Genomic DNA, 55670 nt, shown 5'->3' on the forward strand with positions numbered 1-55670 from the left:
GCCAAGCACAAAGCCCGGCGCCGCAGGCATGGATACCGCTTCGATCAGGCCATCCGGGGCCCGTGCCTCGACACGCAAGCCCGGGGCGAGGCGGTCGATGCCCTGGCTGTGCAGCGAGTTGACCTCGAACTGCGCCGCCAGGCCCAGGCGCTCGAACAACCCGCCTGGCTCGATGCCGACAGGGTGACGAGGGCCGTATTGCACCTCCAGGGGTGCGTCCTCAGGTTCGCGGTGGTCAAGGTACCCGGGCATTTCCTGCACGCGCTGGTGCAGGCTGCCGCCAAGCGCCACATTCAGTTCCTGGTAGCCACGGCAGATGCAGAACACTGGCACGCCGGCGGCAATCGCTGCCTGCAGCAGCGGCAGGGTCAGGCGATCGCGCGCCAGATCGTGCCGGGTACCGGCTACGCTAGGGGCGCCATTGTAATGATGCGGTTCGATATTTGAAGGCGAGCCGGTAAAAACAATGCCGTGCAGCCGGGCCAACAGCGCCTGCGTGTCGCTGCCCCCGTCTCGGGCCGGCAGGATCAGCGGCAAACCGGCAAAGCCGGCCGCCTCGATATACTTGTCGCCTACCGTGTGCGACGAGTTCTTCCCCACCTGCTGGCGGCAGGCGCTGACACCGATCAAGGGGACCGCATTTGCGCTCATGGGCTTACACCGTGTGCAGGTACCAGTTGTACTCAAGGTCGGAAATCGACACTTCGAACTCGGCCAGCTCGCTTTCCTTGCAGGCCACGAAGATATCGATGTAGTCCGGGCTGATGTATTGGTTGAGCACTTCGCTGTCGTCCAGCGCGCGCAGCGCATCACGCAGGTTGTTCGGCAGGCTCTGTTCCAGCTGCTCGTATGAGTTGCCCTCGATCGGGGCATCCGGCTCGACCTTGTTGGTCAGGCCGTGATGCACGCCGGCAAGGATTGCCGCGAGCATCAGGTACGGGTTGGCATCGGCGCCGGCCACGCGGTGTTCCAGGCGCACGTTTTCGCTGCTGTCGGTAGGCACGCGCACGGCCACGGTGCGGTTGTCCAGGCCCCAGCTCGGCGCATTGGGCACGTAGAACTGCGCGCCGAAGCGGCGGTAAGAGTTGATGTTCGGGCAGAGGAAGGCCATCGACGCCGGCATGGTCTCCAGCACACCACCAATGGCGTGGCGCAGCGTGTCGCTTTGCAGCGGGTCATCGCTCGAGAAGATGTTCTTGCCGGTTTTCTTGTCCAGCAGCGAGATATGCACGTGCAGGCCGTTGCCGGCCTGGCCCGGGTAGGGCTTGGCCATGAAGGTGGTGTCCATTTCATGGTCGTAGGCAACGTTCTTGATCAGCCGCTTGAGCAGGATCGCGTAATCGCAGGCCCTCAGCGGGTCGGCCACGTGGTGCAGGTTGACCTCGAACTGCGCCGGGGCGCTTTCCTTGACGATGGCATCGGCAGGCAGGCCCTGCTCCTTGGCCGCTTCGAGCATGTCCTGCAGGCAGTCGGCATATTCGTCGAGGTCGTCGATCAGGTACACCTGGGTCGACTGCGGACGTTTGCCGGAAATGGGCGAGCGCGGCGGCTGCGGGCGGCCGTTGAGGTTGTCCTGATCGATCAGGTAGAACTCCAGCTCGAACGCCGCGCAAATGGTGAGGCCCAGATCGTCGAACTTGCTCACCACCTGACGCAGCACTTCACGCGGGTCGGCGAAAAACGGCGCGCCTTCGATCTCGTGCATGGTCATCAGCAGCTGGGCGGTGGGGCGTTTCTGCCACGGCTCATCCGACAGCGTGCCGGGGATAGGGAAGCAGATGCGGTCGGCATCGCCAATGTCCAGGCCAAGGCCGGTGCTCTCTACCGTGGAACCGTTGATGTCCAGGGCGAACAGCGAAGCCGGCAGGTTGATGCCTTTCTCGTACACCTTGTGCAGGCTGGCCCGCTCGATGCGCTTGCCACGTACCACGCCATTCATGTCGGAGATCAGCAGGTCGACGTACTGCGTTTCCGGATGGGCCTGGAGGAAGTCATTCATCTCGCTGGAAGAACTGGCGCACGGGGTTACCGACGTCATGGTGTACATCCTTTGATGTGCTGCGGCGATGTGGGGATACGGCTGGCGCCTCACGGGCGACGATGGTTGCAGCTGTTGTTTTTTTCACTTTCCCATCGTGGGGATTGGTTACCCGACCGGACGCATTGATTCCGGGGGGCCGTTTCACTATAAAATGGCCCCGACGCAACAGACATTGGCAATTCGGCAAGCAGAGCGTGCACCAATGCAATATCAGATCACCCACGCCGACCTCTCCCTGGTCCTGGCACTGGAGCGCGGCCGCTCGCTGGCCAAAGCCGCCGAGCTCCTCAAAGTCGACGTTTCGACGGTATTCCGCTCGATCCGACGGCTGGAGTCGGCGCTGGGCACCGCCTTGTTCGTCAAGAGCCGCAAGGGCTACCTGCCGACCGACACTGCCCAGGCCCTGGCGGAGCAGGCCGAGCGCGCGGAACAGGCGCTGGAGGCGGCGCGCATTGCCATGACCAGTGGCGAGCAGGTTGTAAGCGGCACGGTGCGGGTGACCTGCACCGAGGCGGTGATGCATAGCCTGCTGCTGCCGGCGCTGGCCGAGTTCATGCCCAACTACCCGGCCTTGTCGCTGGAGATGGGCACCTCGAACACCTTCGCCAACCTCAGCCGGCGTGATGCCGACATTGCCCTGCGCCTGACCAACACACCACCGGAGCACCTGGTGGGTCGCAACCTGGGGTCCACTTCCTATGTGGTCTGCGGCCAGCCGCAGTGGCGCGAGCGCCTGGCCGAGTCGCCCGCCGGTGTGCCATGGATCGCCCCCGACGACTCGATGCAGGACCACCCCACGGTGGTCTGGCGCAACCAGCAGCACCCTGGGTTGAGCCCGCGCTATCAGTGCAGCGGCATGTCGACCATCGCCCAGCTGGTAACTGCCGGCCTGGGCGTGGCGGCGCTGCCGGACTACATGGTGCACGCCCTGCCCGGCGTGGATGCGCTGAGCGGACCGCTGCCGGGTTGCGACACCCAGCTGTGGCTGCTGACCCGGCCGGATTGCCGGGCGCTGCGCTCGGTGCAGACCCTTTTCGAAGAGCTGACGCCGCGGTTGCGTGGCGCGATGCTCTGAGGTTATCGTCGGCTCAAGTATTGCGGCTGTCTGTTCCGGCCCTTTCGCGGGAAAACCCGCTCCCACAGGGTAGGCGGTGCCTGTGGGGGCAGGTTAACCCGCGAAGAAGCAAACACAGTGCTTCAAGGTGACCGCCCGGCAAAACAGCGCTTCCCTATTGGCTGGTGAATTTTTATACTATCGAGTCCGCCTGCCCATTACTGGGCTGCACGCCCACCGCATTTGCTACTGAGGAAGACCATGGCCCGCGTAACTGTTGAAGACTGCCTGGAACACGTGGATAACCGCTTCGAGCTGGTCATGCTCTCGACCAAGCGCGCTCGCCAGCTGGCGACCGGCGGCAAAGAGCCACGCGTTGCGTGGGAAAACGACAAACCGACCGTTGTTGCCCTGCGTGAAATCGCCGAAGGCATCGTCACCAACGAGTTCATCGCCGCTGAAGAGATCGTCACCGAGGATCCGGTCTTCGCCGCCTTCGAGGACGAGAACAACGAGGCTGTCTGATTGATGCCAGGTCGACGTCGCACGGCGCAAGGCCCTCGTCCTCCGCAGGAGGTGAACCCATGCCGGGTATAGAAGCCTTGGCCGAACGGCTGTCGACCTACCTTGGCCCCGAACAGGTCAACCTGGTCCGGCGCGCCTATTTCTACGCCGAACAGGCCCACGATGGGCAGCGCCGCCGCAGTGGCGAGCCCTACGTGACCCACCCGCTGGCCGTGGCCAGCATCCTCGCCGACATGCACATGGACCATCAAAGCCTGATGGCGGCCATGCTGCACGATGTGATCGAAGACACCGGTATCGCCAAGGAAGCCCTCAGCCAGCAGTTTGGCGAGACGGTGGCCGAACTGGTCGATGGGGTCAGCAAGCTGACCCAGATGAACTTCGAGACCAAGGCCGAGGCGCAGGCCGAAAACTTCCAGAAGATGGCCATGGCCATGGCCCGCGACATTCGCGTGATCCTGGTCAAGCTGGCCGACCGCCTGCACAACATGCGCACCCTGGAAGTGCTGTCCGGCGAAAAACGCCGACGCATCGCCAAGGAAACCCTGGAAATCTACGCCCCCATCGCCAACCGCCTGGGCATGCACACCGTGCGCGTGGAGTTCGAGGACCTCGGCTTCAAGGCCATGCACCCGATGCGCTCGTCGCTGATTCACCGGGCGGTGAAAAGCGCACGCGGCAACCGCAAAGAGATCGTCGCCAAGATCGAGCATTCGCTGGCCAACTGCCTGGCTGCCGACGGCATCGAGGGCGAGGTCAGCGGCCGGCAGAAACACCTCTATGGCATCTACAAGAAGATGCGCGGCAAGCGCCGTGCCTTCAACGAGATCATGGACGTGTATGCCTTCCGCATCATCGTCGACAAGGTCGATACCTGCTACCGCGTGCTTGGCGCCGTGCACAACCTGTACAAGCCGCTGCCCGGTCGCTTCAAGGATTACATCGCGATTCCCAAGGCCAACGGCTACCAGTCGTTGCACACCACGCTGTTCGGCATGCACGGCGTGCCCATCGAAATCCAGATCCGCACCCGTGAGATGGAAGAGATGGCCAACAACGGCATTGCCGCGCACTGGCTGTACAAGTCCAACGACGATGAGCAGCCCAAGGGCAGCCACGCCCGCGCGCGCCAGTGGGTCAAGGGCATCCTCGAACTGCAGCAGCGTGCCGGCAACTCGCTGGAATTCATCGAGAGCGTGAAGATCGACCTGTTCCCGGACGAAGTCTACGTGTTCACGCCCAAAGGCCGCATCATGGAGCTGCCCAAAGGCTCCACGGCGGTGGACTTCGCCTACGCGGTGCACACCGACGTCGGCAACAGCTGCATCGCCTGCCGCATCAACCGCCGCCTGGCGCCGCTGTCCGAACCGCTGCAAAGCGGCTCGACGGTGGAAATCGTCAGCGCCCCAGGCGCACGGCCGAACCCGGCCTGGCTCAACTTCGTGGTGACCGGCAAGGCGCGCACGCACATCCGCCACGCGCTCAAGCAACAGCGCCGCTCCGAGTCCATCAGCCTGGGCGAACGCCTGCTGAACAAGGTGCTCACCGGCTTCGACAGCAGCCTGGAGAAAATCCCCCAGGAGCGCATCCAGGCGATTCTCGCCGAGTACCGCCTGGAACTGATCGAAGACCTGCTCGAAGACATCGGCCTGGGCAACCGCATGGCCTACGTGGTCGCACGCCGCCTGCTGTCGGCCGACGGCGAGCAACTGCCTGCACCGGAAGGCCCGCTGGCGATCCGTGGTACCGAAGGCCTGGTGCTGAGCTACGCCAAGTGCTGCACGCCAATCCCTGGCGACCCGATCGTCGGCCACTTGTCAGCCGGCAAGGGCATGGTCGTGCACCTGGAGAATTGCCGCAACATCAGTGAAATCCGCCATAACCCGGAGAAGTGCGTACAGCTTTCCTGGGCCAAGGACATCACCGGTGAGTTCAATGTCGAACTGCGTGTCGAACTGGAGCACCAGCGCGGCCTTATCGCCCTGCTGGCCAGCAGCGTCAACGCCGCCGACGGCAACATCGAGAAGATCAGCATGGACGAACGCGACGGCCGTATCAGCGTGGTCCAACTGGTGGTCAGCGTGCACGACCGTGTGCACCTGGCGCGTGTGATCAAGAAGCTGCGTACCCTGACCGGTGTGGTCCGCATCACCCGCATGCGTACGTAGTCCGCCAACCGCAAGGAGTCATCATGAGCAAGACCGTCATCACTAGCGACAAGGCCCCAGCCGCCATCGGCACCTACTCGCAGGCGATCAAGGCCGGCAACACGGTGTACATGTCGGGCCAGATCCCTCTGGACCCTAAGACCATGGAACTGGTCGAAGGCTTCGAAGCCCAGACCGTGCAGGTGTTCGAGAACCTCAAGTCCGTGGCTGAAGCCGCTGGCGGTTCGTTCAAGGACATCGTCAAGCTGAACATCTTCCTCACCGACCTGAGCCACTTCGCCAAGGTCAACGAGGTAATGGGCCGCTACTTCGAACAGCCCTACCCGGCCCGCGCCGCCATTGGCGTTGCCGCGCTGCCGAAAGGCGCCCAGGTCGAAATGGACGCCATCCTGGTCATCGAATGATGCCCCGGTGACGGGCGCCCTGCCCGTCACCCCCTCCTTTGCAAGGTTATCCCGTCATGCGTCAAGCACTGCCCCTCGCGCTGGCAGCCCTGCTACTGGGCGGCTGCGCCAGCCACAAACCCGAAGATTTCAACGGCACCTGGATCAACCAGGAGGCCATCACTGCTGCGGTAAAAGGCGGCAGCCTGCGCCAAGCGCTGAATGAACACGGCCCCGTATTCGAATGGAAGCTCGACGTTGCCAGCCAGCAGGCCAGCTACAGCAATGGCTTCGAGGCCGCTGACGGCCAGCTGAGCAGCAACGAAAAGCAATGGCAGGCCAGCTTCGAGGGCGGCCAGACCGAGCAGCTGTCGCTCGACGGTGACGAGCTGCAAGCCGTCGACCAGCGTGGCGCCAAGCAGACCTTCGTCCGTGCCAAGGCGCCGGCGACTGCCAATGCGCCGCTGGGCAGCAGCTTCGAGAAAGCGCTGTACCAGGCCTACCTGGGCGGCAACTGGAAGGTGGTCGAAGGCGAGGGCAAAGGTGCCAGCGTGCGCTTCAGCGACACCGGCAACGTCACCGGCCTGCCGGGGCCAGACCGTTTCGCACTGTGCCTGGCAGGCGACTGCGCGACCATGGGCGGCAGCAATGACAGCCTGTGGCTGGAGCGTAACCAGCGTGGTGCACCGTTCATCATCAAGCGTGATGGCGACACGCTGGAGATTTTCCAGGCAGTGAACCGTGCGCAACCGGATGAAATGCCGGAGCTGGCGGCGGGCAAGCGCCAGTGGGTGCTGGAGCAGAACTGAATCCTGCTGCATTTGCACTGAATGTAAAGGCCTCTTCGCGGGTAAACCGCTCCCACAGGGTAATCACTGTCTTCAGGCCTTGTGATATCCCTGGACTGCCCCCCAAAAGTTGGACAGTTTCAGCTAGCAGACTCAGCAGCATGGGCCCTGTATTCCACAGGGCTCATGCCATTGAGCTTTAGCTTGATGCGGTCATGGTTGTAGTAGTGGATGTACTCGTCCAGACCGGCTTTCAGTTCTTCAACGCTCTCGAAACGCTTCAGGTAGAAAAACTCGGACTTAAGCGTACCAAAAAAGCTCTCCATTGCCGCATTGTCCAGGCAGTTTCCTTTGCGTGACATGCTCTGGTTCAGTCCTCGCTCTGCCAGCTTATGGCGGTACTGGGAGTGCTGGTAGTGCCACCCTTGATCCGAGTGAAGCACCAGCTTCGGCTTGTTTCCCAGGCGCTTGAAGGCCTTGTCCAGCATGTTGGTAACCAGCCCGAGGCAAGGCCTGCTGGCCACTTCGTATGCCACGATTTCGGCGTTGTACAAGTCCATCACAGGAGAGAGATAGACCTTTTTCTCAGCTACTTTAAACTCGGTCACATCGGTCACCCACTTCTGATTCGGGCGCTGCGCGAGGAAGTTTCGCTCCAGCAGGTTAGGCGCGATAGTGCCGACGACGCCCTTGTACGACCGATACTTTTTGGGCCGTACGAGTGAGCGAAGATCAAGCGCGACCATCAAGCGTTCTACGACCTTCTTGTTAACCAAGGTGCCGGCGTTGCGGATCACCGCCGTCACACGCCGGTAACCGTAGAGCCCTTTTTCCTCGTGATAGACACGCTGAATCAGCTGTTTCAGGACAGCATGCTTGTCAGGTTTGGCCTGCGCCTGAAGTTGGTAATAGAACGTGCTGCGAGGTAAGTCAGCCAGTTGCAGAACGGCGGCCAAGGGAAACCTGTCCTTGAGCGCCGACACGATCAGGGCTTTTTGGGCTGACTTCGCTCCTGCTTCTTCAGTTCTTCCAGCTTTTTTAGGTAAGCGTTCTCCATACGCAGCCACTCAAGCTCAGCCAGCAACTGGTCGCGGCTTTTATCGGTGTCATCGGACGTCGTAGGTTTTATGGGGTAAGGCTTTTTCGACATGGCAGCGGGTTTTCTTCTCTTGGGAGCAGGTAAATCCAGACTCCCACTGTAGTGCTGCCGCGCCCAAATGCCTATCTGCGAGGACTGACCAAGACCAAAATGGGCGGCGGTCTGGCGCAAGGAAAGCTGATGCTTGTGCATGTACTCAAGGACTGAGCGCTTGTAGGCCGTGCTGTACCGCTGGCCGGTTTTGCGCAGGCTGAACTGACCATGCTTCTGGAAAGCGGAGAACCAGCGCCGCAGCAGGCTGAAGTCCACTGCAAATCGCCGAGCTACTGTTCTAAATCCTTCACCACCCTCCAGGTAGGCCTGGACGGCGGTGAGCTTGAATTGATCTGAGTACTTGCTCATGTGAACACCCCAAGAAATTGGATTGGTGTCCAACTTCCTGGGGGCAGTCCACCCTGTGGGAGCGGGTTTACCCGCGAAGAGGCCGGTAAATTCAACGCCCTCCTTTCAGGATGGCTGCGTACCCTTCCTTGTAGCTTGGGTACACCGGCGCCCAGCCCAGCGCCCGGGCCCGGGCGTTGCTGCAGCGCTTGCTGCCGGTACGCCGCACCCGTTGTTCATCGGACCACTCGGTAACCCCCATGTATGCCCGCAGCCAGGCGACCACGTCAGCCAGCGGCGCCGGGTCGTCATCAACGCCAATGTAGTAGTCGTCCAGCACCTTGCCATCGGCATCGGCCTGCAGCAGGTGCGCCAACAGGCTGGCAGCATCCTCGGCATGAATACGGTTGCCATACAGCGGCGGCTCCTCGGCGACGCGGTAACCCTGGCGCACCTGGCTCAGCAGCCACTCGCGGCCTGGGCCGTAGATGCCCGTCAGGCGCACAACGCTCGCCGGGATACCACTGGCCAGCGCCAGCCGCTCAGCCTCCAGCATCACCCGCCCGGAATAACCTTCAGGCTCGGTGGCCGCGCCTTCCTCGACCCACTCGCCGCCCTTCTGCGCATACACGCTGCTGCTGGAAACGAACAGCAGGCGACGGGGGCGCTGGCCTCGCTCGGCCAGCCAGGCCAGCACATGGCGCAAGCCATCCACATAGGCCGCCTGGTAACCGGCCTCGTCGTGCTGGCTGGCCGCCACGCAGTACACCAGGTAATCCAGTGGACCCTGTGGCCAGGCTTGCGGGATCGACGGTTCGGCCAGGTCCGCGGCAACCGGTTGAACGCCCGCAGGCAGCTGCCCGACAGCGCGGCGCAGGCCGCTTACCTGCCAGCCTTTGCCCAGCATTTGCAGGGCCAGACGCCCACCTACATCACCACAACCCACCACCATCACGGAAAGGTCTGACATCTCTGAACTCCCTAGACCAATTGATCAGCCCGGCCACGCTACACGATGGGCGGCTAGACCATAGGCGAAAAAAGCAACAAGATTACTTTTGTTAACAAGAATTACTTGCAATAATGGCCGCCAATTTGTTCTCGGCCTACCTCGAGGCCTTGGAGAACGCTCACTTTATTTCTTCATCAGGTCCGGCCAGCATGACACGTATTCAACCTTCCGCTTCGCCAACCCCGTCGCGCGCCTGGCGCGCCATCGCCGCGCTGACACTCAGCCTGGTGCTGGCCCCGGTGGCCATGGCCGATGAGCCAACCGCCAGCGCCGCCGCGCCTGCTGCTGCCACTGCCCCGGCCGCACCTGCTGCAGCCCCGGCTGCCGACGCGCAGGCGCCTGCTGCCAACGCCACTGCTGCCACCCCGGCCGATGCAACGCCCCCGGCAGACTCGAACGTTCAAGCCTTGGTAGAAGACACCTCGCTGGGCATGGCCCACGACCTGTCCCCATGGGGCATGTACAAGAACGCCGACATCGTGGTGAAGATCGTCATGATCGGCCTGGCCATCGCCTCCATCATCACCTGGACCATCTGGATCGCCAAAGGCTTCGAGCTGATGGGCGCCAAGCGTCGTCTGCGTGGTGAAATCGCCCAGCTGAAGAAATCCACCACCCTGAAAGACGCCAGCGAAGTCTCAAACAAGGAAGGTACCTTGGCCCACACCCTGGTCCACGATGCCCTTGAAGAGATGCGGCTGTCGGCCAATGCCCGCGAAAAAGAAGGCATCAAGGAGCGCGTCAGCTTCCGCCTGGAGCGCTTGGTTCATGCCAGCGGTCGCACCATGAGCAGCGGCACCGGCGTACTTGCCACCATCGGTTCCACCGCGCCGTTCGTCGGTCTGTTCGGTACCGTATGGGGCATCATGAACAGCTTCATCGGCATCGCCAAGACCCAGACCACCAACCTGGCCGTAGTTGCCCCAGGTATCGCCGAAGCCCTGCTGGCCACCGCCCTGGGCCTGGTCGCTGCAATCCCGGCTGTAGTCATCTACAACGTCTTCGCCCGCTCTATCGCAGGCTACAAGGCCCAGGTGTCCGACGCCTCCGCCCAGGTACTGCTGCTGGTCAGCCGTGACCTGGACCACCAGGGCAGCGAGCGCGCTGCCCCGCACATGGTGAAAGTGGGGTAAGCCATGGGCCTGCATCTCAACGAAGGTGGCGACGACCTCGCCGAAAACCACGAAATCAACGTTACGCCGTTCATCGACGTGATGTTGGTGCTGCTGATCATCTTCATGGTCGCGGCCCCCTTGGCCACGGTCGACATCAAGGTCGACCTGCCCGCTTCAACCGCCAAACCGGCGCCGAGGCCCGAGAAACCGGTGTTCGTCAGCGTCAAGGCCGACCAGAAACTGTACGTCGGCGACGATCAGGTTGCTGCGCCCGACCAGCTTGGCCCGATGCTCGACGCCAAGACCAAGGGTGACAAGGAAACCACCATCTTCTTCCAGGCTGACAAAGGCGTGGATTACGGCGACCTGATGGAAGTGATGAACAACATGCGCGCGGCCGGCTACCTCAAGGTCGGTCTGGTAGGTCTCGAGACGGCAGCCAAGAAATGACGAAAACGCGCTCAAACATGGCGCGCTACGGTGGCAGCCTGGCGATCGTGCTGGGCGTGCACGTGGTCGCCGTGCTGCTGACGCTCAACTGGTCGGTGCCCCAGGCCATCGAACTGCCCCCGGCAGCGATGATGGTCGAGCTGGCACCGTTACCGGAGCCAGCGCCACCACCGCCACCGAAAGCGGCGCCACAGCCACCGGCACCGGTCGAAGAACCGCCACTGCCCAAGCTGGCCGAAGCCCCCAAGCCCAAGATCGCCATCCCCAAGCCGCCCAAGCCGAAGGCCAAGCCCCAGCCGCCGAAACCCGAGAAAAAGCCTGAGCCGCCGAAGGAAGCGCCACCCACCGAGCAAACGGTAGACGCACCGCCAAGCAATACGCCACCGCAGAAGTCTGCGGCACCGGCGCCGAGCATTGCGTCCAACAGCAACGCCCTGCCAACCTGGCAGAGCGACCTGCTGCGCCACCTGGCGAAGTACAAGCGTTACCCGGAAGACGCGCGCCGTCGCGGCCTGCAAGGCATCAACCGCCTGCGCTTCGTGGTCGACGCCGAAGGCAAGGTGGTGTCGTACTCCATGGCAGGTGGATCGGGCAGTGCTGCACTGGACCGGGCGACCCTGGAAATGATCCGTCGGGCCGGCACGGTACCCAAGCCGCCACCCGAGTTGCTGAACAATGGCACGATCGAAGTCGTGGCACCGTTCGTCTACTCGCTGGACCGCCGCTAAGACTTTTGCTTCTGTCACAAATCGGCAACTCTGATAACGTGCGTCTATCGATTGCAGCCGCTATGCTGGGCCCGCAACTTCATGGACGCACGTTATGACCCTCACCGAATTACGCTACATCGTCACACTCGCCCAGGAACAGCACTTCGGCCATGCCGCCGAACGCTGCCACGTGAGCCAGCCGACCCTGTCGGTCGGTGTGAAGAAGCTCGAGGACGAGCTTGGCGTTCTGATCTTCGAGCGCAGCAAAAGCGCGGTACGCCTGACCCCGGTCGGCGAAAGCATCGTCGCCCAGGCGCAGAAGGTACTGGAGCAGGCCCAAGGCATTCGCGAACTGGCCCAGGCTGGCAAGAACCAGCTGACCGCCCCGCTCAAGGTCGGTGCCATCTACACCGTCGGCCCCTACCTGTTCCCGCACCTGATCCCGCAACTGCACCGCGTAGCGCCGCAGATGCCGCTGTACATCGAAGAAAACTTCACCCACGTGCTACGTGAAAAGCTGCGTAACGGCGAGCTGGATGCAGTAATCATCGCCCTGCCGTTCAACGAAGCCGATGTGCTGACCCTGCCGCTGTACGATGAGCCGTTCTGCGCCCTGATGCCCGCCGACCACCCATGGACGGCAAAAAAGACCATCGACACCGCCATGCTCAACGACAAGAGCCTGTTGCTGCTCGGTGAGGGCCACTGTTTCCGCGACCAGGTACTGGAAGCCTGCCCGACCCTGAACAAGGGCGGCGAAGGCGCCAGGCACACCACGGTCGAATCCAGCTCGCTGGAAACCATTCGCCACATGGTGGCCTCGGGCCTTGGCGTGTCGATCCTGCCGCTGTCGGCGGTGCACAGCCATCATTACGCCCCTGGCATCATCGAAGTGCGCCCACTGACTGCACCGGCACCGTTCCGTACCGTGGCCATCGCCTGGCGCGCCAGCTTCCCGCGGCCGAAGGCCATCGAGATCCTCGCCGACTCGATCCGCCTGTGCTCGGTCGCCAAAGCCCCTGCGGAACAACCGGCCTGAGTCATGAGTGAGCTGTCGAAGGTCCCGGTCACGGTACTCAAGGGTGTTGGCGAGGCCATGGCGGAAAAACTCGCCAAGGTCGGCCTGGAGAACCTGCAGGATGTGCTGTTCCACCTGCCCCTGCGCTACCAGGACCGCACCCGCGTGGTGCCGATCGGCCAACTGCGCCCCGGCCAGGATGCGGTTATCGAAGGTGTGGTCAGTGGTACCGACGTGACCATGGGCAAGCGCCGCAGCCTGGTGGTACGCCTGGGCGACGGCAGCGGCGTGCTGACGTTGCGCTTCTACCACTTCAGCAACGCGCAGAAGGAAGGCCTGAAACGTGGCACCCACCTGCGCTGCTACGGCGAAGCCCGCCCCGGCGCCTCGGGCCTGGAAATCTACCACCCGGAGTACCGCGCGCTGAACGGCGACGAGCCGCCGCCCCCGGTCGAACAGACCCTGACGCCGATCTACCCGTCCACTGAAGGCCTAACCCAGCAACGCCTGCGCCTGTTGTGCCAGCAGAGCCTGGGCCTGCTTGGCCCGCGCAGCCTGCCCGACTGGCTGCCTGACGAGCTGGCCCGGGACTACCAATTGGCGCCGCTTGACGATGCCATCCGTTACCTGCACAACCCGCCAGCCGACGCCGACCTCGACGAACTTGCCGAAGGCCAGCACTGGGCCCAGCACCGCCTGGCCTTCGAAGAACTGCTGACCCACCAGCTGTCGCAGCAACGCCTGCGCGAGAGCCTGCGCAGCCTGCGGGCGCCGGTGCTGCCCAAGGCCACGCGCCTGCAGGCGCAGTACCTGGCCAACCTGGGCTTTCAGCCGACCGGCGCACAACAGCGGGTGGCCAACGAAATTGCCTACGACCTCAGCCAGCACGAGCCGATGATGCGCCTGGTGCAGGGCGATGTCGGTGCCGGCAAGACCGTGGTCGCCGCCCTGGCAGCACTGCAAGGGCTGGAGGCCGGCTATCAGGTGGCGCTGATGGCGCCCACCGAGATCCTCGCCGAACAGCACTTCATCACGTTCAAGCGCTGGCTCGAGCCGCTGGGCATCGAAGTGGCCTGGCTGGCCGGCAAGCTCAAGGGCAAGGCCCGGGCCAGCGCCCTGGAGCAGATTGCCAACGGTGCGCCGATGGTGGTCGGCACCCACGCGCTGTTCCAGGAAGAAGTGAAGTTCAAGCACCTGGCCCTGGCGATCATTGACGAACAGCACCGTTTTGGCGTGCAGCAACGTCTGGCCCTGCGCAAGAAAGGCGTAGCCGGCCAGTTATGCCCGCACCAGCTGATCATGACCGCCACCCCTATTCCGCGCACCCTGGCCATGAGTGCTTACGCCGACCTGGACACCTCGGTGCTCGACGAGTTGCCGCCTGGGCGCACCCCGGTAAACACCGTGCTGGTAGCCGACAGCCGACGCTTCGAGGTGGTCGAAAGGGTTCGCGCAGCCTGCGCCGAGGGGCGCCAGGCCTACTGGGTGTGCACCCTCATCGAAGAATCCGAAGAGCTGACCTGCCAGGCCGCCGAAAGCACGTATGAAGAACTCGGCAGCGCCCTGGGCGAACTGCGTGTGGGCCTGATCCACGGCCGTATGAAGCCGGCTGAAAAAGCCGAAATCATGGCGCAGTTCAAGGCCGGTGAATTGCAGCTGCTGGTCGCCACCACTGTCATCGAAGTAGGCGTGGACGTACCCAACGCCAGCCTGATGATCATCGAAAACCCCGAACGCCTGGGCCTGGCCCAGTTGCACCAGCTGCGCGGCCGGGTTGGCCGGGGCAGTGCCGTCAGCCATTGCGTGCTGTTGTACCACCCGCCGCTGTCGCAGATCGGCCGCGAACGCTTAGGGATCATGCGCGAGACCAACGACGGCTTCATCATTGCCGAGAAAGACCTCGAACTACGCGGCCCAGGCGAGATGCTGGGGACACGCCAGACCGGCCTGCTGCAATTCAAGGTCGCCGACCTGATGCGCGATGCCGACCTGTTACCGGCTGTGCGCGATGCCGCCCAAGCCCTGGTGGCCCGCTGGCCGGACCATGTCAGCCCGCTGCTCGACCGCTGGCTGCGCCATGGCCAGCAATATGGCCAAGTGTGACGCTAGTCCCAGAATGGATCCAGATTTGCTCGCAGGCTGGTTATACTTCGCGTTTAAAAGAATCAGTGGATACGGACCATGACTGAAGTTGCCCTGGACACCGCAACCCCACACGCCCCCACGGTAATCAGGCTGCTGCTCGACAAGATCGGCGTCGTCTACCGCGAGGTGGTCCAACACCCGCACTTGCCTGCGGCTTCTCGGGTGCAGGCGGTGCTTCTAGACGACGAGGTCGGCGCCCTCATGGTGCTGTTCCCGCAGAGCCAACTGCTGGACCTCAACCGCCTGACCGAGCTGACCGGGCGCAAGCTGACTGCCGTGTCGGTGCCGCGCCTCAAGCAAATGCTCGACAAACATCAGCTCAAGGCCCTGCCCGGCATTCCCGCGCTGACCAGCTCACCGTGCCAGTACGAAAAGAGTCTGCTCGACGCCGAGACCGTGTACATCCAGTCTGGCGAAAGCGGGCTGCTGCTGGCGATTGAGCGCGCGCACTTCAAGCGCATGCTGGCCAAGGCCAGCGCCAGCAGCTTCGGCCAGGAAGTCGAGGCCATCAGCCCCAACCTCGACCGCCCCCATGACGACACCCTGGAAATCACCAATGCCGTTCAGGCCTTCACCGCCCGGCGCATCCAGAAACGCCTGGAAGAAACCATCGAGATCCCGCCACTGGCCGATACCGCGCAGAAGATCATCAAGCTGCGGGTAGACCCCAACGCGAGCATCGATGACATCACCGGCGTGGTCGAAACCGACCCGGCGCTGGCGGCACAGGTGGTGAGCTGGGCCGCGTCGCCCTACTACGCTTCGCCGGGCAAGATCCGCTCGGTAGAAGACGCCATCGTGCGCGTGCTGGGCTTCGACCTGGTGATCAACCTGGCCCTGGGCCTGGCGCTGGGCAAGACCTTGAGCCTGCCGAAAGACCAGCCGCAGCAGGCCACACCCTACTGGCAGCAGTCGATCTACACTGCCGCGATCATCGAAGGCCTGACCCGCGCCATGCCTCGGGCAGAACGCCCCGAAGCCGGTCTGACCTACCTGGCCGGGCTGCTGCACAACTTCGGCTACCTGCTGCTGGCGCACGTGTTCCCGCCACACTTCTCGCTGATTTGCCGCCACCTGGAGGTCAACCCGCACCTGAACCACACCTATGTGGAACAGCACCTGCTGGGCATCAACCGCGAACAGATCGGTGCCTGGCTGATGAAGCTGTGGGACATGCCCGAAGAGCTGTCGACCGCGCTGCGCTTCCAGCACGACCCGGCCTACGACGGTGAGTACTCGGCGTTCCCCAACCTGGTGTGCCTGGCCACCCGCCTGTTGCGCTCGCGGGGGATTGGCTCCGGGCCGCAGGAAGAGATTCCTGACGAGTTGCTGGAGCGCCTTGGGATTACCAGGGAAAAGGCCGAGGATGCGGTGAACAAGGTGCTCGAAGCCGAGAACCTGCTGCGCGAACTGGCTTCGCAGTTTCAAGCACCGCATTAAGGCCATTGGGGCTGCTGCGCAGCCCCGGCAATTTCAGCCTTTCTTCTTCGGTATCAGGTACTTCATCAGCCCCTGGAACCACATCACCAGCGCCGGGTTGCCCTTGATCTGGATGTTCTTGTCCTGAATCCCCTGCATGAACGCCAATTGCTTGTTGCCCGCCTGCATCGTGGCGTAGCCGTAGGCAGCGTCCTTGAAGGCGATGGCGAAGGCCGGCTGCGGATGTGCGCCGCCCTTGCTGCTGATGCGCTCGTTGTTGACGACGAAGTGCCGGGCAACCTTGCCGTCCAGGGTCTGCATCTGGAACACCAGGTCCTTGCCCTTGAGCTGCTGCTGGAATGCCGGGTTGTTACGGCTGGCCCTGGCCATCAAAAGCCCCATGGCCCAGAGAAGAAAGCGGAACTTCATCGACACGCCTCGATTGAAAAGTGACTAAGTTTCGCAGTTTATCCTCTTAACGACCTTTTTATGCAAGTTCGCAGCAGTTACCGCGTGTAAAGCACAACGGGCGCCATGAAGGCGCCCGTTCGGGATCAACGAATCGTCAGCGGAAGCTTACTTTTTCTTGGCGGCCTTGGCTGGCGCGGCCGGTGGATTGACGCTGTCCTTGAGGTTCTTGCCTGGCTTGAAGGCCACGGTATTGCTGGCTTTGATCTTTACCGGCTCACCCGTTTGCGGGTTTTTGCCGGTACGCGCGCCGCGATGACGTTTTTCGAAGGTGCCGAAACCGACCAGGGTCACCGTGTCCTTGTCCAGGGCACCGGTAATGCTGTCGAGAATCGCGTTCAACACCTGATTGGCCTTTTCCTTGGTCAGATCAGCCTTATCGGCGATGACGGCGGCGAGTTCTGGTTTGCGCATAGTGAAGCCTCTTTGACGGAATTCTTGTTGTTATGCCGTGCTGCCTTTGGGAGCAGCGCTCAAGGCACCGCAGGCTCTAATCTGCGGCAGACGGAAGTGAGAATGGCACGTGCTCAGGGGCCGCGCCAGTATCAGGCCGGCCATTGTGCAGGCAACAACAGGATAAATCCGACAGAACACCCTCTATTTACGCCATTACCGGCGGTAACTGGCGATTCAGTGCCAGCTTGTCCATCACGGCAGCCCCGGTCAGGGCATACCCCAGCAATGCGCCGTCAGCGCCGTGGCAGAGCACCTTGAGGTCACTGCCCTGCCCCTGCACCTGCCAAGTGCCCTCGTGGGCCAGGGGCGGCGGCGAAACCACCAGCGGGCAGGCCGGGGTTTTCACGGTGATCGGCATCGGCCCGTAGGCAACCGCGGTCGGTTTGCCGGCCAGGGTTTGCGCCAGCGCCCGGGCACAGCTCATCAGCGGCATCACGTAGAGCAGGTTGATGCCATCGACCTCGGCACAGTCGCCGAGGGCAAAGATGTTGGCGTGAGAGGTACGCAGTTCGCGGTCTACGCTGACGCCACGATTGGTCTGCAAGCCGGCTGCTGCAGCCAGGTCAATACGTGGGCGCAGGCCGATGGCCGAAACCACCATGTCGCAGGCGATCACGCTGCCATCCGACAGGTGCGCCTCCAGGCCCTGGGCCACCTGCTGCAGGCGGGTCAGCACCGGCCCCAGGTGGAAGCGCACACCCAGGCCCTCCAGCCCGCCCTGCACCGCTGCCGCAGCGGCGGGATGCAGCAGGGTCGGCATGATCTGTTCGCACGGCGCCACCACGTCGACCTGGAAGCCACCCAGGCTCATGTCGTTGGCGAATTCGCAGCCGATCAGGCCGGCACCGAGGATCAGCACACGTTGTTTGCCTACGGCGGCGGCACGGAAGCGTGCGTAATCTTCCAGGTCGTTGATCGGGAACACCAGATGGTTGCCATCGCCTTCGATCGGCACCTGCACGGTCTGCGCCCCCCAGGCCAGCACCAGGTCGCGGTACTGCACGGCCTCTTCGCCTATCCACAGGCGCTTGTGGCCAGGGTCGATGCCGCTGATCCGGGTATGGGTACGGATCTCGGCGTTCAGTTGCTCGGCCATGACGCCCGGTTCGGCCATGCACAGGCCGTCGGCGTCCTTCTGCTTGGCAAAGCCCATGGAGAGCATGGGCTTGGAGTAGGAGCGACCATCGTCGGCGGTGATCAGCAGCAGCGGCGTCTGCGCATCGTGCTTGCGAAATTCACGGGCCAGATTGTAGCCCGCCAGGCCAGTACCGATGATTACCACAGGGGACGTCATGTCGTGCTTTCCTCGATTAGCCGATGGAGATCATTTCAAAGTCGCTTTTACCCACGCCACAGTCCGGGCACAGCCAGTCGTCAGGCACATCCTCCCAACGAGTGCCGGGGGCGATGCCGTCGTCGGGCCAGCCTTCGGCTTCGTCGTAGATCAGGCCACAGACAATACATTGCCACTTTTTCATCAGGTCTTTTTCCTCGGTTCAGGCTGGGGGCTTTATCTGGCGGGTCTTCGCCCTGCTTCAGGCATTATGCAAGCAGTCGGGGCAATCATGCTAAGCTCGCCGCCTCATTGGTTGTAACAAGCAGACCGACGTGTCGTACGAATCCCCGCAAGCAGCCGCTGTCGCGTGGCTGCCGTATTCACAGCTGGCGACCGACTTCGACCAGCCTACCCTTGACTGGCTATTCGACGAAGGCTCGCTGACCCGCCGCCTGACCCGCCTGTCTTCAGATCACTTCTCCGTAACCCCGCTGTTCGAGGGATGGCAAGCGCTGCGCGAGGATGAATGCCAGGCATTGGGCATTGCTGCCGGCAGCGAAGGCTGGGTGCGCGAGGTGTACCTGCGCGGCCATGGCCAGCCGTGGGTGTTCGCCCGCAGTGTGGCCAGCCGCAGCGCCCTGGAGCGCGGCGGGCTGGACCTGGAAACCCTCGGCAGCCGCTCGCTGGGCGAGTTGCTGTTCTGCGACCAGGCGTTCATCCGCCACCCGATCGAAGTGTGCAGTTATCCACAGGCCTGGCTACCGACCGACGCAGCCCATGCAGCCCTGTGGGGCCGTCGCTCGCGCTTTGAACGAGGCGGCCTGGAGCTGCTGGTGGCAGAAGTGTTTCTGCCGGCATTGTGGCAAGCGGCCAGGGAGGAAAACCGCTGATGTACCTGCAACTGCTCAAGTCGCTGAACCGCCTGCACCCGCGGGCCTGGGACTTCGTCCAGCTCAGCCGCATGGACCGCCCGATCGGTATCTACCTGCTGCTGTGGCCAACCCTCTCGGCGGTGTGGATTGCCGGCAACGGTTCTCCCACCGTGGCCAACGTGCTGATCTTCGGCCTTGGCGTGGTGCTGATGCGGGCCGCGGGCTGCTGCATCAACGACTTTGCCGACCGTAAGGTGGACGGCCACGTCAAACGCACCGCCGACCGGCCGCTGGCCAGCGGCCGGGTCAAGCCGCGCGAGGCGCTGGCATTGTTTGCGATTCTGGTCGCGGTAAGCTTCCTGCTGGTGCTGTGCACCAACAGCCGCACGGTGTGGCTGTCGTTCGGCGCGGTGGCGCTGGCGTCATGCTACCCGTTCATGAAGCGCTACACCTATTACCCACAGGTGGTGCTGGGGGCGGCGTATTCCTGGGGCATCCCCATGGCCTTCACTGCCGCGGGCGGCGAGCTGCCGGCCAGCGCCTGGCTGCTGTACATCGCCAACCTGCTGTGGACGGTGGGTTACGACACCTATTACGCCATGGTCGACCGCGATGACGACCTGAAGATTGGCGTGAAGTCGACCGCCATTCTGTTCGGCGAGGCCGACCGCACCATCATCCTCACCTTGCAGCTGCTGTCGCTGGGCTGCCTGTTGCTGGCGGGCAGCCGCTTCGAGCTGGGGGGCTGGTTCCACCTGGGGTTGCTGGGCGCTGCGGCGTGCTTTGCCTGGGAGTACTGGTCGACGCGCAAGCTGGACCGCGAGTCGTGCTTCAAGGCGTTTTTGCACAACCACTGGGCGGGGTTGCTGGTGTTCATTGGTGTGGTGCTGGATTACGCGTTTAGCTGAATATCTTGGGGCTGCTTTGCAGCCCTTTCGCGACACAAGGCCCCACATTGATCGGTGTATGCAGGACCCTGTGGGAGCGGCCTTGTGTCGCGAAAGGGCCGCGAAGCGGCCCCGGCAATATCAAGGCTTGGCGATATGCCAGACGTCTTTCACGCCGTCACCTGTCTTGTCCCCGGCCTTCTTGTCCTTGATGAAGGTATACAGCGGCTTGCCGTCGTAGGCCCACTGCATCGAGCCGTCGTCACGCTTGATCTGCGTCCACTTGCCCTCGTTCTTATCCCCTTCTTTGGCCATCAGTGGAGGCCAGTTCTGCGCACATGCGTCATTGCACATCGACTTGCCGCCAGCATCCTTGTCAAAGGTATAAAGCGTCATGTTTGCCGGATCAGGTGTGACCAGCACGCCATTCATTTCTTTGGCCTGATGATGGGCCGACGCCACCGCCGGAAGCGCCAGCGCAGTGAAAAGGGCCATCCAGCTCAGCGTTTGTCGTGTCATTGGATTCACCATTGTTTCCGGGAAAATTGGGTTCGGGTGCCACAATTGCGGCTCTTTCAAGCCTAGTTCAGTCACGCAATGTCGCCAGAACGGCCAACGCCCTGTCACACAGCTGCAATAATTCCGTTATCTAATGCGGGCCAAGACACCGAATCCAGGAGAGGTTTTGAGCATGGTTGGCAGGAACATTCTGATCGTCGACGACGAAGCGCCCATTCGCGAGATGATCGCCGTTGCCCTGGAAATGGCCGGCTATGACTGCCTGGAAGCGGAAAACTCCCAACAGGCCCACGCGATCATCGTCGACCGCAAACCGGACCTGATCCTGCTCGACTGGATGTTGCCCGGCACCTCCGGCATTGAGCTGGCCCGCCGCCTGAAGCGTGATGAGCTGACCGGCGACATCCCGATCATCATGCTCACCGCCAAGGGTGAAGAGGACAACAAGATCCAGGGCCTGGAAGTGGGCGCTGACGACTACATCACCAAGCCGTTCTCGCCGCGTGAGCTGGTAGCGCGCCTGAAAGCCGTGCTGCGTCGTACCGGCCCGAGCGACAGCGAAGCGCCGATCGAAGTGGGCGGCCTGCTGCTCGACCCGATCAGCCACCGTGTCACCATCGACGGCAAGCCCGCCGAGATGGGCCCCACCGAATACCGCCTGTTGCAGTTCTTCATGACCCACCAGGAGCGCGCCTACACCCGTGGCCAGTTGCTGGACCAGGTGTGGGGCGGCAACGTCTATGTCGAGGAACGCACGGTCGACGTGCACATCCGTCGTCTGCGCAAGGCGCTGGGTGAAGCCTACGAAAATCTGGTACAAACCGTCCGGGGCACTGGCTACCGCTTCTCGACCAAGAGCTGATCGAGCTCCAGAGCGCCAAGCTGCACGTCGTTGTACAAGGACCGTCAATTGAACCAGAACTGGCACGCAACCCTGATTCGCCATCTGTTGTTGCTGATTACCGTCTGCCTGATCGGCGGGCTGGTCAGCGGCTACTATGGCTGGAGCCTGGCCATTGGCCTGGCGCTCTACTTGGGCTGGACCCTCAAGCAACTGCTGCGCCTGCACGACTGGCTGCGCAACCACCAGCCCGATGAAGCACCGCCCGATGGTTACGGCCTGTGGGGCGAGGTGTTCGACAGCATTTACCATCTGCAACGCCGCGACCAGCGCGTACGTGGCCGCCTGCAGGCAGTGATCGACCGGGTGCAGGAGTCCACCGCCGCGCTGCGCGACGCGGTGATCATGCTCGACAGCGACGGCAACCTGGAATGGTGGAACCGTGCCGCCGAAACCCTGCTGGGCTTCAAGACCCCACAGGACGGTGGCCAGCAGGTCACCAACCTGGTGCGCCACCCACGCTTCAAGGAATACTTCGAGGCGGAGAACTACCTCGAACCGCTGGAAATCCCCTCGCCCATCAACGACCGCATGCGCGTGCAGTTGCACATCACCCGCTACGGCAACAACGAACACCTGATGCTGGTGCGCGATGTCACTCGCATCCACCAGCTGGAACAGATGCGCAAGGACTTCGTCGCCAACGTGTCCCACGAATTGCGCACACCGCTGACGGTGATCACGGGTTACCTCGAAACCCTGCTGGACAACGTCGAGGATGTGAACCCGCGCTGGACCCGCGCCCTGCAGCAGATGAGCCAGCAAGGTTCGCGCATGCAGACGCTGCTCAACGACCTTCTGCTGCTGGCCAAGCTGGAAGCCACCGATTACCCGTCGGACAACCAGCCGGTGGCGGTCGAAGCCCTGCTCGCCGCGATCAAGAACGACGCCCAGGCCCTGTCTGGGCCACGCAACCAGCGCATCACCCTCGAAGCCGCGCCCGGCGTCAAGCTGAAGGGCAGCGAGTCGGAACTGCGCAGCGCCTTTTCCAACCTGGTGTTCAACGCGGTGAAGTACACCCAGGACGAGGGCAACATCCGCATCCGCTGGTGGGCCGATGCACAAGGTGCGCACTTGTCTGTGCAGGACTCGGGGGTGGGCATCGACGCCAAGCACTTGCCGCGCCTGACCGAACGCTTCTACCGGGTGGACTCCAGCCGTGCGTCGAATACCGGTGGCACAGGGCTGGGGCTGGCGATCGTCAAGCATGTGCTGATGCGCCATCGCGGCAAGCTGGACATCAGCAGCGTGCCGGGGCATGGCAGCACCTTTACCTGTCACTTTGCGCCAGCACAATTGGTCACCGAAAAGGCTTGAGATCGGGGCTGCTGCGCAGCCCTTCGCGGGCACGCCCGCGCCCACAGGGACCACAATAAGCCCGCCGCCCTTTGCTTTTACGGCCCTAGCCGCTACATTGGATCCCCTGTGCCAGCAAGAGCTGGCACTTTTTTTCTCTCAATCTCAAAGACGGACCCCGTTAAAACTCCATCATGGACCCTTCCCCTGGTATCAGCGTCACCTCGTTATTCGCCGATTTCGGCATGATCATCTTTGCCTTGCTGCTGGTGCTGCTCAACGGCTTTTTCGTTGCCGCCGAGTTCGCCATGGTCAAGCTCCGCGCCACCCGCGTGGAATCCATTGCCGAGCAGCATGGCTGGCGCGGCAACATTCTGCGCAAGGTACACAACCAGCTCGACGCCTACCTGTCGGCCTGCCAGCTGGGCATCACCCTCGCCTCCCTGGGCCTGGGCTGGGTCGGCGAACCGGCCTTTGCCCACTTGCTCGAGCCGCTGCTCGCATACTTCGGTGTCGACTCGCCCGAACTGATCAAGGGCGTTTCGTTCTTCGTCGCGTTCTTTGTCATTTCCTACCTGCACATCGTGGTCGGTGAGCTGGCGCCCAAGTCCTGGGCCATCCGCAAGCCCGAGCTGCTGTCGCTGTGGACGGCAGTGCCGCTGTACCTGTTCTACTGGGCGATGTACCCGGCGATCTACCTGCTCAATGCCAGCGCCAACACCATCCTGCGCATTGCCGGCCAGGGCGAACCGGGCCCGCACCACGAGCATCACTACAGCCGTGAAGAGCTGAAGCTGATCCTGCACTCCAGCCGTGGCCAGGACCCAAGCGACCAAGGCATGCGTGTGCTCGCCTCGGCCGTGGAAATGGGCGAGCTGGAAGTGGTCGACTGGGCCAACTCGCGTGAAGATATGGTCAGCATCGATGCCCATGCGCCGCTGAAGCAGATCCTGGCTTTGATACGTCGCCACAAATTCAGCCGCTACCCGGTGTATGACGCCGAGCGTGAAGAATTCACTGGCCTGCTGCACATCAAGGACCTGCTGCTGGAGCTTGCCGAGCTGGAGCACTTGCCCGAAACCATCGACCTGGACGACCTCGCCCGGCCACTGGAGCGCGTATCGCGGCACATGCCGCTGTCGCAACTGCTGGAGCAGTTCCGCAAGGGCGGCGCGCATTTCGTGCTGGTGGAGGAAGCCGACGGCAAGGTCATCGGCTACCTGACCATGGAAGACGTGCTGGAAGTACTGGTGGGCGATATCCAGGACGAACACCGCAAGACCGAGCGCGGCATTCTCGCCTACCAGCCAGGCAAGCTGCTGGTACGGGGTGATACGCCGCTGTTCAAGGTAGAGCGCCTGCTGGGCATCGACCTTGATCACATCGAGGCGGAAACCCTGGCGGGGCTGATCTACGAGACGCTCAAGCGTGTGCCTGAAGAAGAGGAAGTGCTGGAGGTCGAAGGGCTGCGCATCATCATCAAGAAGATGAAAGGGCCCAAGATCGTGCTGGCCAAGGTGCTCAAGCTGGATTGAGGGGTATGGGGCTGCTGCGTCGCGAAAGGCCTGCAAAGCAGGCCCGGCAATCTCAAGGGTTACCCGCAGTAAAGTCGGGTAACCCGCTGATCGGCCGGTCGAACCGGTAAGGTATCGACTCCAGCGCCAACCCCACATTGCGCTGCACCACGAAATGCAGGTGCGGCCCTGTGCTGTTGCCGGTATTGCCCGACCTGGCCAGCATCTGCCCCTGGCGTACCCGTTGCCCCTCCGCCACCACCACCGAACCACGCATCAGGTGCAGGTACACGCCCATGGTGCCGTCCGGGTGCAGGATCCTGACAAAGTTACCCGAGGGGTTGGGCGCGCGACCGCTCTGGCTGTTTTCCGTCTTCACCACCACGCCCTCGCGCGCCGCGATGATGGTAGTGCCTTCGGGCATGGCGATATCCATGGCGTAGCGCCCCTTGGGCCCAAAATGGCTGACACGGCCGTTAGGGCCCTGGGTGACGCGGAATGGCCCGCCGACCCAGGGGAACGCATACCGGAAGCCCTGGGGCCGCTTGCCCGGGTCACCCATGGCCTGCAGCAGGGTCGAACGGTAGTTCAGCAGCAGCCCGGGCCGCCCCCTGAGCACGCTGAGCATTTGCGTGGTGCGCGGCGGCAGCAGCCGGCGCACGATACGCGGGGCATCGCCGCCTTGCGCGTTTACCAGGTTGTCCAGGCGCAATTCGACCTCTACCGGCACATGCAGCTCGTTGCGTGCCGAAAAGCTCACGCCGCCGTCGAAGGTTTTCGCGTTCAGCAGCACCTGGCCTTCGAGCGTTTCGACCATGGGCTCGCGCAGCACCAAGGGCTTGGCGCCCGGGCCTGGCCGGTCGGAATATGAGATGACACCGAAGTCGTCGGTGATCTTGTAGAGCGTCACACCCAGGCTCGACGCCGAGGCCATGAGCAATGCACAGAACAGCAGCAGGCGGGCGGGCATGATAGTGGCTTTTTGACAGTTATGATCTATCGAAGCCTAGCAGCGGGTTTTGAGGCAGGTATTGCAGTTGGTCGGATGGCGCTTTCTCTGTGGGAGCGGCCTTGCCGGGGCGCTCCCACAAGGGTTGACCTGCTGCCTGGTTGTCAGGCGCCGGGGGTGAAGTGCTTCTGCGCCGTCCCGCGGGCAATCAGGCGCGACAGGTAATCGAGCTTCTGGGCGTCCTGGTCGACAAACTTGAAGGTCAACTGTAGCCAGTCGCTGTCGGGCTTGGGCTCCAAGGCTGCGACGGCATGCAGGTAGCCGTTCAAACGCGCAACTTCAGCGTTCTCGCCCTGCTCCAGGTCCAGCACGGCGCCCTCCAGCACCTGCGGCAGCGCTTCGCTGCGGCGTACCACCAGCAGTGCCTCTTTCAGGCTCAGCGCCTTGATCACGCACGGTTGCATGCCGCTAGCCAGGCGCAACTGGCCTTGGCCGCGCCCCGTCGGAGCAGGGGCCGACGGCGTGGGTGCATTGACCAATGGTTTGGCAGCGCCCGGCGCTGGCGCGGGGGCCGTCACCTTGGCCGCCTCTGGCTTGCCACCTGTCAGGGCACTCAGCGAATCGTTGGCGAATGCCGAGTTGGCCCGCGCCGGGCCGATGGCCATCAGGCTGTCGAGCTTGCCGATCTTGGTCAGCGCCTTTTTCACCTTGGTCAGCAGTTGCTCGTTGGTGAACGGCTTGCCGACAAAGTCGGACACGCCCGCCTGGATCGCCTGAATGACGTTTTCCTTGTCGCCACGGCTGGTCACCATGATGAACTGCAGGTTCTTCAGCGCAGGCTGCTGACGGCACCAGGTGAGCAATTCCAGGCCGGACATTTCCGGCATTTCCCAGTCGCACAGGACCAGGTCGAAGGCTTCCTTGCCGAGCATGGCCATGGCCTTGCGACCATTGACGGCGTCGTCGATGGCCATGCCCGGGAAGGCATTGCGCAGGCACTTGCGGACCAGGTCACGGATAAACGGGGCGTCATCCACGACCAGCACATTCACTTTACTCATCAATACTCCTTCTGAATCCCGACTAGCCTACTGCCAAATAATGGCTATTTGCTACAACCTGGTCACGCCGGGACTTCTTCACATCGTTCGCGGGTGCCTGCCGGCTCCTCGACCGCAAACGAAAACGCCCGGCCGAGGCCGGGCGTCGAAGCTCGGGAGCAACCTTACTTATCGTCAGATTCGCCCGGAACATTAGCCTTTTCGCCATCGGCGACAGCGGTACCCTGCACTTCTGCCGTCATGCGCTTGAGGCCCATGTGGCGAACGTCGGTGCCGCGCACCAGGTAGATCACCAGCTCGGAAATGTTGCGCGCGTGGTCACCGATACGTTCCAGCGAACGCAGCGCCCAGATCACGCTCAGAACCCGCGAGATGGAGCGCGGGTCTTCCATCATGTAGGTCACCAGCTCGCGCAGGGCGGTCTTGTACTCGCGGTCGATGGTCTTGTCGTACTGGGCCACCGACAACGCCAGGTCGGCATCGAAGCGGGCAAAGGCGTCCAGCGCATCGCGGACCATGTTGCGGACCTGGTCGCCAATGTGGCGCACCTCGACGTAGCCGCGCGGCGACTCGCCTTCTTCGCACAGCTGGATGGCGCGGCGGGCGATCTTGGTCGCCTCGTCGCCGATGCGCTCAAGGTCGATCACCGACTTTGAAATGCTGATGATCAGGCGTAGGTCCGACGCCGCCGGCTGGCGACGGGCGAGGATGCGCACGCATTCCTCGTCGATGTTGCGCTCCATCTGGTTGATCTGCTCGTCGACTTCGCGCACTTGCTGGGCCAGGCCCGAGTCGGCCTCGATCAGCGCCGTAACGGCGTCGTTGACTTGTTTTTCCACCAGGCCACCCATGGCCAGCAGGTGGCTGCGCACTTCTTCGAGCTCGGCGTTGAACTGCTGGGAAATATGGTGGGTAAGGCTTTCTTTGTTGATCATCGTTCGCTCCGCGAAGAGGCTGCAAGCTTCATGTAGTTCGTGTCATTCCCTGTGGGAGCGGGCCGCGTGGCTGCTAGCCGTAGCGACCGGTGATGTAGTCTTCGGTCTGTTTCTTCGCCGGGTTGGTGAACAGGGTATCGGTGTCCCCGAATTCGACCAGTTTGCCCATGTACATGAACGCGGTGTAGTCCGAAACCCGGGCTGCCTGCTGCATGTTGTGGGTCACGATGACGATGGTGTACTTGGATTTCAATTCGTAGATCAGTTCTTCAACCTTCAGGGTCGAGATCGGGTCCAGTGCCGAGCAAGGTTCGTCGAGCAACAGCACTTCCGGTTCCACGGCAATGGTGCGGGCGATGACCAGACGTTGCTGCTGGCCGCCGGACAGGCCCAGCGCCGACTCGTGCAAGCGGTCCTTGACCTCGTCCCACAGGGCCGCGCCTTTCAGCGCCCACTCGACGGCTTCGTCCAGCACACGCTTCTTGTTGATGCCCTGGATACGCAGGCCGTAGACCACGTTCTCGTAGATGGTCTTGGGGAACGGGTTGGGCTTCTGGAACACCATGCCCACACGACGGCGCAGCTCGGCCACGTCTTCGCCCTTGCGGTAGATGTTGTTGCCGTAGAGGTTGATGGCGCCTTCCACACGGCAGCCGTCAACCAGGTCGTTCATGCGGTTGAAGGTGCGCAGCAGGGTCGACTTGCCGCAGCCGGACGGGCCGATGAAGGCGGTCACGCGCTGCTTGGGAATGTTCATGCTGATATCGAACAGCGCCTGCTTGTCGCCATAGAACAGGCTCAGGCCCGGCACTTCGATGGCCACGGTTTCTTCGGCCAGTTGCAGGCCCTGCTTGTTGCGGCCCAGGGCAGACATGTCGATGCCGTGGGTATGAGAATCTTGCTGCATGGTCTCACTCCGTTTGTAGCTGCGAGCTTGAAGCTGCAAGCTGCAAGTTAGGGCAAAGCGGCAATCTGCTTGGAGCTTGCCGCTTGTGACTTAAAGCTTTGATCAGCTGTCCAGCGCCTTGTACTTCTCACGCAGGTGGTTGCGGATCCACACGGCCGAGAGGTTGAGGGAGGCGATCACCAGTACCAGCAGCAGTGCCGTGGCGTACACCAGCGGCCGCGCGGCCTCGACGTTCGGGCTCTGGAAGCCGACGTCATAGATGTGGAAGCCCAGGTGCATGATCTTCTGGTCCAGGTGCAGGTACGGGTAGTTGCCGTCCACTGGCAGCGAAGGCGCCAGCTTCACCACACCCACCAGCATCAGCGGGGCCACTTCACCGGCGGCGCGGGCCACGGCGAGGATCATGCCGGTCATCATGGCCGGGCTGGCCATGGGCAAGACAATCTTCCACAGCGTCTCGGCCTTGGTCGCGCCCAGGGCCAGCGAGCCCTCGCGTACGGTACGCGGAATACGCGCCAGGCCTTCTTCGGTGGCCACGATCACCACCGGTACGGCCAGCAGTGCCAGGGTCAATGATGCCCACAACAGGCCCGGGGTACCCAGGGTTGGCGCCGGCAGTGCTTCAGGGAAGAACAGGCGGTCGATAGAACCACCCAGCACGTAGACGAAGAAGCCCAGGCCGAACACGCCGTAGACGATCGCCGGCACGCCAGCCAGGTTGTTCACCGCAATGCGGATCAGTCGGGTCACCGGGCCTTGCCGTGCGTATTCGCGCAGGTAGACGGCAGCCAGCACACCGAACGGGGTGACGATCACGGCCATGATCAGGGTCATCATCACGGTACCGAAAATAGCCGGGAAGATACCGCCTTCAGTGTTGGCCTCACGCGGGTCATCGCTGAGGAACTCCCAGACCTTGGCAAAGTAGGTACCCAGCTTGGTGAAGCCGGACATGCCGTTCGGCTGGATGGCGTGCACCACCTTGCTCAGGTTGATTTCCACTTCGCGGCCGTTGCCATCGCGTGCCACCAGGCTGTCGCGGGCGAAGGCCTGGTGCAGGCCGCTCAAGCGGTCTTCGATGGCCTTGTAGCGGCTGTTCAGCTCGGCCCGGTCGGCGTCCATGTCGGCCTGGGCGGCGGCGTCCAGCTTGCCGTCCAGCTCCAGCTTGCGGGCGTGCAGGCGCAGGCGCTCAAGGCCATGGTTGATGGCACCGATGTCCTTCTTCTCCAGCTGCTGCAGCTCACCGTTGAGCTGGCTGGCGCGCTTGAGGCGGGCCTGCAGTTCGTTCCAGGCAGCAGGGCCTTCGGCAACCACGCGGCCTTCTTCCTTGACGCTGACCAGGTAGCCATAGAAGTTGCCCCACTCGCGGCGCGCCAGGGCGATGAGGTCGGCCGGGCGCTGTTCATCGACCAGCCAGTCGCCGACCACCCAGGTGAAATCGCTGCCGTTGAGGTCGCGGTTACCCACCTTGATCAGCTCGCGAGTCATGAACTCCGGGCCCTGCTCCGGTACCGGCAGGCCGGCCCCCTTCAGGCGGGCACGGGGTACCTCTTCCTTTTGCACCACTTCGCCGATGACGATGTGGTCAGCCTGGCCCGGTACCTTGTAGGTGGCCTGGACAAGATCGGCCGGCCAGAAGTGGCCCAGGCCGCGCACGGCAATCACCGCCAGCAGGCCAACGGTCATGATCACCGCCATGGCCACGGCGCCGCCGCTCATCCAGACGCCTGGGGCGCCGCTCTTGAACCAGCCTTTGAGGGAATCCTTTTTCACGGATCGCTACCTTTCTATCAAAGCGACGAGTATTTCTTGCGCAGACGCTGGCGAATCAGCTCGGCCAAGGTGTTCATGACGAACGTGAACATCAACAGCACCAGCGCGGCCAGGAACAGCACGCGGTAGTGGCTGCCACCGACTTCCGATTCCGGCATTTCCACGGCCACGTTGGCGGCCAGGGTGCGCATGCCCTCGAACAGGTTCATCTCCATCACCGGGGTGTTGCCGGTGGCCATCAGCACGATCATGGTCTCGCCCACCGCACGGCCCATGCCGATCATCAGCGCCGAGAAGATACCCGGGCTGGCGGTGAGGATGACCACGCGGGTCAGGGTCTGCCAAGGCGTCGCACCCAGCGCCAGCGAGCCCAGGGTCAGGCTGCGCGGCACGCTGAACACGGCGTCTTCGGCAATGGAATAGATGTTCGGGATGACCGCAAAGCCCATGGCGATACCCACGACCAGAGCGTTGCGCTGGTCGTAGGTGATGCCCAGGTCGTTGGTGATCCACAGGCGCATGTCACCGCCGAAGAACCAGTTTTCCAGGTGCGGGCTCATGGTCAGGGCGAACCAGCCGGTGAACAGGATGACCGGTATCAGGATCGCGGCTTCCCAGCCATCTGGCACCCGCAGGCGGATCGACTCCGGCAGGCGGCTCCAGGTGAAGCCGGCCAGCAGGATGCCGAGCGGCATCAGCAGGAACAGGCTGAACACGCCTGGCAGGTGGCCTTCGAGGTAAGGGGCCAGGAACAGGCCGGCGAAGAAGCCGAGGATCACCGTCGGCATCGCTTCCATCAACTCGATCACCGGCTTGACCTTGCGGCGCATGCCCGGGGCCATGAAGTAGGCGGTGTAGATGGCGGCGGCAATGGCCAGCGGGGCGGCCAGGATCATCGCGTAGAACGCGGCTTTCAGCGTACCGAAGGTCAGCGGCGAAAGGCTCAGCTTGGGTTCGAAGTCGGTATTGGAAGCGGTCGATTGCCAGACGTATTTCGGCTCATCGTAGTTCTCGTACCACACCTTGCCCCACAGCGCGCTGAAGGAAACTTCAGGGTGCGGGTTGCGCAGGCTCAGCGGCAGCAGCTTGCCGCCCTCTTCGATGATGATGCGGTTGGCACGCGGCGACAGGGCCAGGGTGCCTGGGCCGTCGGCGGCCGGCTCGACCAGCAGGGTGCGGTGCGCCGTGCTGTGGAACACGCCCAGCTTGCCGTCGGCGTCCAGGGCGATGAAGCCCTTGCGGCGCTCTTCGGCGTCAATCTGCACAACCGGGGCCTTGCCCATCTGGAAGGTACGGATCTGCTTGAAGCGCGATTCGCCGTCCGGGTCCCGTGCCATGAACCATTGGGCCAGGCCACCTTTGGAGTCACCGATGATCAGCGATATGCCGCCGACCAACTGGGCGCTGGCGGTAATTTCGGTGTCAGCGCTTTCGGCCAGCTTGTAGCGGCCGTTGAGGCTCTTGTCACGCAGGCTGAACACGTCGGCGGTGGCGCGGCCGTTGATCACGTAGAGCCACTGCTGACGCGGGTCGATGAAGATGTTCTTCACTGCTTCGGTCATCTGCGGCAGCACGATACGGTTCTGCTCGGTGGTGACCTCTTCGGTCATCATGTTTTCGGTGCGGGTCAGCTGCACCACCTGCAGGTGCGCGCCAGTGGACCCGGCCAGTACCAGGGTGTCGCCATTGACGTTGACGTTGACGTGCTCCAGCGCACGGCCCTGTTCGTCGAGCACGAACGGCTGCTCACCGTAGGGGTAGTCGATGCCGGGGGTGATGGTTTTCTTGTTGTCCGGGTAGGTGATCTTGTAGGTGTGGTGGAACACCAGCGCCTGACCATTGGACAAGCCCAGCACCACCAGCGGGCTGCCCGGCTGGTCGCTACTGATCGAGGTTACCTGGGCGTCTGCCGGCACTGGCAGGTCGACCCGCTTGAGCTCGTTACCGGTCTTGGTATCGAAGAACAGTGCCTGGCCCTTGTCCGAAACTCGCATCCCCACCAGGTTCTGTTCTTCAAGCGCGATCATCAGCGGCTTGCCGGCATCCTGCTGCAGCCAGGTCGGCTCAAGGGCCTTCTTGCTGGTCAGCTCGGCACCCTGGAACAGTGGCAACACCACATAGGCCAGGTAGAAGAAGATCAAGGTGATTGCCGCCAATACGGCAAGCCCGCCCACCAGCACGTACCAGCGGGTCAGGCGGTCCTTCAGCGCGCGGATGCGGCGCTTGCGTTGCAACTCGGGCGTATTGAAATCAATGCGCACGGGCTGGGAGTTTTGGGTCATGTTGGAATTGGCCAGATCATTCATGCGCACACCCTAGCGGTCCCGTGTGACAAAAACATTACAAAGTGGTGACGCACGAAAGCCCGCCGCACAGAAGACCTGGCTTCGGACTGGAAATACGTGGAAGAGGCCGGGCATCAGCACCGGCCCCTTCTTCAATTACTTACTTCTTTGCGACGTTACCAGCGTGCGACAGGCCCAGGTCAGCCAGGGTCTTGTCGACGACTTTGGACGGCAGCGGGATGTAGCCATCCTTCACCACGACCTGCTGGCCCGCTTGCGACAGCACCAGCTTGACGAACTCGGCTTCCAGCGGGGCCAGAGGCTTGTTCGGGGCCTTGTTGACGTAGACGTACAGGAAGCGCGACAGCGGGTACTTGCCGTTCAGGGCGTTTTCTTCGTTGTCGTCGATGTACTCGGTGCTGCCCTTCTTGGCCAGCGGAACAGTCTTCACGCTGGCGGTCTTGTAGCCGATACCCGAGTAGCCGATGCCGTTCAGCGAGCTGCTGATCGACTGCACGACCGAAGCCGAGCCAGGCTGTTCGTTCACGTTAGGCTTGAAGTCGCCTTTGCACAGGGCTTCTTCCTTGAAGTAGCCGTAGGTGCCCGACACCGAGTTACGGCCGAACAGCTGCACTGGCTTGTTGGCCAGGTCGCCGGTCACACCCAGGTCGCCCCAGGTTTTCACGTCTGCTTTGCCACCGCACAGGCGGGTGGAGGAGAAGACTGCGTCGACCTGCTCCATGGTCAGGCCTTTGATCGGGTTGTCCTTGTGCACGAACACGGCCAAGGCGTCGACGGCGACCGGGATGGCGGTCGGCTTGTAGCCGTACTTCTGCTCGAAGGCCTGCAGCTCGACGTCCTTCATCTTGCGGCTCATCGGGCCGAGGTTGGCGGTGCCTTCGGTCAGCGCGGGTGGCGCAGTGGAAGAGCCGGCCGCCTGGATCTGGATGTTTACGTTCGGATATTCCTTCTTGTAGGCCTCGGCCCACAGAGTCATCAGGTTCGCGAGGGTATCGGAACCGACGCTGGAGAGGTTGCCCGAAACACCGGTGGTTTTGGTGTAGGTCGGGATTGCAGGATCGACAGCGGCTACCGCGTTGGCGGTTGCAACGCCAGCGGCGGCAAAGGTGAGGGCCGCCATCAAACGCTTCAGTTTCATGCCTTGCTCCTAGCAGGAATATTGGGGTGTTGGATGGAACGGGCCCAAGTATCGGCAGGCCGCATGAACACGATATGACTTCATTGTGACAATTGGATGAAAGGCCATCACTGATAACAGGTCTGGCCTCTTCGCGGTGTACGACCGCTCCCAAAGGGGTTGTGCTGAGCCCTGTGGGAGCGGGCGTGCCCGCGAAGAGGCCAGCAGCCCCGAAACAGATCAGCGCTTGTTGGCGAGCAGGTACAGGCCCACGGCCAGACCAACGGCGCACAGCCCTGCCACATAGTAGGCAGGCGCCATCGGGCTTACTTTCAGCAGCGCGGTCACCACCATCGGCGTCAAACCACCAAAGATCGCGTAGGCCACGTTGTACGAGAACGACAGCCCGCTGAAGCGCACCGCCGCCGGGAATGCCTTGACCATTACATAGGGCACCGCGCCGATCACACCCACGCACAGGCCGGTCAGCGCGTACAGCGGGAACAGCAGCTCGGGCCGGGTCGGCAGGCTGTGGTAGAAGGTCCAGGAGCTGGCCAGCAGCAACAGGCTGCCGATCACGAACACCCGCCCCGCGCCGAAGCGGTCGGCCAGGCTGCCGGCGCCGATGCAGCCGAAGCTGAGCAGCACGATGGCCATGCTGTTGGCCTTGAGCGAGTCGATCGGGCTGATGTGGTAGAAGCTCTGCAGCAGCGCAGGAGTCATCAGGATAACCACCACGATACCGGCCGACAGCATCCAGGTCAGCAGCATCGACAGGATGATCGGGCCGCGGTGGTCGCGCAGCACGGCGCGTAGCGGCAGCTCCTCGGCCAGCGCCTTGCGTTGCTGCATCTCGGCGAACACCGGGGTTTCGTGCAGCCAGCGGCGCAGGTACACCGAGAACAGGCCGAACACACCGCCGAGCAGGAACGGAATACGCCAGGCGTAATCGGCCACTTCTTCAGCGCTGTACACGCTGTTGATCAGGGTTGCCACCAGCGAGCCCAGCAGAATGCCCGCCGTCAGGCCTGCGGTGAGGGTGCCGCAGGCATAGCCGGTGTTGCGCGCCGGTACGTGCTCGGAGACGAACACCCAGGCGCCCGGCACCTCGCCCCCAATCGCAGCGCCCTGGATCACCCGCATCAGCAGCAGCAGGATCGGCGCCCACATGCCGATTTGTGCATAGGTTGGCAGCAGGCCCATGATCAGGGTCGGCAGGGCCATCATGAAGATGCTCAGGGTGAACATCTTCTTGCGCCCGAGCAGGTCACCGAAGTGGGCCATGATGATGCCGCCCAGCGGCCGCGCCAGGTAGCCGGCGGCGAAGATGCCGAACGTTTGCATCAGGCGCAGCCACTCGGGCATGTCGGCCGGGAAGAACAGCTTGCCAACCACCGTGGCGAAGAACACGAAGATGATGAAGTCGTAGAACTCCAGTGCGCCACCCAGGGCGGACAGTGAGAGTGTCTTGTAATCACTGCGGGTCAGCGGCCGCGGGGGCTGCTCGATACTGCTCGGCACGGAAGTCATCGCTCGTTGTTCTCTTGTAGGGCATGCAGGCCGCTTGGCACGCGGCTTCTGGATTGGGAGACAGGCGAAGATAGCAAATTGCCGAGGCGCGCCGAAAGCGATACAAAATCCATACAGATATTCATGAATGCGCGGTCGTCGCTGGCGGTTATGCTCTATATACTGGCGATTCGTAGGAAAAGGTTGCTGCCAGCGTGGGATGTTGTGCGAAAACGCCGGTCTTTATGTCAGACGGTTTCGCAGAGTTTCCCTACGGCCGTCCAGTGAAACGAAATCGGCGTAGTATGTTTCAAGCTGAATCGTTTACCCGGCCTTTGCGCCACATCAACGGAAAGCGTCACGGGTCAGAGGCCCCATCGCATGATTGAGCTCGAACAAGAAGATCCAATCCCGCAAGGCGACCTGGCCTTGCAGATCACCGCACTCCCGCGCGAGACCAACGGATTTGGCGACATCTTCGGCGGCTGGCTGGTTGCCCAGATGGACCTGGCCGGCACCGCCATGGCCAGCCGCGTCGCCGGTGGCCGCGTGGCGACCGTGGCCATCGAACGCATGGCGTTCCTGGTACCCGTCGCGGTGGGCGCACAGCTGTCGTTCTATACCCAGACCCTGGAAATCGGCCGCAGCTCGATCCAGATGATGGTCGAAGTGTGGAGCGACGACCCGTTGTCCAGTGAATGGCGCAAGGTTACCGAAGCAGCATTCGTCTTCGTTGCCATCGACGGCAGTGGCCGCACCCGTTCCGTGCCTCGTCGCTGAGCCACGCGGGCGGTAAACTCATTGCATGTGCCCGGGTCCAAGGCCCACTGGCAATCAATGAGACGAACGCAATGGCTACCTACCAGGTCGTAACCGAGCAACATGGCGAACTCAACTGCTGGCGTATCAGCAGCGACCGCGCCGAACTCCTGATCGCCCAGCAGGGGGCACAGATCCTCAGCTACCAGCGGGTCGGCGAGCCGCCGCTGCTGTGGCTGAGCGACCAAGCCATCTTCCGCCAGGGCAAGTCGGTCCGCGCCGGTGTGCCGGTGTGCTGGCCGTGGTTCGGCAACCTGCAGCGCAACCCCCAAGCCGTTCAGGCCATGTACCACGGCGAGCAGGCGCCTGCTCACGGGCTGGCGCGCTCGCGTGACTGGCAGCTGCTGGGTATCGAGGCAGCGGGCACCGGCCTGCGCATCGAATTCCAGTTGCCTGAAGCGCAGGGCGATCTACCCGACTGGCCTCATGATGTCGAACTGAAACTGGTGATAGAGCTGGATGAAGCGCTGAAGCTGAACCTGACCAGCCGCAACATGGGCAATACCCCCGTTACCATCAGCCAGGCACTGCACAGCTACTTCGCGGTTAGTGATGTGCGCCGGGCGCGGGTCGAAGGCGTCGAGGGCCTGGGCTATATCGAAACGCTGGCGGACTGGGAACAGCGTGAGCAGCAGGGGGCACTGGCGTTTGCCGGGGAGACTGACCGGATCTACCTCGACACCCCTCAGACCCTGAGCATTGTCGACCCGCACTGGAACCGGCGGATAAACCTGACCAGCAGCGGCTCGCGGTCGGCGGTGATCTGGAACCCATGGACTGATCGGGCGCGGGAGCTGGCGGACATGGCTGACGACGGCTGGCAGCGCATGCTGTGCATCGAGACGGCGAATGTGTGGGATGACCTTGTGGAATTGAAGCCTGGCGCGAGTCACTCACTGAGCGTGGTAGTTGCCAGCGAAGCGCTTTGATCTGAAGCCCCCGGGACCGCTGCGCGGTCCTTTCGCGACACAAGGTCGCTCCTACAAGGGACCGCGCAACGCCTGAGGCTCGTGGTGACCCTGTGGGAGCGGGTTTACCCGCGAATACGCCGGTGCAGGCAATCAGAGGTCTGCGTCTTCCACCACCCTCACCTTCCCCGCATCCAGCGCATAGGCCGCATCGGCCAGGTCATTACTGACCTTCTCTACCTTCAGCTTGCCGCTGACCCACAGCGGTGTGTAGATGTCATCGATCTTCAACCCTTTCGGGTAGCGCACGAGCACCAGCTGGTTCGGCGGCGGAGGCGGCACATGGATGCACGCGCCTGGGTAAGGCACCAGGAAGAACAGCGTGCTGTTGCCCTTGGCGTCGCTTTCCAGTGGCACCGGGTAGCCGCCCAGGCGAATGTCCTTGCCGTTCATGGTCGCCACGGTCTTGGTCGAATACATCACCGCTGGCAGGCCCTTGCTCTGCTTCAGCCCGCCCTTGTCGGTAAAGGTGCCCATGGCTTCCGGCGAGTTATGGTCGATTTCGGGCATTTGCTCGAGCGCTTTCTGGTCCGACTTGGGCATCAGCTCCAGCCAGTCGGTTTCAGGCAGTTCGGCATGGGCTAGGGTACTGGCCAACAGGAGGGAGACGAGGAAAAAGGCTCGCATGGCAATGCTCGGCAACTCGGATGAATTGCCGGGCATTCTAACCAGTATTCAGCGTTTCTTGATAAATCCGTAGATCACCAGAAGGACCACGGCACCGATCAGCGCGCCAAGGAAGCCCGCCGCCTGCCCGGCCTGATAGATGCCCAGTGCCTGGCCGCCATAGGTAGCCAGCAAGGAGCCGGCAATACCCAGCAGGATGGTCATGATCCAGCCCATGCTGTCGTCGCCCGGCTTGATGAAGCGGGCCAGCAGGCCAACGATGAGGCCGATGAAGATGGTTCCAATGATGCCCATGGCAATCCCTCTGCAGTGAATATGGAGCAAGCCAAAGCCTAGACGGGCTTTGGCTTGTTGCCATGTTCAGAGGGCAAGCCGCTTGCAGAAGTTCGATCTGTAGCCCGATCAGTTGCTGATCAGAGCCTCTACTTCGGCAATCTTGCGCTCGAGGGTGGCCATGTCATGGCAGCGCAGGGTGGCGTGGCCAACCTTGCGGCCGACCTTGAAGGCCTTGCCGTAGTGGTGCAGATGGCAGTCGCCGATGGCGACAACCTTGTCCACGGCCGGCACTTCACCGATGAAGTTGAGCATCGCGCTCTCGCCCACCTTGGCGGTCGAGCCCAGCGGCAGGCCGGCAACGGCGCGCAGGTGGTTCTCGAACTGGCTGCACTCGGCGCCTTCGATGGTCCAGTGCCCAGAGTTGTGCACACGCGGGGCGATTTCGTTGGCCTTCAGGCCACCGTCAACCTCGAAGAACTCGAAGGCCATGACGCCGACGTAGTCCAGCTTCTGCAGCACACGGCCCACGTAGTCTTCGGCCAGGGCCTGCAGCGGGTGCGCCTGGCTGGCTACCGACAGGCGCAGGATGCCGCTTTCGTGGGTGTTGTGCACCAGCGGGTAGAAGCGGGTTTCGCCATCACGGGCACGCACCGCCACCAGCGACACTTCGCCAGTGAACGGCACGAAGCCTTCCAGCAGGCACGGCACGCTGCCCAGCTCGGCGAAGGTGCCTACCACGTCTTCTGGCGTGCGCAGCACCTTCTGACCCTTGCCGTCGTAGCCCAGGGTGCGGGTTTTCAGCACCGCCGGCAGGCCGATGCTGGCCACCGCAGCGTCCAGGTCTGCCTGGGAAAGGATGTCGGCGAAGGCCGGGGTCGGGATACCCAGGTCGCGGAACATGCTCTTTTCGAACAGGCGGTCACGGGCGATGCGCAGCGCTTCGGCGCTGGGGTAGACCGGCACGAACTGCGAGAGGAACGCCACGGTCTCGGCCGGAACGCTTTCGAACTCGAAGGTGACCAGGTCGACTTCGTCGGCCAGCTGGCGCAGGTGGTCCTGGTCGCCGTAGTCGGCACGCAGGTGCTCGCCCAACGGCGCGGCACAAGCGTCCGGTGCCGGGTCGAGGAAAGCGAAGTTCATGCCCAGCGGGGTGCCCGCCAGGGCCAGCATGCGGCCCAGCTGGCCGCCACCGATTACACCGATCTTCATGGGTTGAGCCTCAAGCCTGGCGGGGGTCTGGGTTGTCCAGCACAGTGTCGGTCTGTTCGGTGCGGAACTGCTTGAGCGCCGCGTGGTACTGCGGGTATTTGGCGCCCAGGATGCTGGCCGACAGCAGCGCAGCGTTGATCGCACCGGCACGGCCGATGGCCAGCGTGGCAACCGGCACGCCGGCTGGCATCTGCACGATCGACAGCAGCGAATCGACGCCCGACAGCATCGACGACTGCACCGGCACACCCAGCACCGGCAGGTGGGTCTTGGCGGCGCACATGCCTGGCAGGTGGGCTGCGCCACCGGCACCGGCGATGATCACCTCGATGCCGCGGCCTTCGGCCTCCTCGGCATACTGGAACAGCAGATCCGGGGTGCGGTGGGCAGAAACCACCTTCACTTCGTAGGGAATGCCGAGTTTTTCCAGCATATCGGCGGTGTGGCTAAGGGTGGACCAATCGGACTTGGAGCCCATGATCACGCCAACCAGTGCACTCATCGTCGAGCCTCTTCGCTTGTGCGCCCGTGGGCGCGTCAAAAAACAACAAGCCACGCGGGACGACCGGCGTGGCTTGTTTGCTGATCTGGACCGGACGCATCCGGTCGAAAGGCCGCGCAGTATACCGTAAGGTGGTGCGTTTAAGGCACCCCGGCGACCAACTGTCGGGCCTTATTTTTCGGGGCTTTGGCTGACTTTCGGGTCAACCGCCGCCGCACCCTCCAGCTTGCGCCACAACAGCCTGACGTTGGCCTTGCGCACCAGGGCGCAGCGGTACAGGCGAATTTCCAGTGGCACATGCCACTGGCTGCCGCCACACACGGCCAGCTCGCCTCGTTCCAGCTCGCCACGCATCGACAGGCGCGGTACCCAGGCAATACCCATGCCCTCCAGCGCCATGCTCTTGAGGCTGTCGGCCATGGCGGTCTCATACACGGTGGTATAGCGCAGGTTGCGCTGGCGCAGCAGCAAATTGACCGAGCGGCCCAGGAAGGCGCCAGCGGTATAGGCCAACAACGGCACGCTGCCCTCACCCTCCAGGTCGAACAACGGCTTGCCCTCGGCATCCACGGCGCACACCGGCAACATTTCGGTGTTGCCCATGTGCAACGACGGGAAGATCTCGGCATCCATCTGCAGGGCCGCGTCCGGGTCATAGAAGGCCAGCATCAGGTCGCAGCCACCTTCGCGTAATGCATGCACGGCATCTCCGACGTTAGTCGCAACCAGGCGGGTGGCGATGTTCAAACCGTCGTTGCGCAACTGGGCCACCCACCGGGGGAAAAAGCCCGACGCCAGGGAGTGCGCCGCAGCCACCTGCACAACCTCGCCCTGCCCGCCCTCAAGATGATGCAAATGGCGGAGAATTTCGCTTAACTGGTCGACAACAGTGCGCGCCGTGACGAGAAAAAGCTGGCCGGCCTCTGTCAGTTCAATGGGCGTGCGGGAACGATTCACCAGCTGCAACCCCAACGCCGCTTCAAGGCTGCGAATACGCCGGCTGAAGGCCGGTTGGGTGACGAAACGCCGCTCTGCGGCCTGAGAAAAACTGCGGGTAGAAGCCAGCGCACTGAAATCTTCCAGCCATTTGCTTTCAAGGTTCACGAAGCACATCTCCCGGCGTGCACCAAAATGGAACACGCTCGAATGTCAATTGGCGTCACATGAAACACTATGCCGTTTGTGCATAGGTTAGCGTGCAACAGCATTGGCCGCAAAATCACCTTCAGGCCTAGGATTGGCGCCATTCCGGCATGTGCCGGGTCAATATCGAGATGATATACATCATGTCCTCCGCTGCATCGTTCCGCGTCGAAAAAGATCTGTTGGGTACCCTTGAAGTTCCTGCTGATGCCTACTACGGCATCCAGACCCTGCGCGCTGCCAACAACTTCCACCTCTCCGGCGTTCCGCTGTCGCACTACCCGAAACTGGTAGTGGGCCTGGCGATGGTCAAGCAGGCAGCTGCTGACGCCAACCGTGAGCTGGGGCACTTGAGCGATGCCAAGCACGCCGCGATCAGCGCAGCCTGCGCACGACTGATCAAGGGCGACTACCACGAGCAGTTCGTGGTGGACATGATTCAAGGCGGTGCTGGTACTTCTACCAACATGAACGCCAACGAAGTCATCGCCAACATCGCGCTGGAGGCCATGGGCCATCAGAAGGGTGAGTACCAGTACCTGCACCCGAACAACGATGTGAACATGGCGCAGTCGACCAACGACGCCTACCCGACCGCTATCCGCCTGGGCCTGCTGCTGGGTCACGATGCCCTGCTGGCCAGCCTCGACAGCCTGATCCAGGCCTTCGCTGCCAAAGGTAAAGAGTTCGACCACGTACTGAAGATGGGCCGTACCCAGCTGCAGGACGCCGTGCCGATGACCCTGGGCCAGGAATTCCGCGCCTTCGCCACCACCATGACCGAAGACCTCAACCGTCTGCGTTCGCTGGCGCCTGAGCTGCTGACCGAAATCAACCTGGGTGGTACTGCCATCGGTACCGGCATCAACGCCGACCCGGGCTACCAGATGCTCGCCGTACAGCGCCTGGCAACCATCAGCGGCCAGCCGCTGGTACCGGCTGCCGACCTGATCGAAGCCACCTCCGACATGGGCGCCTTCGTGCTGTTCTCCGGCATGCTCAAGCGTACCGCGGTCAAGCTGTCGAAGATCTGCAACGACCTGCGCCTGCTGTCCAGCGGCCCACGCACCGGCATCAACGAGATCAACCTGCCAGCGCGTCAGCCAGGCAGCTCGATCATGCCAGGCAAGGTCAACCCGGTTATCCCGGAAGCCGTCAACCAAGTCGCCTTCGCCATCATGGGCAACGACCTGGCCCTGACCGTCGCCGCCGAAGGTGGCCAGCTGCAGCTGAACGTGATGGAACCGCTGATCGCCTACAAGATCTTCGACTCGATCCGCCTGCTGCAACGCGCCATGGACATGCTGCGCGAGCACTGCATCGTCGGCATCACTGCCAACGAACAGCGCTGCCGTGAACTGGTCGAGCACTCGATCGGCCTGGTCACTGCCCTAAACCCGTACATCGGCTACGAAAACGCCACCCGTATCGCCCGCGTTGCCCTGGAAACCGGCCGTGGCGTACTGGAACTGGTGCGCGAAGAGAAGCTGCTGGACGAAGAGATGCTCAACGACATCCTGCGTCCGGAAAACATGATCGCTCCACGTCTGGTTCCGCTGAAGGCGTAACCCGGCTGCTGCAAACAGTCTCACCAGGTTAAGGGACTAGACACCTCTCAACCTTTCAAGGCCCGAGCGATTGCTTCGGGCCTTTTTTTGCCTGATGGATTTTGCCTGAACGCCCGGATATCGGCACACAACTTGCTCCATAATGCGTCCCAGCCCCACGGGATTACCCAGCATGCTGCACAGTCACCTGACCACCCTCAACGCAGTTTCGCTGATCCTCAACGTGTTCCAGGCGGACGGTTGCGAGGCTTCGGCGCTGCTGGCCGGCAGCGGCATTGGCCCGGCCGACCTGGGGCACGCCGATGCGCGCATCACCACCCAGCAGGAACTGCAGGTGTGCGCCAACGCCGTGGCCCGGCGCGAGGACATCGGCCTGGAACTGGGCCGCCGCATGCACGTGTCGTGCTACGGCATGCTCGGTTACGCCCTGCTCTCCAGTGCCACTTTGGGTGACGCCTTGCGCCTGGCGCTGCAATATCCGGCACTGCTGGGAACAGTCTTCAAGCTGCGCTTGCTCGACGATGGCCAGCGGGTCTGGTTCAGCGCCAGCGATTACCACGACAGCCCGGCGCTGAGCGCTTTCAACGCAGAGTTCTGCCTGGTGTCGCTGAAAGTCATCTGCGATGACCTGCTTGGCCGCCCGCTACCATTGCTGGGCGCCCGCTTCGAGCACCCACGGCCCGGTTACCACACGCACTATGCCAATGCATTCCAGTGCCCGGTCGGTTTTGCCGCCGAGGACAATGCCTTCGCCTTCGAACGGCGCTGGCTGGATACGCCGCTGCCGCTGGCCGACCCGATTACCCACAAGGCCATGAGCGAGCGCTGCCGGCGCCTGAACCTTGAGTTCACCGGCCGTCAGGCCTGGCTGGGGCGGATTCGTCAGTTGCTGACGCAGCAACTGGATGCCGCGCCGGGGCTGGAAGGCCTGGCACGGCAGATGAACTGCTCATCCCGCACCTTGCGTCGGCATCTACAGGCGCTGGGCAGCAGTTATCAACAGCTGCTGGACGAGCTCAGGTTCGAGCGGGCCAAGCAGTTGCTGGCCGATGAGCAGATGCCCATCTACCGTATTGCCGAAACGTTGGGGTTCAGCGAGACGGCCAGTTTCCGCCATGCCTTCCAGCGCTGGAGTGGTGTGGCACCCAGCCACTTCCGCGGTTGACCTGTTCCGGCCCTATCGCCGGCAAGCCGGATCCCACAGGTCATCCGCTGCATTCAAGGCCTGTGCAGTACTGGTGGGAGCTGGCTTGCCGGCGATAGGGCCAGCACAGGCCAATCAACCTTGGCCACATCGATCCCCTTTTGGCCACTTGCGTCGTTCTCCGCTACTGACCTGCCCATGACAATGGACCCACGCCAGTACCCACCCGGAGAACAACAATGCTGACGATCTATTCCGATGACCACCGCCTGCACCACGGCCGCTGTGAGCTGATCGACGGCAAGCTGATGCCCTGTTTCGAAATGCCTTCGCGTGCCGACCATGTGCTCGACCAGGTGAAAAAGCGCAACCTCGGTGATATCCAGGCCCCTACCGACTTCGGCCGGGCGCCATTGCTGCGTATCCACAGCGCCGATTACCTGAATTTCTTCGAAGGCGCCTGGGCCCGCTGGGCTGCACTGGGCCAGGAAGGCGACCTGCTGCCGTTCACCTGGCCTGCTCGCACCCTGCGCCAGGTAAAACCCACTGGCCTGCACGGTGAGCTGGGCTATTACAGCTTCGATGCCGGTGCGCCGATTACCGCGGGCACCTGGCAAGCGGCGTACAGCGCAGCCCAAGTTGCCCTTACCGCCCAGGCAGCGATCCAGCAAGGCGCCCATTCGGCCTTCGCGCTGTGCCGCCCGCCAGGGCATCACGCCGCAGGTGAAGTGATGGGCGGCTACTGCTACCTGAACAACGCTGCCATCGCCGCCCAGGCGTTCCTCGACCAGGGCAAGCGCAAAGTCGCCATCCTCGACGTCGACTACCACCACGGTAATGGCACCCAGGACATCTTCTACAGCCGCGACGACGTGTTCTTCGCTTCGATCCACGGCGACCCGCAGGACGAGTTCCCGTTCTTCCTCGGCTATGCCGACGAAACCGGCGAAGGTGCCGGCGAGGGCTGCAACATCAATTACCCATTGCCGGCCGGTAGCGATTGGGCCGCCTGGAACGCCGCCCTGGAAGACGCCTGCCAGCGCATCGCCAGCTATGACGCCGACGTGCTGGTCGTCTCGTTGGGTGTGGACACCTTCAAGGACGACCCCATTTCGCAGTTCAAGCTGGACAGCCCGGACTACCTGGAAATGGGCAAGCGCATCGGCCAGCTCGGCAAGCCGACCCTGTTCGTGATGGAAGGCGGCTACGCTGTGGAAGAAATCGGTATCAACGCGGTCAATGTGCTGGAAGGCTTCCAGCGCGCCCAGCCAGGAGCCCGGTAATGGTCCGACTCAAGCGTCTGCTCGCTCCGTTCATCGCTGCCACCCTGTTCACCGGTGCCCTGCAAGCCCAGGCCGAGCAGCGCACCTTGCGTGTGTATAACTGGTTCGATTACATCACCCCGCAGACCTTGACCGACTTCCAGAAGGACAGCGGCGTCAAACTGATCTACGACATCTTCGACACCAACGAAGCGCTGGAGGCCAAGCTGCTCACCGGCAACTCCGGCTATGACGTGGTGGTGCCGTCCAACGTATTCCTCGCCAAGCAGATCGAGGCCGGGGTATTCCAGCCGCTGGACCGCAGCAAGCTGCCGAACTGGCAACACCTGGACCCGGCGCTGATGAAGCTGATCGAGGCCAACGACCCGGGCAACAAGTTTGCCGTGCCGTACATGTACGGCACCGTGCTGATCGGCTTCAACCCGGCCAAGGTCAAGGCGGCACTCGGCGACAATGCGCCGGTAGACAGCTGGGACCTGATCTTCAAGGAAGAGAACATCGCCAAGCTCAAGCAGTGCGGGGTGGCCCTGCTGGACTCCCCTTCGGAAATTCTGCCCCTGGCCCTGCAGTACCTGGGCTTGCCACCGAACAGTGACAAACCGGCCGACTACAAGAAGGCTGAGGCACTGATGCTGAAGATTCGCCCGTACATCACCTACTTCCACTCCTCGAAGTACATGGCAGACATCGCCAATGGCGATATCTGCGTGGCGGTGGGCTACAGCGGCAGCTTCTCGCAGGCCGCCAACCGCGCCCGCGAAGCCAAGAACGACGTGGTGGTGGACATGCGCCTGCCCAAGGAAGGCGCGCCGATCTGGTTCGACATGCTGGCGATTCCAAAGAATGCGGCCAACCCGGAAGATGCCCACACGTTCATCAATTACCTGCTGCGGCCGGAGGTGATTGCGCCGATCAGCGACTTTGTCGGGTACCCCAACCCGAACAAGGATGCGACCGACAAGGTGAACCCGGCGATTCGCAACAACCCCAACCTGTACCCGACGGCGGAGGCGATGGCCAAGCTGTATACCCTCAAGCCATTGGCGAGGGATGCAGAGCGGGCCAGGACCCGGGCCTGGACGCGGATCAAATCCGGCACCTGAGTCGCCTGCTTCGCGGGCATGCCCGCTCCCACATTGATCGCATGCCACGCGGGCTCTGTGGGAGCTGGCTTGCCGGCGATTGGGCCGCATAGCGGCCCCATTCACCTTCTCCAGGCCTTTCGCAGTTTCATCAGTGCCTCGGCAATCTCTCCCTCCGGCACCGCCGCAAAGCCCAGCACCAGCCCCGCTCGCTTATCCACAGGCACCTCGCTGTCCGCCAACCAGAAATTACTCAGCGGCGTAACCTCCACACCCACCGCTTCAGCCTTGGCCACCAGGGCCTGCTCCCGCGCAAAGTTATCCACATCGACCTTCACATGCAGCCCGGCCGCCACTGCCGGCATGGCGCCCAAACCTGGAATATCCACAGGCCAGCCTGCCTTGAGCACATTGCGTCGGCTCAACGCTGCCTTGCGCATGCGCCGGATGTGCCGCTGAAAGTGCCCGCGGGCGATGAACTCGGCCATCACGCATTGGCTGCTGACCTCAGAATGGCGCACCGAAAGCGCCTTGCCCTGGCTGAACGCCTGCGCCAACTGCGGTGGGAGTACCAGATAGCCCAGGCGCAGCGCCGGGAAGGCAATCTTGCCGAAGGTGCCGACGTACAGTACCCGCCCGTGCCGGTCGAGCGCCGCCAACGGAGCCAAAGGCGCGCCGCTGTACCGGTACTCGCCGTCGTAGTCGTCCTCGATGATCCAGCCATCGTTGCGGTCAGCCCAGGCCAGCAGCTCCAGGCGACGCGCCAGGCTCATGGTTACCCCGGTCGGGTACTGGTGAGCAGGCGTTACATAAGCCAACCGGCAGTCTCCCAACTGCCCGAGCCGGGCGCAGTCCATCCCCTCTTCATCCACCGGTACGCCGTACAACTGGCCACCCGCCACTGCGAAGGCGTGACCGGCCGCCCGATACCCCGGGTTTTCCACAGCCACACCGTCGCCCGGCTGCAACAGCAACTGTGCACAAAGGCTGATGGCCTGCTGTGCACCACTGGTGATCACAATTTGTTCAGCCATGCAACTCAGCCCACGCGAGCGACGCAAGTAGGCAGCGATCAGTTCGCGCAGCATCGGCTCGCCCGCCGGGTCGCCATAACCCAGTTGTGCGGGGCTCGGATTACGCCAGAAACCCGCCTGCAGCTTGGCCCAGACGTCAAACGGGAACAGGTCGAATGCGGGAATACCGACGCGAAAAGCACGCGGCTGGCCGCTTCTTGGCGGCGGCAAGTGGTTGGTTTTCAGCCGCTGCAAAGCTGCACTGGAACGTCGGTTGCTGGATAAATCCTCAGTGTCTTTTAATGAAATTGTGGATAAGCCTGTTGATAACCCATGGGATAACCCTGTGGATACTTGTGTGGATAGTTTTGGTAGCCGGCTTACATAGGTGCCATCGCCCACCCGGCTTTCGATGTAGCCCTCGGCGTACAACTGGTCATACGCCCGCACCACGCTGTTGCGTGACAGCACCAGCATGGTGGCCAACTCGCGGGTGGCCGGCAGCCGGGTACCGCTGCTCAAGCGGCCGTCCAGCACTCGCGCGCGCAGCGCCTGGTACAGCTGCTGGCTGAGCCCGCGGCGGCGATCCAGGGCGATCCCGGAAGGGTCGAAAGGCAAAACAAGGGGGCTATCACTCATGGCATTGGACCTATGAAAACAGGCAGTAATGGCTCTTACCCAGAACCAATAGCCTGCCTAGGATGGCACCATTGCACAAGGAAACCGAGCATGTACAACAGCAAACCCCACCAGGAACACGACCTCGGCCGCCTGCACCAGCACATGCTCGACACCCGCCTGGCCGTGCTGGTCAGCCAAGGCGAACAAGGCCTGTTGGCCACACACCTGCCGGTACTGGTCGACACAGGCGAAGGCGAGTTCGGCACCGTCTATGCACACCTGGCACGGGCCAACCGCCAATGGCAGGACCTGGCACAAGGTGGCGAAGCCCTGCTGGTCTTCCCCGGCGCCGATGCCTATGTCAGCCCCGGCTACTACCCAAGCAAAGCCGATAACCCCAAGGTCGTGCCGACCTGGAACTACCTGGCCGTACACGCCTATGGCCCGGCCGAAGTCATCCATGAAGCCGAGCCTCTGCTCGCTATCGTAAGCCGCCTGACCGAGCGCCACGAACAAGGCCGCAACGAACCGTGGAGCGTCACCGACGCCCCGGCTGACTACATCGAGGGCATGCTCCGCGCCATCGTCGGTATCCGCCTGCCCATCGCCCGCCTGCAAGGCGCGCGCAAGCTCAGCCAGAACCGCTCCGAGCAAGACATCTCCGGCGTGCGTGAAGGCCTGAGCGCCAGCCCTGATCAACTGGACAACCAACTCGCGGCGCACATGCGCCAACTGTGAAGGAATAGCCCCATGCCCAGCGTTACCCTGCGCCCCGTCAACGCCCAAGACCATGCCGCCTGGCTCGCCCTGTGGCAGGCCTACCTGCACTTCTATGAAACCGAGTTGGCCGATGAAGTCAGCCTCAGCACCTGGCAGCGCCTGCTCGACCCAAGTGAGCCGACCCATTCGGCACTGGCCTGGGTCGATGGCAAGGCGGTGGGGATGGTCAACTTCATCTACCATCGTTCCAACTGGAGCATCGAAAACTCCTGCTACCTGCAGGACCTGTACGTGGACAGCTCGCAACGTGGCCTGGGCATTGGTCGCCAGCTGATCGAGCACGTCTACACCACAGCCAAGGCCGACAACTGCATCAAGGTGCACTGGCTGACCCACGAAACCAATGCCACCGCCATCAGCCTGTATCAGCAGGTTGCCGAGCGCTCGGGCTTCATCCAATTCCGCAAAGGCTTGTAGGCCGAACATGACAGACGCATTGAACTGGAAACCCGCCGCAACGCCCGAGGCCGAGCCCATTGACGGCCGCTTCATCCGCCTGGAAAAGCTCGACCCGGCGCGCCATGGCGACGACCTCTGGGAAGTGCTGCAAGGCCCAACCGCCGACCCGGTGCTGTGGGACTACCTGCCCTATGGCCCGTTCGCCGAACGTGTCGCCTTCGACCGTTGGCTGGAGGGTAACGCCGCAGGACGCGACCCGCTGTTCTACACCGTCATCGACCGCCCCAGCGGCCAGGCCCAGGGCATTCTCAGCCTGATGTCGATCGTGCCCGACCACGGCCGCATCGAAATCGGCCACATCGCCTTCGGCGCCGCCATGCAGCGCACACCCAAGGGCACCGAGGCGGTGTACCTGCTGGGCAAGCTGGGCTTCGGACTGGGCAACCGCCGGCTGGAGTGGAAGTGCAACAATGCCAATGCCCGCTCCAAGCGCGCAGCGGAACGGTTCGGCTTCGTCTACGAAGGGGTGTTCCGCAAGCACCTGGTGGTGAAGGACCATAACCGCGATACGGCGTGGTATTCGATTACCGATGATGAATGGCCAGCAGTGGCTGCGGGGTTCGAGCGGTGGTTGGGCGAGGAGAATCAGCGGCCCGAGGGGCAGGTGAATACACTTGAAGCATGCCGCAACGGCTGATAGCTGTACGGGTCTCACTGGCCTCTTCTCGGGACAAGCCCGCTCCCACAGGTTTACCACTGCTTTTGAGGGCAGTGTCGTACCTGTAGGAGCGGGCTTGTCCCGCGAAGAGGCCGGCAAATACAGCACAAAAAAAGGGGAGCATCCGCCCCCCAGAGGTTAATCGCTTGTAGATGAAGGCTTATCTCAGCCTTCGATCTCGATCAGGATCTCACCCGGCGTCACGCGATCGCCCTTGGCCACATGGATGGCCACGACCTTGCCGGCGATGGCTGCCTGCACTTCGGTTTCCATCTTCATGGCTTCGGTGATCAGCACGGCCTGGCCAGCCTTGACCACGTCACCTTCCTTGACCAGTACATCGACGATGTTGCCTGGCATGTTGGTGCTGACGTGGCCCGGGTCGGTGGCTTGCTTGCGCTTGCTGCCGCCGCCGACAAACTCGTTGAGCGGCTCGAACACCACTTCTTCCGGCATGCCGTCGATCGACAGGTAGAAGTGGCGCTTGCCTTCGGCCTTCACGCCAACGCCAGTGATGTCGACACGGTAGGTTTCGCCGTGCACGTCGATGACAAACTCGGTCGGGACGCCTTCACCGCCTGGCGCAGAAACGGCGCCAGCCTCTGGAATTGGCAACAACGCTTCCGGGGTAAGGGTGCCGGCTTCGCGCTCTTCGAGGAACTTGCGGCCAATGTCCGGGAACATGGCAAAAGTCAGCACGTCTTCTTCACTGCGGGCCAGGGCGCCGATGTCGGCACGCAGCTTGGTCATCTCTGGCTTCAGCAGGTCGGCCGGGCGCACGTCGATCACTTCTTCGCTGCCGATGGCCTGGCGGCGCAGCTGCTCGTTGACCACACCCGGGGCCTTGCCGTAACCGCCTTGCAGGTACAGCTTCACTTCGTTGGTGATGGTCTTGTAGCGCTCGCCGGCCAGCACGTTGAAGAACGCCTGGGTGCCGACGATCTGCGAGGTCGGCGTCACCAGCGGCGGGAAGCCGAGGTCTTCACGCACACGCGGGATCTCTGCCAGCACTTCGTTCATGCGGTTGAGCGCGCCCTGCTCTTTCAGCTGGTTGGCCAGGTTGGAAATCATGCCGCCCGGCACCTGGTTGACCTGCACGCGGGTGTCCACGGCGGTGAACTCGCTTTCGAACTGGTGGTACTTCTTGCGCACGGCGTAGAAGTACAAGCCGATTTCCTGCAGCAGCTCCAGGTCCAGGCCGGTGTCGAACTCGCTGCCCTTGAGCGCAGCAACCATCGACTCGGTACCCGGGTGGCTGGTGCCCCAGGCGAAGCTGGAGATCGCGGTGTCGATGTGGTCGGCGCCGTTTTCCACCGCTTTCAGCTGGCACATGGCGGCCAGGCCGGCAGTGTCGTGGGAGTGGATGAACACCGGCAGCGACTGCTCGGCCTTCAGCGCCTTGACCAGTTCACCAGCGGCGAATGGGGTCAGCAGGCCGGCCATGTCCTTGATTGCCACCGAGTCGCAACCCATGGATTCCATCTGCTTGGCCTGGGCAACAAAGGCGTCGATGGTGTGCACAGGGCTGACCGTGTAGGCGATGGTGCCTTGGGCGTGCTTGCCGGCGGCCTTGACCGCTTCGATGGCCACGCGCAGGTTACGCACGTCGTTCATGGCGTCGAAGATGCGGAACACATCGATGCCGTTTACCGCAGCCTTGGCGACAAAGGCCTTGACCACGTCGTCGCTGTAGTGGCGGTAGCCCAGCAGGTTCTGGCCGCGCAGCAGCATTTGCAGGCGGGTGTTGGGCAAGGCTGCGCGCAGCTTGCGCAGGCGCTCCCATGGGTCTTCCTTGAGGAAGCGCACGCAGGCGTCGAAGGTGGCGCCGCCCCAGACTTCCAGCGACCAGTAGCCGACTTTATCGAGCTTGTCGCAGATCGGCAGCATGTCTTCGGTACGCATGCGGGTGGCCAGCAGGGACTGGTGGGCGTCGCGCAGGATCGTGTCGGTTACGTGAATTTTCTTGGACATTATAGGTTTCCTCACAGGCCTGCGTGGGCGGCGATGGCGGCGGCGATGGCCAGGGCCAGCTCTTCGGGTTTGCGCTTGATCGAGTAGTTGGTCAGCTCAGGGTGGCTTTCGACGAAGCTGGTATTGAACTGCCCGCTACGGAATTCCGGGTTGCGCAGGATTTCCTGGTAGTACGCGGCGGTGGTCTTCACCCCTTGCACGCGCATGTCGTCCAAGGCTCGCAGGCCGCGGTCCATGGCCTCTTCCCAGGTCAACGCCCACACCACCAGTTTCAGACACATGGAGTCGTAGAATGGCGGAATGGTGTAGCCGGTGTAGATCGCTGTATCGGTACGCACACCCGGGCCGCCGGGGGCGTAGTAACGGGTGATCTTGCCGAAGCTGGGCAGGAAGTTGTTCTTCGGGTCTTCCGCGTTGATGCGGAACTGCAACGCGTAACCGCGGTGCTGGATGTCTTCCTGCTTCACCGACAGCGGCAGGCCCGACGCGATGCGAATCTGCTCACGGACAATGTCGATACCGGTGATTTCTTCGGTGATGGTGTGCTCCACCTGCACCCGGGTGTTCATTTCCATGAAGTACACCTCGCCATCGGCGAGCAGGAACTCCACGGTGCCGGCGTTCTCGTAGTTCACCGCCTTGGCCGCACGTACCGCCAGGTCGCCGATGTAGGCGCGCTGCTCGGGCGTGAGCTGGGGGCTTGGAGCAATTTCGATGAGCTTCTGGTTACGGCGCTGGATCGAGCAGTCGCGCTCGAACAGGTGCACCACGTTGCCGAAGCTGTCACCGAGGATCTGTGCCTCGATATGCTTGGGGTTGACGATGCACTTTTCCAGGAACACTTCGGCCGAACCAAAGGCCTTGGTAGCCTCGGAAATCACCCGTGGGAAGTTCTGTTCCAGCTCTTCGCGGCTGTTGCAACGGCGAATACCGCGGCCACCGCCACCGGAGGTGGCCTTGAGCATCACCGGGTAACCGATGCGCTCACCTTCGCTCAGGGCTTCATGAATATCGGCAACGTTGCCTTCGGTGCCCGGAGTTACCGGCACACCGGCGGCAATCATGGTGCGGCGCGCTTCGGTCTTGTCGCCCATGCCGCGAATGACGTTTGCGGCGGGGCCGATGAACTTGATCCCGCGCTCGGCGCAGATCTCTGCCAGTTCAGCGTTTTCCGACAGGAAGCCATAGCCCGGGTGCAGGGCATCACAGCCGGTTTCCACAGCCAAGTTCACCAGCTTGCGCGGGTTCAGGTAACCGGCCAGCGGCTCGGCACCAATGCTGTGGGCTTCGTCGGCGCGCTTGACGTGCAAGGCATGCCGATCGGCGTCGGAATAGATCGCTACCGAGCGTATGCCCATCTCGGCGCAGGCACGCACGATCCGAACTGCGATTTCACCTCGGTTGGCGATCAGGATTTTTTTTATCACTGGAGTCTTCCCAAAGCCGTAGGAACAGTCGAGCCGGTTCTACCGGTCGGCGCGTGACCAGGCGTTGCTGGCCAGTCGCGTATTCACCCTAGCGCTGTAGGTCGATAAACAAAAATCAATATTTGTTAGAGGCAGCATTAGTAAAAGCTTATAGTGCAGTTACAAGGTGTTGCCGAAGGGCGAGTAAAAATGCGTAAGTCATTGATGCGTATGACTTTGCGTCAATTGCAGATCTTCAATGAGGTGTGCGATTTGCGCTCGTATAGCCGTGCAGCGGAAGAGATGTCGCTGACACAACCCGCCGTCAGTCTGCAGATCCGCCAGCTCGAAGAGCTAATCGGCCAGCCGCTGTTCGAGTACGTGGGCAAGAAGCTCTACCTGACCGAAGCGGCCGAAGCCCTGCAACGCGCCAGCCGCGACATCTTCGGGCGCCTCGAGAGCCTGGACATGCAGCTGTCGGACATGCAGGGCTCATTGCAGGGGCAGCTCAAACTGGCGATCGAGTCCAGCGCCAAGTACTTCGTGCCACACCTGTTCGCCGCCTTCAAGCAGCGTCACCCGGAGGTCAACCTGACCCTGACGGTGGTCAATCGCGCCCAGGCCATCCGCCGCCTTTCGGATAACCGCGACGACATCATCATCATGTCGATGGTGCCGCAGGACATGGGCCTGGAATTTCTGCCGTTCCTCAACAACCCGATCATCGCCGTGGCACCGCCCGAGCACCCGCTGTGCAAGCTGGACCAGCTGCGCCTTCAGGACCTGGAGCCTCATACCCTGCTGGTACGCGAACAAGGCTCAGGTACGCGCAAGGCCTGCGAGGAATATTTCAAGGACAAGCGCGTGCATTTCACCCAGACCCTGGAGGTGGCCTCGGCCGACGCCCAGCGCGAGTGCGTGATCGCCGGCCTGGGGATTGCACTGCTGACCCGCCATGCGGTCAACCTGGAACTGGCCACCGGTGCGCTGAAGGAGCTACCGGTGGAAGAGCTGCCGCTGTACCGCAGCTGGTGCGTGGTGCAGTCCAAGGCCAAGCGGCAGTCGCCGGTGGCCTTGGCATTTCTGGCGTTCATCCGCAGCGAACGTGCGCTGATCAGCGCGCTTGTTGAGCGTTTTTCGGGGAAGTTGCCGCTGAAGACTGCCACACTGTGAGTGCTTGCAACTCGGGATAGTCCACCAGGTCGCGCAGCAGTTGACGTTGGTCGCAATACACCTCGATCGCGCGGCGGTATTCCATGCGGCGCTGATCTTTTTCCTGCTGCTTGCGAGCTTTGGCGTTGGGTTGGTAGATGCCGTCGTGGTCACGTGCCATTGCCTGTCTCCCAGATAGGATGCGGGAGTTTCAGACTGGCCATGAAGGTTTACGGTTTGGCTGTGGGATGGTGACAAAATCGTGAATTTTTACTGCCTGTAGCGGCCTCTTCGCGGATCGCCCACTCCCACAGGTACTGTGCACCTTTTTGAATCGGTGCAATTGCTGTGGGAGCGGGCAAGCCCGCGAAGAGGCCGCTACAGGTTTGAATTCAGTCGTCTGTAGCCTTGATCGACTTGGGCGACAAACGCAGGCTGCGCAAGCTGCGCTTCACGCTTTTCAGGTGGTTGACCAGGCTCGGGCCGCGCGCCATGGCCACGCCCATGGCCAGGACGTCGATTACCACCAGGTGAGCGATACGCGAGGTCAGCGGGGTGTAGATTTCGGTGTCTTCATGCACGTCTATCGCCAGGTTCACGGTCGACAGCTCGGCCAGCGGCGTCTGGCTTGGGCAAAGGGTAATCAGGTTGGCACCGCTCTCACGCACCAGGTTGGCGGTGATCAGCAGGTCCTTGGAACGGCCCGACTGGGAAATGCACACCGCCACATCGCCAGGCCTCAAGGTTACTGCCGACATCGCCTGCATGTGCGGGTCGGAATACGCGGCCGCACTGAGCAGCAGTCGAAAGAACTTGTGCTGAGCGTCCGCCGCAACCGCGCCGGATGCACCAAAGCCATAGAACTCCACACGCTGCGCCTGGGCCATGGCGCTCACGGCCTGTTGCAGCGCATGCGGGTCGAGGTGCTCGCGCACTTCCATCAACGTGTGCAGGGTGGTGTCGAAAATCTTCAGGCTGTAGTCGGCAACCGAGTCGTCTTCATGAATGGCGAACTGACCAAAACTGGCCCCGGCGGCCAGGCTCTGCGCCAGCTTCAATTTCAGGTCCTGGAAGCCCGAACAACCGATCGCACGGCAGAAACGCACGATCGTCGGTTCACTGATACCCACGCTGTGCGCCAGGTCGGCCATCGAGCTGTGCATGACCGCAGCCGGGTCGAGCAGCACGTGGTCGGCCACTTTGAGTTCCGATTTGCGCAGCAGGTGGCGCGATTGGGCGATATGTTGCAACAGATTCACGGGCTGGACTCGGTTATGATCGACTGGCCGGGTTGTAGCTTTCTTGTAGTTATACTACATGGACGCCAACCCGCCCAGTTAAACGAACGTGGAGAGTGGCGGTTTGACTATTCCTTGCGACATTCTGGTGTTCGGTGGCACCGGCGATCTGGCCCTGCACAAACTCCTCCCGGCGCTCTATCACTTGTATCGCGAGGCGCGCCTGAACAACGCGGTCCGCATCATCGCCCTCGCCCGCCGCAACATAAGCCGTAACGAATACCTCAAGCTCGCAGAACGCCATTGCCGAGCGCAGATTGCCCGCAATGACTTCGACGAAGACGTATGGCAACGGTTTGCCGCGCGCCTCGACTACTTCCCCATGGATGCATCGCAAAGCGCAGACTTCGGTCGCCTGGCGCGCTACCTGGGCGAACCTGGCGGGCTGACGCGCATTTTCTACCTGGCCACCGCTCCCAACCTGTTCGTGCCGATTGCCAACCACCTGCGTAACGCAGGCCTGGCCGACCCCGAAGCACGCATCGTGCTGGAGAAGCCGATTGGTCACTCGCTGGCCTCGGCCACCGCCATCAACGAAGCGATTGGCGCAGTGTTCGACGAAAACCAGGTATTTCGCATCGACCACTACCTGGGCAAGGAAACCGTGCAGAACCTCATGGCCCTGCGCTTCGCCAAC

General features: G+C 62.6%; 54 protein-coding genes (2 of these 54 only partly in view). 27 read left to right on the forward strand and 27 right to left on the reverse strand.

Annotated features, from left to right (window positions below; genetic code table 11):
- On the reverse strand, positions 1-651 hold the 5' portion of the coding sequence (locus MRBLPB4O_RS27235; protein ID WP_341797137.1) for a gamma-glutamyl-gamma-aminobutyrate hydrolase family protein. 123 nt of this gene lie to the left of the window's left edge; 651 of the gene's 774 nt are visible here — the first part of the coding sequence; it begins with the start codon at positions 649-651; its stop codon lies beyond the left edge, outside the window.
- A 4-nt stretch (positions 652-655) separates the two neighbouring features.
- Complete coding sequence (locus MRBLPB4O_RS27240) at positions 656-2038, reverse strand: glutamine synthetase family protein (protein ID WP_341797138.1); 1383 nt, start codon at positions 2036-2038, stop codon at positions 656-658.
- A 205-nt stretch (positions 2039-2243) separates the two neighbouring features.
- Here MRBLPB4O_RS27240 and MRBLPB4O_RS27245 point away from each other — a divergent pair, with 205 nt between their 5' ends.
- From MRBLPB4O_RS27245 to MRBLPB4O_RS27265, 5 genes are all read left to right on the forward strand, one after another.
- The gene (locus MRBLPB4O_RS27245) at positions 2244-3116 is read left to right on the forward strand and encodes a LysR family transcriptional regulator (protein WP_341797139.1); all 873 of its coding nucleotides are present in this window, start codon (positions 2244-2246) and stop codon (positions 3114-3116) included.
- 240 nt (positions 3117-3356) lie between these two features.
- Complete coding sequence (rpoZ, locus tag MRBLPB4O_RS27250; RefSeq protein ID WP_003253383.1) at positions 3357-3620, forward strand: DNA-directed RNA polymerase subunit omega; 264 nt, start codon at positions 3357-3359, stop codon at positions 3618-3620.
- Positions 3621-3679: 59 nt separating this feature from the next.
- A complete protein-coding gene (gene spoT, locus MRBLPB4O_RS27255) occupies positions 3680-5788 on the forward strand; it encodes a bifunctional GTP diphosphokinase/guanosine-3',5'-bis pyrophosphate 3'-pyrophosphohydrolase (protein ID WP_016502233.1) in 2109 nt (702 codons plus the stop codon).
- Between the two features lie 23 nt (positions 5789-5811).
- A complete protein-coding gene (locus tag MRBLPB4O_RS27260) occupies positions 5812-6192 on the forward strand; it encodes a RidA family protein (protein WP_016489827.1) in 381 nt (126 codons plus the stop codon).
- 56 nt (positions 6193-6248) lie between these two features.
- Complete coding sequence (locus tag MRBLPB4O_RS27265; protein ID WP_341797140.1) at positions 6249-6980, forward strand: hypothetical protein; 732 nt, start codon at positions 6249-6251, stop codon at positions 6978-6980.
- 119 nt (positions 6981-7099) lie between these two features.
- On the opposite strand, the gene MRBLPB4O_RS27270 is transcribed toward MRBLPB4O_RS27265, so the two are convergent.
- Together MRBLPB4O_RS27270 and MRBLPB4O_RS27275 are read right to left on the reverse strand one after the other, a co-directional pair.
- Positions 7100-8460, reverse strand: a protein-coding gene (locus tag MRBLPB4O_RS27270; protein WP_341796297.1) for an IS3 family transposase whose coding sequence is annotated in 2 segments (ribosomal slippage) — positions 7100-7992 and positions 7992-8460 — 1362 coding nt in all. Because the reading frame shifts where the segments join, the coding sequence is not laid out codon by codon here.
- 91 nt (positions 8461-8551) lie between these two features.
- A complete protein-coding gene (locus tag MRBLPB4O_RS27275; RefSeq protein WP_341797141.1) occupies positions 8552-9409 on the reverse strand; it encodes an SDR family oxidoreductase in 858 nt (285 codons plus the stop codon).
- Between the two features lie 191 nt (positions 9410-9600).
- On the opposite strand from MRBLPB4O_RS27275, the gene exbB reads away from it, so the two are divergent.
- The 6 genes from exbB to MRBLPB4O_RS27305 all read left to right on the forward strand — a co-directional run bounded on the left by exbB (position 9601) and on the right by MRBLPB4O_RS27305 (position 16329).
- Positions 9601-10584 (forward strand): tonB-system energizer ExbB, encoded by a 984-nt coding sequence (gene exbB / locus MRBLPB4O_RS27280; RefSeq protein WP_341797142.1) that lies wholly within the window; start codon positions 9601-9603, stop codon positions 10582-10584.
- A 3-nt stretch (positions 10585-10587) separates the two neighbouring features.
- Entirely contained in the window at positions 10588-11016 is a 429-nt protein-coding gene (gene exbD / locus MRBLPB4O_RS27285) for a TonB system transport protein ExbD (protein WP_003253367.1), read from the forward strand.
- On the forward strand, positions 11013-11744 hold the full coding sequence (locus tag MRBLPB4O_RS27290; RefSeq protein ID WP_016489831.1) for an energy transducer TonB: 732 nt from the start codon (positions 11013-11015) through the stop codon (positions 11742-11744). Before exbD ends, MRBLPB4O_RS27290 begins: the two co-directional genes overlap by 4 nt.
- 94 nt (positions 11745-11838) lie before the next feature.
- Positions 11839-12765, forward strand: a complete 927-nt coding sequence (locus MRBLPB4O_RS27295; protein WP_016502238.1) for a hydrogen peroxide-inducible genes activator — start codon at positions 11839-11841, stop codon at positions 12763-12765.
- A 3-nt stretch (positions 12766-12768) separates the two neighbouring features.
- A complete protein-coding gene (gene recG / locus MRBLPB4O_RS27300) occupies positions 12769-14847 on the forward strand; it encodes an ATP-dependent DNA helicase RecG (RefSeq protein WP_016502239.1) in 2079 nt (692 codons plus the stop codon).
- A gap of 78 nt (positions 14848-14925) precedes the next feature.
- On the forward strand, positions 14926-16329 hold the full coding sequence (locus tag MRBLPB4O_RS27305) for an HDOD domain-containing protein (RefSeq protein ID WP_341797143.1): 1404 nt from the start codon (positions 14926-14928) through the stop codon (positions 16327-16329).
- 33 nt (positions 16330-16362) lie between these two features.
- Here the strand turns inward: MRBLPB4O_RS27305 and MRBLPB4O_RS27310 are convergent, their stop codons facing one another.
- The 4 genes from MRBLPB4O_RS27310 to rubA form a co-directional block, all read right to left on the reverse strand.
- Complete coding sequence (locus MRBLPB4O_RS27310; protein WP_341797144.1) at positions 16363-16737, reverse strand: SCP2 sterol-binding domain-containing protein; 375 nt, start codon at positions 16735-16737, stop codon at positions 16363-16365.
- 147 nt (positions 16738-16884) lie between these two features.
- Positions 16885-17190 (reverse strand): HU family DNA-binding protein, encoded by a 306-nt coding sequence (locus MRBLPB4O_RS27315; RefSeq protein WP_016502242.1) that lies wholly within the window; start codon positions 17188-17190, stop codon positions 16885-16887.
- A 187-nt stretch (positions 17191-17377) separates the two neighbouring features.
- A complete protein-coding gene (locus MRBLPB4O_RS27320) occupies positions 17378-18526 on the reverse strand; it encodes an FAD-dependent oxidoreductase (protein WP_341797145.1) in 1149 nt (382 codons plus the stop codon).
- 16 nt (positions 18527-18542) lie between these two features.
- A complete protein-coding gene (rubA, locus tag MRBLPB4O_RS27325) occupies positions 18543-18710 on the reverse strand; it encodes a rubredoxin RubA (RefSeq protein ID WP_016502244.1) in 168 nt (55 codons plus the stop codon).
- Positions 18711-18840: 130 nt separating this feature from the next.
- Between rubA and MRBLPB4O_RS27330 the strand changes: the two genes are divergently transcribed.
- Together MRBLPB4O_RS27330 and ubiA are read left to right on the forward strand one after the other, a co-directional pair.
- Positions 18841-19398 (forward strand): chorismate lyase, encoded by a 558-nt coding sequence (locus tag MRBLPB4O_RS27330; RefSeq protein WP_016502245.1) that lies wholly within the window; start codon positions 18841-18843, stop codon positions 19396-19398.
- The gene (gene ubiA / locus MRBLPB4O_RS27335; protein ID WP_341797146.1) at positions 19398-20288 is read left to right on the forward strand and encodes a 4-hydroxybenzoate octaprenyltransferase; all 891 of its coding nucleotides are present in this window, start codon (positions 19398-19400) and stop codon (positions 20286-20288) included. Before MRBLPB4O_RS27330 ends, ubiA begins: the two co-directional genes overlap by 1 nt.
- Positions 20289-20408: 120 nt before the next feature.
- On the opposite strand, the gene MRBLPB4O_RS27340 is transcribed toward ubiA, so the two are convergent.
- A complete protein-coding gene (locus MRBLPB4O_RS27340; RefSeq protein ID WP_341798938.1) occupies positions 20409-20786 on the reverse strand; it encodes a hypothetical protein in 378 nt (125 codons plus the stop codon).
- 172 nt (positions 20787-20958) lie between these two features.
- On the opposite strand from MRBLPB4O_RS27340, the gene phoB reads away from it, so the two are divergent.
- From phoB to MRBLPB4O_RS27355, 3 genes are all read left to right on the forward strand, one after another.
- On the forward strand, positions 20959-21648 hold the full coding sequence (phoB, locus tag MRBLPB4O_RS27345; RefSeq protein ID WP_003253341.1) for a phosphate regulon transcriptional regulator PhoB: 690 nt from the start codon (positions 20959-20961) through the stop codon (positions 21646-21648).
- A 48-nt stretch (positions 21649-21696) separates the two neighbouring features.
- Entirely contained in the window at positions 21697-23004 is a 1308-nt protein-coding gene (gene phoR, locus MRBLPB4O_RS27350) for a phosphate regulon sensor histidine kinase PhoR (RefSeq protein WP_341797147.1), read from the forward strand.
- A 173-nt stretch (positions 23005-23177) separates the two neighbouring features.
- A complete protein-coding gene (locus MRBLPB4O_RS27355) occupies positions 23178-24518 on the forward strand; it encodes a hemolysin family protein (protein ID WP_059394542.1) in 1341 nt (446 codons plus the stop codon).
- Positions 24519-24570: 52 nt separating this feature from the next.
- Here MRBLPB4O_RS27355 and MRBLPB4O_RS27360 read toward each other — a convergent pair whose 3' ends face one another.
- The 8 genes from MRBLPB4O_RS27360 to MRBLPB4O_RS27395 form a co-directional block, all read right to left on the reverse strand.
- Positions 24571-25467 (reverse strand): peptidoglycan DD-metalloendopeptidase family protein, encoded by an 897-nt coding sequence (locus MRBLPB4O_RS27360; RefSeq protein WP_341797148.1) that lies wholly within the window; start codon positions 25465-25467, stop codon positions 24571-24573.
- 143 nt (positions 25468-25610) lie between these two features.
- On the reverse strand, positions 25611-26507 hold the full coding sequence (locus MRBLPB4O_RS27365) for a response regulator (protein ID WP_059394544.1): 897 nt from the start codon (positions 26505-26507) through the stop codon (positions 25611-25613).
- Between the two features lie 164 nt (positions 26508-26671).
- Positions 26672-27442 (reverse strand): phosphate signaling complex protein PhoU, encoded by a 771-nt coding sequence (gene phoU, locus MRBLPB4O_RS27370; RefSeq protein ID WP_016489846.1) that lies wholly within the window; start codon positions 27440-27442, stop codon positions 26672-26674.
- 73 nt (positions 27443-27515) lie between these two features.
- The gene (gene pstB, locus MRBLPB4O_RS27375; RefSeq protein WP_341797149.1) at positions 27516-28349 is read right to left on the reverse strand and encodes a phosphate ABC transporter ATP-binding protein PstB; all 834 of its coding nucleotides are present in this window, start codon (positions 28347-28349) and stop codon (positions 27516-27518) included.
- Positions 28350-28451: 102 nt separating this feature from the next.
- Positions 28452-30068, reverse strand: a complete 1617-nt coding sequence (gene pstA, locus MRBLPB4O_RS27380; protein WP_341798939.1) for a phosphate ABC transporter permease PstA — start codon at positions 30066-30068, stop codon at positions 28452-28454.
- A gap of 71 nt (positions 30069-30139) precedes the next feature.
- Positions 30140-32428, reverse strand: a complete 2289-nt coding sequence (locus MRBLPB4O_RS27385; RefSeq protein WP_341797150.1) for an ABC transporter permease subunit — start codon at positions 32426-32428, stop codon at positions 30140-30142.
- A 139-nt stretch (positions 32429-32567) separates the two neighbouring features.
- The gene (locus MRBLPB4O_RS27390; RefSeq protein WP_341797151.1) at positions 32568-33566 is read right to left on the reverse strand and encodes a phosphate ABC transporter substrate-binding protein PstS; all 999 of its coding nucleotides are present in this window, start codon (positions 33564-33566) and stop codon (positions 32568-32570) included.
- Positions 33567-33785: 219 nt separating this feature from the next.
- Positions 33786-35075: an MFS transporter gene (locus MRBLPB4O_RS27395; protein WP_049277693.1), complete on the reverse strand. Its 1290-nt coding sequence runs from the start codon at positions 35073-35075 to the stop codon at positions 33786-33788.
- Positions 35076-35435: 360 nt separating this feature from the next.
- Here MRBLPB4O_RS27395 and MRBLPB4O_RS27400 point away from each other — a divergent pair, with 360 nt between their 5' ends.
- Both MRBLPB4O_RS27400 and MRBLPB4O_RS27405 read left to right on the forward strand, forming a co-directional pair.
- Complete coding sequence (locus tag MRBLPB4O_RS27400; protein WP_016489852.1) at positions 35436-35834, forward strand: acyl-CoA thioesterase; 399 nt, start codon at positions 35436-35438, stop codon at positions 35832-35834.
- Positions 35835-35905: 71 nt separating this feature from the next.
- Positions 35906-36802, forward strand: coding sequence for a D-hexose-6-phosphate mutarotase (locus tag MRBLPB4O_RS27405; RefSeq protein ID WP_341797152.1), 897 nt, complete (start codon positions 35906-35908; stop codon positions 36800-36802).
- Between the two features lie 132 nt (positions 36803-36934).
- Here MRBLPB4O_RS27405 and MRBLPB4O_RS27410 read toward each other — a convergent pair whose 3' ends face one another.
- The 5 genes from MRBLPB4O_RS27410 to MRBLPB4O_RS27430 all read right to left on the reverse strand — a co-directional run bounded on the left by MRBLPB4O_RS27410 (position 36935) and on the right by MRBLPB4O_RS27430 (position 40559).
- Positions 36935-37468: a DUF3299 domain-containing protein gene (locus MRBLPB4O_RS27410; RefSeq protein WP_341797153.1), complete on the reverse strand. Its 534-nt coding sequence runs from the start codon at positions 37466-37468 to the stop codon at positions 36935-36937.
- Positions 37469-37516: 48 nt separating this feature from the next.
- Positions 37517-37762 (reverse strand): GlsB/YeaQ/YmgE family stress response membrane protein, encoded by a 246-nt coding sequence (locus MRBLPB4O_RS27415; RefSeq protein WP_012054121.1) that lies wholly within the window; start codon positions 37760-37762, stop codon positions 37517-37519.
- Between the two features lie 108 nt (positions 37763-37870).
- Positions 37871-38953, reverse strand: a complete 1083-nt coding sequence (locus MRBLPB4O_RS27420) for a 5-(carboxyamino)imidazole ribonucleotide synthase (protein WP_016502259.1) — start codon at positions 38951-38953, stop codon at positions 37871-37873.
- 10 nt (positions 38954-38963) lie between these two features.
- Complete coding sequence (gene purE / locus MRBLPB4O_RS27425; RefSeq protein ID WP_016489856.1) at positions 38964-39455, reverse strand: 5-(carboxyamino)imidazole ribonucleotide mutase; 492 nt, start codon at positions 39453-39455, stop codon at positions 38964-38966.
- A 171-nt stretch (positions 39456-39626) separates the two neighbouring features.
- Complete coding sequence (locus MRBLPB4O_RS27430) at positions 39627-40559, reverse strand: LysR substrate-binding domain-containing protein (protein ID WP_341797154.1); 933 nt, start codon at positions 40557-40559, stop codon at positions 39627-39629.
- A gap of 182 nt (positions 40560-40741) precedes the next feature.
- On the opposite strand from MRBLPB4O_RS27430, the gene aspA reads away from it, so the two are divergent.
- From aspA to MRBLPB4O_RS27450, 4 genes are all read left to right on the forward strand, one after another.
- Entirely contained in the window at positions 40742-42166 is a 1425-nt protein-coding gene (aspA, locus tag MRBLPB4O_RS27435) for an aspartate ammonia-lyase (RefSeq protein ID WP_041168153.1), read from the forward strand.
- Between the two features lie 172 nt (positions 42167-42338).
- Complete coding sequence (locus tag MRBLPB4O_RS27440; RefSeq protein ID WP_341797155.1) at positions 42339-43331, forward strand: AraC family transcriptional regulator; 993 nt, start codon at positions 42339-42341, stop codon at positions 43329-43331.
- A gap of 218 nt (positions 43332-43549) precedes the next feature.
- Positions 43550-44593, forward strand: coding sequence for a histone deacetylase family protein (locus tag MRBLPB4O_RS27445; RefSeq protein ID WP_341797156.1), 1044 nt, complete (start codon positions 43550-43552; stop codon positions 44591-44593).
- The gene (locus MRBLPB4O_RS27450; RefSeq protein ID WP_016502264.1) at positions 44593-45696 is read left to right on the forward strand and encodes a polyamine ABC transporter substrate-binding protein; all 1104 of its coding nucleotides are present in this window, start codon (positions 44593-44595) and stop codon (positions 45694-45696) included. Before MRBLPB4O_RS27445 ends, MRBLPB4O_RS27450 begins: the two co-directional genes overlap by 1 nt.
- A gap of 101 nt (positions 45697-45797) precedes the next feature.
- On the opposite strand, the gene MRBLPB4O_RS27455 is transcribed toward MRBLPB4O_RS27450, so the two are convergent.
- Positions 45798-47327, reverse strand: a complete 1530-nt coding sequence (locus tag MRBLPB4O_RS27455) for a PLP-dependent aminotransferase family protein (protein ID WP_341797157.1) — start codon at positions 47325-47327, stop codon at positions 45798-45800.
- Positions 47328-47417: 90 nt separating this feature from the next.
- Between MRBLPB4O_RS27455 and MRBLPB4O_RS27460 the strand changes: the two genes are divergently transcribed.
- From MRBLPB4O_RS27460 to MRBLPB4O_RS27470, 3 genes are read left to right on the forward strand one after another with little or no spacing between them, the layout of a single operon-like run.
- Positions 47418-48047 (forward strand): FMN-binding negative transcriptional regulator, encoded by a 630-nt coding sequence (locus MRBLPB4O_RS27460; RefSeq protein ID WP_341797158.1) that lies wholly within the window; start codon positions 47418-47420, stop codon positions 48045-48047.
- A 12-nt stretch (positions 48048-48059) separates the two neighbouring features.
- Positions 48060-48506: a GNAT family N-acetyltransferase gene (locus tag MRBLPB4O_RS27465; protein ID WP_341797159.1), complete on the forward strand. Its 447-nt coding sequence runs from the start codon at positions 48060-48062 to the stop codon at positions 48504-48506.
- A 7-nt stretch (positions 48507-48513) separates the two neighbouring features.
- Entirely contained in the window at positions 48514-49185 is a 672-nt protein-coding gene (locus MRBLPB4O_RS27470) for a GNAT family protein (RefSeq protein ID WP_341797160.1), read from the forward strand.
- Positions 49186-49371: 186 nt separating this feature from the next.
- Here the strand turns inward: MRBLPB4O_RS27470 and oadA are convergent, their stop codons facing one another.
- Both oadA and MRBLPB4O_RS27480 read right to left on the reverse strand, forming a co-directional pair.
- Positions 49372-51177, reverse strand: coding sequence for a sodium-extruding oxaloacetate decarboxylase subunit alpha (gene oadA / locus MRBLPB4O_RS27475; protein WP_341797161.1), 1806 nt, complete (start codon positions 51175-51177; stop codon positions 49372-49374).
- Between the two features lie 11 nt (positions 51178-51188).
- A complete protein-coding gene (locus MRBLPB4O_RS27480) occupies positions 51189-52604 on the reverse strand; it encodes an acetyl-CoA carboxylase biotin carboxylase subunit (RefSeq protein WP_016502270.1) in 1416 nt (471 codons plus the stop codon).
- A gap of 189 nt (positions 52605-52793) precedes the next feature.
- Between MRBLPB4O_RS27480 and MRBLPB4O_RS27485 the strand changes: the two genes are divergently transcribed.
- Positions 52794-53756, forward strand: coding sequence for a LysR family transcriptional regulator (locus MRBLPB4O_RS27485; protein WP_063422551.1), 963 nt, complete (start codon positions 52794-52796; stop codon positions 53754-53756).
- Here MRBLPB4O_RS27485 and MRBLPB4O_RS27490 read toward each other — a convergent pair.
- Positions 53698-53916, reverse strand: coding sequence for a hypothetical protein (locus MRBLPB4O_RS27490; protein ID WP_080889157.1), 219 nt, complete (start codon positions 53914-53916; stop codon positions 53698-53700). The genes MRBLPB4O_RS27485 and MRBLPB4O_RS27490 overlap by 59 nt on opposite strands.
- A 211-nt stretch (positions 53917-54127) precedes the next feature.
- Positions 54128-54994 (reverse strand): transcriptional regulator HexR, encoded by an 867-nt coding sequence (hexR, locus tag MRBLPB4O_RS27495; RefSeq protein ID WP_016489869.1) that lies wholly within the window; start codon positions 54992-54994, stop codon positions 54128-54130.
- Between the two features lie 103 nt (positions 54995-55097).
- On the opposite strand from hexR, the gene zwf reads away from it, so the two are divergent.
- Positions 55098-55670, forward strand: partial view of a glucose-6-phosphate dehydrogenase gene (zwf, locus tag MRBLPB4O_RS27500; protein WP_234226221.1) — the beginning only. 870 nt of this gene lie beyond the right edge of the window; the window shows 573 of its 1443 coding nt (coding positions 1-573); its start codon is at positions 55098-55100; its stop codon lies off the right edge, out of view.

This window comes from Pseudomonas sp. LPB4.O, from assembly GCF_038383825.1.
Taxonomy (GTDB): domain Bacteria; phylum Pseudomonadota; class Gammaproteobacteria; order Pseudomonadales; family Pseudomonadaceae; genus Aquipseudomonas; species Aquipseudomonas putida.

Bases quoted from the DNA above. Each gene is read 5' to 3' on its own strand.
- MRBLPB4O_RS27240 (WP_341797138.1), bottom strand. From the start codon at position 2,038: ATGACGTCGGTAACCCCGTGCGCCAGTTCTTCCAGCGAGATGAATGAC.
- MRBLPB4O_RS27245 (WP_341797139.1), top strand. From the start codon at position 2,244: ATGCAATATCAGATCACCCACGCCGACCTCTCCCTGGTCCTGGCACTG.
- rpoZ (WP_003253383.1), top strand. From the start codon at position 3,357: ATGGCCCGCGTAACTGTTGAAGACTGCCTGGAACACGTGGATAACCGC.
- spoT (WP_016502233.1), top strand. From the start codon at position 3,680: ATGCCGGGTATAGAAGCCTTGGCCGAACGGCTGTCGACCTACCTTGGC.
- MRBLPB4O_RS27260 (WP_016489827.1), top strand. From the start codon at position 5,812: ATGAGCAAGACCGTCATCACTAGCGACAAGGCCCCAGCCGCCATCGGC.
- MRBLPB4O_RS27265 (WP_341797140.1), top strand. From the start codon at position 6,249: ATGCGTCAAGCACTGCCCCTCGCGCTGGCAGCCCTGCTACTGGGCGGC.
- MRBLPB4O_RS27275 (WP_341797141.1), bottom strand. From the start codon at position 9,409: ATGTCAGACCTTTCCGTGATGGTGGTGGGTTGTGGTGATGTAGGTGGG.
- exbB (WP_341797142.1), top strand. From the start codon at position 9,601: ATGACACGTATTCAACCTTCCGCTTCGCCAACCCCGTCGCGCGCCTGG.
- exbD (WP_003253367.1), top strand. From the start codon at position 10,588: ATGGGCCTGCATCTCAACGAAGGTGGCGACGACCTCGCCGAAAACCAC.
- MRBLPB4O_RS27290 (WP_016489831.1), top strand. From the start codon at position 11,013: ATGACGAAAACGCGCTCAAACATGGCGCGCTACGGTGGCAGCCTGGCG.
- MRBLPB4O_RS27295 (WP_016502238.1), top strand. From the start codon at position 11,839: ATGACCCTCACCGAATTACGCTACATCGTCACACTCGCCCAGGAACAG.
- recG (WP_016502239.1), top strand. From the start codon at position 12,769: ATGAGTGAGCTGTCGAAGGTCCCGGTCACGGTACTCAAGGGTGTTGGC.
- MRBLPB4O_RS27305 (WP_341797143.1), top strand. From the start codon at position 14,926: ATGACTGAAGTTGCCCTGGACACCGCAACCCCACACGCCCCCACGGTA.
- MRBLPB4O_RS27310 (WP_341797144.1), bottom strand. From the start codon at position 16,737: ATGAAGTTCCGCTTTCTTCTCTGGGCCATGGGGCTTTTGATGGCCAGG.
- MRBLPB4O_RS27315 (WP_016502242.1), bottom strand. From the start codon at position 17,190: ATGCGCAAACCAGAACTCGCCGCCGTCATCGCCGATAAGGCTGATCTG.
- MRBLPB4O_RS27320 (WP_341797145.1), bottom strand. From the start codon at position 18,526: ATGACGTCCCCTGTGGTAATCATCGGTACTGGCCTGGCGGGCTACAAT.
- rubA (WP_016502244.1), bottom strand. From the start codon at position 18,710: ATGAAAAAGTGGCAATGTATTGTCTGTGGCCTGATCTACGACGAAGCC.
- ubiA (WP_341797146.1), top strand. From the start codon at position 19,398: ATGTACCTGCAACTGCTCAAGTCGCTGAACCGCCTGCACCCGCGGGCC.
- MRBLPB4O_RS27340 (WP_341798938.1), bottom strand. From the start codon at position 20,786: ATGACACGACAAACGCTGAGCTGGATGGCCCTTTTCACTGCGCTGGCG.
- phoB (WP_003253341.1), top strand. From the start codon at position 20,959: ATGGTTGGCAGGAACATTCTGATCGTCGACGACGAAGCGCCCATTCGC.
- MRBLPB4O_RS27355 (WP_059394542.1), top strand. From the start codon at position 23,178: ATGGACCCTTCCCCTGGTATCAGCGTCACCTCGTTATTCGCCGATTTC.
- MRBLPB4O_RS27360 (WP_341797148.1), bottom strand. From the start codon at position 25,467: ATGCCCGCCCGCCTGCTGCTGTTCTGTGCATTGCTCATGGCCTCGGCG.
- MRBLPB4O_RS27365 (WP_059394544.1), bottom strand. From the start codon at position 26,507: ATGAGTAAAGTGAATGTGCTGGTCGTGGATGACGCCCCGTTTATCCGT.
- phoU (WP_016489846.1), bottom strand. From the start codon at position 27,442: ATGATCAACAAAGAAAGCCTTACCCACCATATTTCCCAGCAGTTCAAC.
- pstB (WP_341797149.1), bottom strand. From the start codon at position 28,349: ATGCAGCAAGATTCTCATACCCACGGCATCGACATGTCTGCCCTGGGC.
- pstA (WP_341798939.1), bottom strand. From the start codon at position 30,068: ATGAGCGGCGGCGCCGTGGCCATGGCGGTGATCATGACCGTTGGCCTG.
- MRBLPB4O_RS27385 (WP_341797150.1), bottom strand. From the start codon at position 32,428: ATGAATGATCTGGCCAATTCCAACATGACCCAAAACTCCCAGCCCGTG.
- MRBLPB4O_RS27390 (WP_341797151.1), bottom strand. From the start codon at position 33,566: ATGAAACTGAAGCGTTTGATGGCGGCCCTCACCTTTGCCGCCGCTGGC.
- MRBLPB4O_RS27395 (WP_049277693.1), bottom strand. From the start codon at position 35,075: ATGACTTCCGTGCCGAGCAGTATCGAGCAGCCCCCGCGGCCGCTGACC.
- MRBLPB4O_RS27400 (WP_016489852.1), top strand. From the start codon at position 35,436: ATGATTGAGCTCGAACAAGAAGATCCAATCCCGCAAGGCGACCTGGCC.
- MRBLPB4O_RS27405 (WP_341797152.1), top strand. From the start codon at position 35,906: ATGGCTACCTACCAGGTCGTAACCGAGCAACATGGCGAACTCAACTGC.
- MRBLPB4O_RS27410 (WP_341797153.1), bottom strand. From the start codon at position 37,468: ATGCGAGCCTTTTTCCTCGTCTCCCTCCTGTTGGCCAGTACCCTAGCC.
- MRBLPB4O_RS27415 (WP_012054121.1), bottom strand. From the start codon at position 37,762: ATGGGCATCATTGGAACCATCTTCATCGGCCTCATCGTTGGCCTGCTG.
- MRBLPB4O_RS27420 (WP_016502259.1), bottom strand. From the start codon at position 38,953: ATGAAGATCGGTGTAATCGGTGGCGGCCAGCTGGGCCGCATGCTGGCC.
- purE (WP_016489856.1), bottom strand. From the start codon at position 39,455: ATGAGTGCACTGGTTGGCGTGATCATGGGCTCCAAGTCCGATTGGTCC.
- aspA (WP_041168153.1), top strand. From the start codon at position 40,742: ATGTCCTCCGCTGCATCGTTCCGCGTCGAAAAAGATCTGTTGGGTACC.
- MRBLPB4O_RS27440 (WP_341797155.1), top strand. From the start codon at position 42,339: ATGCTGCACAGTCACCTGACCACCCTCAACGCAGTTTCGCTGATCCTC.
- MRBLPB4O_RS27445 (WP_341797156.1), top strand. From the start codon at position 43,550: ATGCTGACGATCTATTCCGATGACCACCGCCTGCACCACGGCCGCTGT.
- MRBLPB4O_RS27450 (WP_016502264.1), top strand. From the start codon at position 44,593: ATGGTCCGACTCAAGCGTCTGCTCGCTCCGTTCATCGCTGCCACCCTG.
- MRBLPB4O_RS27455 (WP_341797157.1), bottom strand. From the start codon at position 47,327: ATGAGTGATAGCCCCCTTGTTTTGCCTTTCGACCCTTCCGGGATCGCC.
- MRBLPB4O_RS27460 (WP_341797158.1), top strand. From the start codon at position 47,418: ATGTACAACAGCAAACCCCACCAGGAACACGACCTCGGCCGCCTGCAC.
- MRBLPB4O_RS27465 (WP_341797159.1), top strand. From the start codon at position 48,060: ATGCCCAGCGTTACCCTGCGCCCCGTCAACGCCCAAGACCATGCCGCC.
- MRBLPB4O_RS27470 (WP_341797160.1), top strand. From the start codon at position 48,514: ATGACAGACGCATTGAACTGGAAACCCGCCGCAACGCCCGAGGCCGAG.
- oadA (WP_341797161.1), bottom strand. From the start codon at position 51,177: ATGTCCAAGAAAATTCACGTAACCGACACGATCCTGCGCGACGCCCAC.
- MRBLPB4O_RS27485 (WP_063422551.1), top strand. From the start codon at position 52,794: ATGCGTAAGTCATTGATGCGTATGACTTTGCGTCAATTGCAGATCTTC.
- MRBLPB4O_RS27490 (WP_080889157.1), bottom strand. From the start codon at position 53,916: ATGGCACGTGACCACGACGGCATCTACCAACCCAACGCCAAAGCTCGC.